Origin of the sequence: uncultured Lactobacillus sp. (assembly GCF_947367085.1) — a bacterium.
GTDB lineage: Bacteria > Bacillota > Bacilli > Lactobacillales > Lactobacillaceae > Lactobacillus.
Genome location: NZ_CANBCP010000008.1, coordinates 1 through 56,596 on the forward strand (window position 1 = coordinate 1; position 56,596 = coordinate 56,596).

General features: G+C 36.2%; 51 protein-coding genes, 1 tRNA gene, 2 rRNA genes and 1 other annotated feature. Of the genes, 12 read left to right on the top strand and 42 right to left on the bottom strand.

Annotated features, from left to right (window positions below):
- Positions 1-295: 295 nt before the first annotated feature.
- From Q0Y70_RS02395 to Q0Y70_RS02415, 5 genes are all read right to left on the bottom strand, one after another.
- Positions 296-970, bottom strand: coding sequence for an ABC transporter ATP-binding protein (locus Q0Y70_RS02395; RefSeq protein ID WP_297816094.1), 675 nt, complete (start codon positions 968-970; stop codon positions 296-298).
- A gap of 12 nt (positions 971-982) precedes the next feature.
- Positions 983-2,038, bottom strand: a complete 1,056-nt coding sequence (locus tag Q0Y70_RS02400; RefSeq protein WP_297816096.1) for an ABC transporter permease — start codon at positions 2,036-2,038, stop codon at positions 983-985.
- Positions 2,039-2,042: 4 nt separating this feature from the next.
- Entirely contained in the window at positions 2,043-2,567 is a 525-nt protein-coding gene (locus Q0Y70_RS02405) for a TetR/AcrR family transcriptional regulator (protein WP_297816098.1), read from the bottom strand.
- Positions 2,568-2,754: 187 nt separating this feature from the next.
- Positions 2,755-3,354: a histidine phosphatase family protein gene (locus Q0Y70_RS02410; protein WP_297816100.1), complete on the bottom strand. Its 600-nt coding sequence runs from the start codon at positions 3,352-3,354 to the stop codon at positions 2,755-2,757.
- 6 nt (positions 3,355-3,360) lie between these two features.
- On the bottom strand, positions 3,361-3,990 hold the full coding sequence (locus Q0Y70_RS02415; RefSeq protein ID WP_297816102.1) for a histidine phosphatase family protein: 630 nt from the start codon (positions 3,988-3,990) through the stop codon (positions 3,361-3,363).
- A gap of 142 nt (positions 3,991-4,132) precedes the next feature.
- On the opposite strand from Q0Y70_RS02415, the gene Q0Y70_RS02420 reads away from it, so the two are divergent.
- Complete coding sequence (locus Q0Y70_RS02420; protein WP_297816104.1) at positions 4,133-4,879, top strand: alpha/beta hydrolase; 747 nt, start codon at positions 4,133-4,135, stop codon at positions 4,877-4,879.
- A 21-nt stretch (positions 4,880-4,900) separates the two neighbouring features.
- Here the strand turns inward: Q0Y70_RS02420 and yaaA are convergent, their stop codons facing one another.
- Entirely contained in the window at positions 4,901-5,659 is a 759-nt protein-coding gene (yaaA, locus tag Q0Y70_RS02425) for a peroxide stress protein YaaA (RefSeq protein WP_297816106.1), read from the bottom strand.
- Positions 5,660-5,733: 74 nt separating this feature from the next.
- On the opposite strand from yaaA, the gene Q0Y70_RS02430 reads away from it, so the two are divergent.
- Positions 5,734-6,432 carry a hypothetical protein gene (locus Q0Y70_RS02430; RefSeq protein WP_297816108.1) on the top strand — a complete coding sequence of 233 codons (699 nt, stop codon included), beginning with the start codon at positions 5,734-5,736 and terminating at the stop codon, positions 6,430-6,432.
- Between the two features lie 38 nt (positions 6,433-6,470).
- Here Q0Y70_RS02430 and Q0Y70_RS02435 read toward each other — a convergent pair whose 3' ends face one another.
- The 6 genes from Q0Y70_RS02435 to Q0Y70_RS02460 all read right to left on the bottom strand — a co-directional run bounded on the left by Q0Y70_RS02435 (position 6,471) and on the right by Q0Y70_RS02460 (position 13,259).
- A complete protein-coding gene (locus Q0Y70_RS02435; RefSeq protein WP_297816110.1) occupies positions 6,471-8,243 on the bottom strand; it encodes a glycerophosphodiester phosphodiesterase in 1,773 nt (590 codons plus the stop codon).
- A 200-nt stretch (positions 8,244-8,443) separates the two neighbouring features.
- Positions 8,444-9,244, bottom strand: a complete 801-nt coding sequence (locus Q0Y70_RS02440; protein ID WP_297816112.1) for a serine hydrolase — start codon at positions 9,242-9,244, stop codon at positions 8,444-8,446.
- Between the two features lie 60 nt (positions 9,245-9,304).
- A complete protein-coding gene (locus tag Q0Y70_RS02445) occupies positions 9,305-10,087 on the bottom strand; it encodes a DUF4931 domain-containing protein (protein ID WP_297816114.1) in 783 nt (260 codons plus the stop codon).
- A gap of 161 nt (positions 10,088-10,248) precedes the next feature.
- On the bottom strand, positions 10,249-10,683 hold the full coding sequence (locus Q0Y70_RS02450) for a type I 3-dehydroquinate dehydratase (RefSeq protein WP_297816116.1): 435 nt from the start codon (positions 10,681-10,683) through the stop codon (positions 10,249-10,251).
- A gap of 56 nt (positions 10,684-10,739) precedes the next feature.
- Positions 10,740-12,125, bottom strand: a complete 1,386-nt coding sequence (locus tag Q0Y70_RS02455; RefSeq protein WP_297816118.1) for an L-cystine transporter — start codon at positions 12,123-12,125, stop codon at positions 10,740-10,742.
- Between the two features lie 276 nt (positions 12,126-12,401).
- Positions 12,402-13,259 carry a cytochrome C5 gene (locus Q0Y70_RS02460; protein WP_297816120.1) on the bottom strand — a complete coding sequence of 286 codons (858 nt, stop codon included), beginning with the start codon at positions 13,257-13,259 and terminating at the stop codon, positions 12,402-12,404.
- A 219-nt stretch (positions 13,260-13,478) separates the two neighbouring features.
- Between Q0Y70_RS02460 and Q0Y70_RS02465 the strand changes: the two genes are divergently transcribed.
- Entirely contained in the window at positions 13,479-14,159 is a 681-nt protein-coding gene (locus Q0Y70_RS02465; protein ID WP_297816122.1) for a gamma-glutamyl-gamma-aminobutyrate hydrolase family protein, read from the top strand.
- 64 nt (positions 14,160-14,223) lie between these two features.
- On the opposite strand, the gene Q0Y70_RS02470 is transcribed toward Q0Y70_RS02465, so the two are convergent.
- The 4 genes from Q0Y70_RS02470 to Q0Y70_RS02485 all read right to left on the bottom strand — a co-directional run bounded on the left by Q0Y70_RS02470 (position 14,224) and on the right by Q0Y70_RS02485 (position 18,360).
- A complete protein-coding gene (locus tag Q0Y70_RS02470; protein ID WP_297816124.1) occupies positions 14,224-14,988 on the bottom strand; it encodes a sulfite exporter TauE/SafE family protein in 765 nt (254 codons plus the stop codon).
- Between the two features lie 80 nt (positions 14,989-15,068).
- Positions 15,069-15,569, bottom strand: a complete 501-nt coding sequence (locus Q0Y70_RS02475; protein WP_297816126.1) for an O-acetyl-ADP-ribose deacetylase — start codon at positions 15,567-15,569, stop codon at positions 15,069-15,071.
- Positions 15,570-15,571: 2 nt separating this feature from the next.
- Entirely contained in the window at positions 15,572-16,222 is a 651-nt protein-coding gene (locus tag Q0Y70_RS02480; RefSeq protein ID WP_297816128.1) for a hypothetical protein, read from the bottom strand.
- Positions 16,223-16,404: 182 nt separating this feature from the next.
- A complete protein-coding gene (locus tag Q0Y70_RS02485; protein WP_297816130.1) occupies positions 16,405-18,360 on the bottom strand; it encodes a sucrose-specific PTS transporter subunit IIBC in 1,956 nt (651 codons plus the stop codon).
- A 272-nt stretch (positions 18,361-18,632) separates the two neighbouring features.
- Here Q0Y70_RS02485 and Q0Y70_RS02490 point away from each other — a divergent pair, with 272 nt between their 5' ends.
- Positions 18,633-20,102: a sucrose-6-phosphate hydrolase gene (locus Q0Y70_RS02490; RefSeq protein WP_297816132.1), complete on the top strand. Its 1,470-nt coding sequence runs from the start codon at positions 18,633-18,635 to the stop codon at positions 20,100-20,102.
- Positions 20,103-20,118: 16 nt separating this feature from the next.
- Positions 20,119-21,102 carry a LacI family DNA-binding transcriptional regulator gene (locus Q0Y70_RS02495; RefSeq protein WP_297816134.1) on the top strand — a complete coding sequence of 328 codons (984 nt, stop codon included), beginning with the start codon at positions 20,119-20,121 and terminating at the stop codon, positions 21,100-21,102.
- 73 nt (positions 21,103-21,175) lie between these two features.
- On the opposite strand, the gene Q0Y70_RS02500 is transcribed toward Q0Y70_RS02495, so the two are convergent.
- The 12 genes from Q0Y70_RS02500 to glpK all read right to left on the bottom strand — a co-directional run bounded on the left by Q0Y70_RS02500 (position 21,176) and on the right by glpK (position 37,576).
- The gene (locus Q0Y70_RS02500) at positions 21,176-22,795 is read right to left on the bottom strand and encodes an alpha-glucosidase (protein ID WP_297816136.1); all 1,620 of its coding nucleotides are present in this window, start codon (positions 22,793-22,795) and stop codon (positions 21,176-21,178) included.
- Between the two features lie 138 nt (positions 22,796-22,933).
- Entirely contained in the window at positions 22,934-23,791 is an 858-nt protein-coding gene (locus Q0Y70_RS02505; protein ID WP_297816138.1) for a sugar ABC transporter permease, read from the bottom strand.
- 2 nt (positions 23,792-23,793) lie between these two features.
- A complete protein-coding gene (locus Q0Y70_RS02510) occupies positions 23,794-25,149 on the bottom strand; it encodes a carbohydrate ABC transporter permease (protein ID WP_297816140.1) in 1,356 nt (451 codons plus the stop codon).
- Between the two features lie 65 nt (positions 25,150-25,214).
- Positions 25,215-26,429, bottom strand: coding sequence for an extracellular solute-binding protein (locus Q0Y70_RS02515; RefSeq protein WP_297816142.1), 1,215 nt, complete (start codon positions 26,427-26,429; stop codon positions 25,215-25,217).
- Positions 26,430-26,519: 90 nt separating this feature from the next.
- Positions 26,520-27,626, bottom strand: a complete 1,107-nt coding sequence (locus tag Q0Y70_RS02520) for an ABC transporter ATP-binding protein (RefSeq protein WP_297816144.1) — start codon at positions 27,624-27,626, stop codon at positions 26,520-26,522.
- Positions 27,626-28,303 (bottom strand): beta-phosphoglucomutase, encoded by a 678-nt coding sequence (gene pgmB / locus Q0Y70_RS02525; RefSeq protein ID WP_297816145.1) that lies wholly within the window; start codon positions 28,301-28,303, stop codon positions 27,626-27,628. Before pgmB ends, Q0Y70_RS02520 begins: the two co-directional genes overlap by 1 nt.
- Positions 28,288-30,561 carry a glycoside hydrolase family 65 protein gene (locus tag Q0Y70_RS02530; RefSeq protein WP_297816147.1) on the bottom strand — a complete coding sequence of 758 codons (2,274 nt, stop codon included), beginning with the start codon at positions 30,559-30,561 and terminating at the stop codon, positions 28,288-28,290. Before Q0Y70_RS02530 ends, pgmB begins: the two co-directional genes overlap by 16 nt.
- A 159-nt stretch (positions 30,562-30,720) precedes the next feature.
- Complete coding sequence (locus Q0Y70_RS02535; RefSeq protein WP_297816150.1) at positions 30,721-32,442, bottom strand: glycoside hydrolase family 13 protein; 1,722 nt, start codon at positions 32,440-32,442, stop codon at positions 30,721-30,723.
- A gap of 24 nt (positions 32,443-32,466) precedes the next feature.
- Positions 32,467-34,122, bottom strand: a complete 1,656-nt coding sequence (locus Q0Y70_RS02540; protein WP_297816151.1) for an alpha-glucosidase — start codon at positions 34,120-34,122, stop codon at positions 32,467-32,469.
- Between the two features lie 106 nt (positions 34,123-34,228).
- On the bottom strand, positions 34,229-35,179 hold the full coding sequence (locus Q0Y70_RS02545) for a LacI family DNA-binding transcriptional regulator (protein ID WP_297816154.1): 951 nt from the start codon (positions 35,177-35,179) through the stop codon (positions 34,229-34,231).
- A gap of 81 nt (positions 35,180-35,260) precedes the next feature.
- The gene (locus Q0Y70_RS02550; protein ID WP_297816156.1) at positions 35,261-36,037 is read right to left on the bottom strand and encodes a tyrosine-protein phosphatase; all 777 of its coding nucleotides are present in this window, start codon (positions 36,035-36,037) and stop codon (positions 35,261-35,263) included.
- Between the two features lie 42 nt (positions 36,038-36,079).
- Positions 36,080-37,576 carry a glycerol kinase GlpK gene (gene glpK / locus Q0Y70_RS02555; RefSeq protein ID WP_297816158.1) on the bottom strand — a complete coding sequence of 499 codons (1,497 nt, stop codon included), beginning with the start codon at positions 37,574-37,576 and terminating at the stop codon, positions 36,080-36,082.
- 154 nt (positions 37,577-37,730) lie between these two features.
- On the opposite strand from glpK, the gene thiD reads away from it, so the two are divergent.
- The 3 genes from thiD (at position 37,731) to Q0Y70_RS02570 (ending at position 40,750) form a co-directional block, all read left to right on the top strand.
- Entirely contained in the window at positions 37,731-38,546 is an 816-nt protein-coding gene (gene thiD, locus Q0Y70_RS02560; protein ID WP_297816159.1) for a bifunctional hydroxymethylpyrimidine kinase/phosphomethylpyrimidine kinase, read from the top strand.
- Positions 38,547-38,700: 154 nt separating this feature from the next.
- Positions 38,701-39,384, top strand: a complete 684-nt coding sequence (locus tag Q0Y70_RS02565; protein WP_297816161.1) for a type 1 glutamine amidotransferase — start codon at positions 38,701-38,703, stop codon at positions 39,382-39,384.
- The gene (locus Q0Y70_RS02570) at positions 39,365-40,750 is read left to right on the top strand and encodes an APC family permease (protein ID WP_297816163.1); all 1,386 of its coding nucleotides are present in this window, start codon (positions 39,365-39,367) and stop codon (positions 40,748-40,750) included. The genes Q0Y70_RS02565 and Q0Y70_RS02570 overlap by 20 nt, the downstream gene beginning before the upstream one ends.
- Before the next feature lie 119 nt (positions 40,751-40,869).
- Here the strand turns inward: Q0Y70_RS02570 and Q0Y70_RS02575 are convergent, their stop codons facing one another.
- The gene (locus Q0Y70_RS02575; protein ID WP_297816165.1) at positions 40,870-41,706 is read right to left on the bottom strand and encodes an Rgg/GadR/MutR family transcriptional regulator; all 837 of its coding nucleotides are present in this window, start codon (positions 41,704-41,706) and stop codon (positions 40,870-40,872) included.
- A gap of 15 nt (positions 41,707-41,721) precedes the next feature.
- Here Q0Y70_RS02575 and Q0Y70_RS02580 point away from each other — a divergent pair, with 15 nt between their 5' ends.
- The 3 genes from Q0Y70_RS02580 (at position 41,722) to Q0Y70_RS02590 (ending at position 44,528) form a co-directional block, all read left to right on the top strand.
- Positions 41,722-41,880 (top strand): hypothetical protein, encoded by a 159-nt coding sequence (locus Q0Y70_RS02580; protein ID WP_297816167.1) that lies wholly within the window; start codon positions 41,722-41,724, stop codon positions 41,878-41,880.
- A 255-nt stretch (positions 41,881-42,135) separates the two neighbouring features.
- Positions 42,136-42,906 carry an SLAP domain-containing protein gene (locus tag Q0Y70_RS02585; RefSeq protein WP_297816169.1) on the top strand — a complete coding sequence of 257 codons (771 nt, stop codon included), beginning with the start codon at positions 42,136-42,138 and terminating at the stop codon, positions 42,904-42,906.
- Between the two features lie 236 nt (positions 42,907-43,142).
- Complete coding sequence (locus tag Q0Y70_RS02590; RefSeq protein WP_297816171.1) at positions 43,143-44,528, top strand: SLAP domain-containing protein; 1,386 nt, start codon at positions 43,143-43,145, stop codon at positions 44,526-44,528.
- Positions 44,529-44,597: 69 nt separating this feature from the next.
- Here the strand turns inward: Q0Y70_RS02590 and Q0Y70_RS02595 are convergent, their stop codons facing one another.
- Complete coding sequence (locus tag Q0Y70_RS02595; protein WP_297816173.1) at positions 44,598-45,023, bottom strand: hypothetical protein; 426 nt, start codon at positions 45,021-45,023, stop codon at positions 44,598-44,600.
- Between the two features lie 11 nt (positions 45,024-45,034).
- Positions 45,035-45,952, bottom strand: coding sequence for a DMT family transporter (locus Q0Y70_RS02600; protein ID WP_297816175.1), 918 nt, complete (start codon positions 45,950-45,952; stop codon positions 45,035-45,037).
- A 109-nt stretch (positions 45,953-46,061) separates the two neighbouring features.
- Positions 46,062-46,314, top strand: a binding site (T-box leader).
- 59 nt (positions 46,315-46,373) lie between these two features.
- Between Q0Y70_RS02600 and asnA the strand changes: the two genes are divergently transcribed.
- A complete protein-coding gene (gene asnA / locus Q0Y70_RS02605; RefSeq protein ID WP_297816177.1) occupies positions 46,374-47,384 on the top strand; it encodes an aspartate--ammonia ligase in 1,011 nt (336 codons plus the stop codon).
- 92 nt (positions 47,385-47,476) lie between these two features.
- Here the strand turns inward: asnA and Q0Y70_RS02610 are convergent, their stop codons facing one another.
- The 11 genes from Q0Y70_RS02610 to Q0Y70_RS02660 form a co-directional block, all read right to left on the bottom strand.
- A complete protein-coding gene (locus tag Q0Y70_RS02610; RefSeq protein WP_297816179.1) occupies positions 47,477-48,877 on the bottom strand; it encodes an APC family permease in 1,401 nt (466 codons plus the stop codon).
- Between the two features lie 23 nt (positions 48,878-48,900).
- Positions 48,901-49,623: a gamma-glutamyl-gamma-aminobutyrate hydrolase family protein gene (locus Q0Y70_RS02615; RefSeq protein WP_297816180.1), complete on the bottom strand. Its 723-nt coding sequence runs from the start codon at positions 49,621-49,623 to the stop codon at positions 48,901-48,903.
- A 90-nt stretch (positions 49,624-49,713) separates the two neighbouring features.
- A complete protein-coding gene (locus tag Q0Y70_RS02620; protein ID WP_297816182.1) occupies positions 49,714-51,090 on the bottom strand; it encodes an amino acid permease in 1,377 nt (458 codons plus the stop codon).
- Entirely contained in the window at positions 51,080-52,483 is a 1,404-nt protein-coding gene (locus Q0Y70_RS02625) for an amino acid permease (RefSeq protein ID WP_297816184.1), read from the bottom strand. The genes Q0Y70_RS02620 and Q0Y70_RS02625 overlap by 11 nt, the downstream gene beginning before the upstream one ends.
- Before the next feature lie 161 nt (positions 52,484-52,644).
- Positions 52,645-53,019 (bottom strand): DUF956 family protein, encoded by a 375-nt coding sequence (locus Q0Y70_RS02630; protein WP_297816186.1) that lies wholly within the window; start codon positions 53,017-53,019, stop codon positions 52,645-52,647.
- Between the two features lie 64 nt (positions 53,020-53,083).
- On the bottom strand, positions 53,084-54,004 hold the full coding sequence (locus tag Q0Y70_RS02635; RefSeq protein WP_297816188.1) for a PTS system mannose/fructose/sorbose family transporter subunit IID: 921 nt from the start codon (positions 54,002-54,004) through the stop codon (positions 53,084-53,086).
- 23 nt (positions 54,005-54,027) lie between these two features.
- Positions 54,028-54,837, bottom strand: a complete 810-nt coding sequence (locus Q0Y70_RS02640) for a PTS mannose/fructose/sorbose transporter subunit IIC (RefSeq protein ID WP_297816190.1) — start codon at positions 54,835-54,837, stop codon at positions 54,028-54,030.
- Between the two features lie 12 nt (positions 54,838-54,849).
- A complete protein-coding gene (locus Q0Y70_RS02645; RefSeq protein WP_297816192.1) occupies positions 54,850-55,854 on the bottom strand; it encodes a PTS sugar transporter subunit IIB in 1,005 nt (334 codons plus the stop codon).
- A gap of 294 nt (positions 55,855-56,148) precedes the next feature.
- Positions 56,149-56,221: transfer RNA gene (locus tag Q0Y70_RS02650), tRNA-Asn, on the bottom strand.
- Between the two features lie 13 nt (positions 56,222-56,234).
- A 5S ribosomal RNA gene (gene rrf / locus Q0Y70_RS02655) occupies positions 56,235-56,351 on the bottom strand.
- A gap of 59 nt (positions 56,352-56,410) precedes the next feature.
- Positions 56,411-56,596: ribosomal RNA gene (locus tag Q0Y70_RS02660) — 23S ribosomal RNA — on the bottom strand; the annotation flags it as partial.

The following is a 56,596-nucleotide window of genomic DNA, read 5'->3' on the forward strand; positions in this document are numbered from 1 at the left end:
GCTTCTCAGCCTCGCTCTTATAGAACTTGTGCATCACCAGCCAGGTGGCCAAAAGCACAAATAACGCAGGAAGGATGTATTTGAAAATTTCCATCATAATCATCAAAACATAATATTCGCCGCAAAGGTACAAAAAAAAAAGCATATATACAATAGCTGCGCCGATTTTTGTATATAATACAAGGTGGTTGAATTTTATATTTTAATTTTTTAATTATAATATCACATTAGTCTTAGATTGCAACAAAAAAAGAACCAAGTCCAAATAGGATTTCGTTCCTCAAATTTATACTTTTTACTTCTTTTCACTCAAACTACCATCGATCATTTCATACACCTTATTAGCATATTTTTCTAATCGCATATCATGCGTCACAATCAAGATTGCCTTGTTTTGCTGCTGAGCCAAATCTTTAAACAACTTTCCAACTTCTTCGACTTTTTGACTATCAAGTGATGCAGTTGGTTCATCCGCTAAAATTATTTGCGGATTGGCGTAAAGAGCCCGCGCAATTGCGACACGCTGCTTTTGTCCGCCCGATAATTCTTTAGGATATTTCTTAACTAACTTTTCAATTCCAAGCTGTTTAAACAATTTTCCTAAGTCTTCATGACTCATGTTGTTATCCTTTTTAACCTTATCCACTAATTCAAATTGCTGAGCAACTGTTAAATATGGAACTAAATTATAGGCTTGTAAGACAAAACCAATCTTATTCAAACGCAATCTATTAGCTTCGCGTGGACTTATATCAGTCACGTCTTGGCCTTCGATTTCAACCTTACCCGTAGTTGGTCTTTGAAGCGCACCTGCAATAGTTAAAAAAGTACTTTTGCCCGCTCCAGATGGTCCGACAATCAAGACCACACTGCCTTTGTCTGCAGTAAAGTTCACATCATGTAAGGCTGTAACTTTTGCAGTTCCTGTTCCGTAAACTTTGCTAACATCTTTTAAAGTAATAACTGCCATGCTTGAACCCTCCTAACCAATTGCCTTTGCTGGATCCACTTTAAGAATTGAACGAATTGGGATTAATCCACCAATTACTCCCATGATAATCATTCCGCCCATTCCAGATACCATGATCCATGGGGCAAAATCAATTGGCACAGTAGGTGGCATTACTTTAACTGTAATAAGCATCACAATCAAAGCAATCAAGCTTCCAAGTACTGTCAAAATAAGTGATTGACTTACTGTTGCTCCAATTAATGTCTTAGTTGGAATACCTTGAGCGCGAAGAACTGCATAATTAGGCATCTTCTGAATAGTTAAGATGTATAAAAATACTGCAATTACAATTAACGAAATAACAAATAAGAAGCCGATCATCAATTCAAAAGTAGAATTTTGAGCGCTATAGCCAGGTAATTTGCTAATAAAAGTTTTAACTGAGTAGGTTTTCATTTCATGATTATTAAAATCAATCTTATCTTTTGAAATGATTCCCGAAGCAACTACATTAGGAGCTAATGGTCTTAACGTTTTCCAAGTTGTCATGCTGCCATAAACAATCGGAGCAATGTTAATCTTGGCATTATTCAAAAAGCCAACGATCGTGTATTTTTTATCGCTTCCGTTAAGGGTAATCTTATCACCTAACTTATAACCACGATCCCAAAAAGCACGATCTACAGTTACTTCATTGCTATTTTTAGCTTTACGCCCAGCAAATAAATCCAGGCTCTTATAGATATATTGACTCTTACGTAAGCCAATGAATTGAGCAGAAATTGTGCTATGTCCCTTATCTTTAACAACAACTGGTACTAAGCCAACATAAGCTTGCTTTTTTGTTAATTTTTTATCTTTTAAATTTTCAGTAGTCAGAAGTGACTGACTTAAGCTGACATTAGAATTCTCATTAAGTACGACTGATTGCGTTTGCCAGCTTTTGACAGCCTGCGTATTTTCTGACGCCAGGCCCACTGACAAAGACGACAACATAAAGATCAAATATGAGATCAAAAAAATCATGAACGTGATTAGTCCGTACCGAAATTTTTCGTACTTAATTTCTTCTAATGCCAAAAACATAATTTTACTCTCCTTTAAGCAGCTCTAAACTCTGCCTATACCTTTTTAGATTTTGCTGACGATGAGCTGGATCAAACAAGGCAAGATTGATAGCTTCGTGAGTAAGCACCATCGCACTCCATGTCTGCGCATCCAAATGCATTAAACGCTTGCTTTGGGCATCAGGAGCATGATGCATTTCCATTTGATTTTCTGAAAGATGGAACTTAATCAAATCACGATACTCACTATCTTCTGTCCTGTTGACAAAATCTACAGTCATCTTATAAAAAAGATCTGGATCAAACTTTTCCCCATTTGGACGCAAGGCCAAGTGAATATCATCCATTGCCTTGTGGTAAATATAGCTATAAGCATCTTCTAAATCATCAAAATACTTATAAAATGCTCCACGAGCAATTTCAGCTGACTTAACGATTCGCGCCACTTGTGCATCATCTAATGAATGATGACTAAATTCTACAAGGAGCGCTTGATCAATTCTTTTCTTTTTTTCATCAGGCAAATTTTTAAAAGTTAATTTAACCATTTTCCTCTCCAAAGTGACACCGTGTCACTTTTCTTTTTCTATACTAAATTGTTTTTGGCATCATGTCAATTCTAACGCAAAAATTTTTTCAGTTTCAAATCTTGGCAAAAGCTTTGAAAATAAAGTTTTAATGTACAAAAAAAATCCAGGTATCCTCAAAATACCTAGATCTTTTAATTTTTACTATTTATGCTAAAACGCGGTTCCAAAATACTAAACGTTGAATCTTATCGTCAATATGCATTTGTGCTAAACCGCAATTATCCATTTGATCGAAGTAAGTAATGTCGCCATCTGTTAAATAATGGGCAACAATCATTCGCGATACCACTCCGTGACAAACTACTAAAACTTTATCATTAGGATGCTTTTTATATAATTCATCAAAAAAGTCTGCGATTCGATCTTCAAAATGCTGACGACTTTCAGCAGTTTTATTATATTTATACATATTATCAGTTAAAAGCCCGCGATAATCAAACGCATCAGGATATTGTTTATGATATTCTTTAACGGATTTACCGTCCCACTGTCCATAATCCATTTCCTTGATGCGATCGTCGGTATTCAACTTAGCTTCATGACCAACAAAAATTCGAGCAGTTTCTTGAGCGCGCTTTAAGGGACTAACATAAATTGCGTCAAATTGACTAGGATCAAAATTTTTAGCCGCCTTTTGGGCATATTCACGTCCTTCAACACTCAAATCAGGGTCAACGCTTGAACCCTGAATCATACCGTCTTTATTAAGATCTGTTGTTCCATGGCGTAAAATTACTACTTCCATTTATATCTACTCCTTAACTCCGTAGTACGCTGGTAGGCGTCTATTAAAGCTCATTAGACGAGGATTAAAGTTATTTTTTTCATCAAAATTAATCTCAGTAAAAGTTACATTACCTTGAGCTGTAATTTCACTAGTATCTAAGTCAAAGATAGCTGCCAGCAGCCCACGAATGGTAAACCCATGGCAAACTACCAAGACAGTCTTATTGCTAGCTTCTTGTTTTAAATCTATCATAAAACTCTTGGAACGCCTAACCAAATCATCGTAACTTTCTGCATTTTGGGCATATTTAGTATAATCTTTACCAATCATCCCCATAAAATCAAAAGCATCCGCACAAGTTGCATATAAAGGATCTACGTCAGCACCTTCCCAAGATCCAAACTGCATTTCAACTAGGCGCGGATCTAAATTAATAACTTTCTTGCCTTTAGTTAAAATTTTAGCTGTACGTTTAGCTCTAATTAAGGGGCTCGCATAGACCAGGTCTACTTGATTTTCATCAAATGACTTACTAATTTCTTTTACACCGTTACTGCCTGACTCACTTAGGTCAGGATCGCTTGCACCGCCTGAAATTAGGTTTCCGGTATTATGTTGACTAATACCATGTCTTACTAAAATTAATTTCATCATCGTTCTCCATTTTTATAAACCGCTTTCATTATATATGATTTTATGTTTATTAACCAATTACGAATTAATTTCTTCATTGTGGTAGTAACCAAGTACAAAAAAGCATTACAATAAAATTGGAAAGAAAAAAGAGGGAATATTTATGGCTAGAATAGAAGTACAAAGAGATGGTTTAACTTTAGTCGGCGAAAGATTAGAACCATTTGGCGAAAAATATAACATGGCGATTCTTTTCCATGGCTTTAAAGCTGACAGAAATGAGCCTTTGATCAAAGAAATTGCAAACAGATTATGGGAAAATAACGTAGCTAGCGTTCGCTTTGACTTTGACGGATGTGGCGAATCAGATGGGGAATTCAAAAACATGACAGTTCCAAGTGAAATTGCCGATGGTCAAGCAATTTTGGAATATGTAAGAACCGATCCACACGTAAATAAAATTTACTTGGTTGGTCATTCTCAAGGTGGCGTAGTAGCTTCAATGCTGGCAGGGCTTTATCCTAACCTAGTTGATAAAGTTGTCCTTTTAGCGCCAGCAGCCACTTTAAAAACCGATGCATTAAAAGGAACACTTCAAGGTGTAAGTTATGATCCTCACCATATTCCAGATCAGATTCGTTTAGGTAAATTTACGGTTGGTAGCTTTTATTTACGAACTGCTCAAGTTCTGCCCATTTATGAAACAAGTGCCCAATTTACTAAACCGGTATGTGTGATTGCTGGCAGCGACGACCAAGTAGTTAATCCCGATGCTTCAAGAAAATACCACGAAGTTTATGAAAACAGTGATTTACATATCATTGCTGGAGGCGACCATAGTTTTAATGACGATGCGCGTAAACCGGCAATTGATTTCACTATCAACTTTTTAAAACCAGATCAATTCTAAGAAAAAGGCAATTAACTCAAATTATGAGTTAACTGTCTTTTTAAATACCAATTCTTTTTCAGAGCTGTCTTTTTCACTAAACTTAAAGCCAAAATCTGTAAATTGCTTTAATTCATCTATGTTTTTTACTCTTTTTTGTGCTGCAAATCTCATCATCGCACCTCGCGCCATCTTAGAATGAGTTGCAATCTGGCGCCATTTATCTTTTCGCTTTTCTAAAAACGTAATTGTAATAAACTGTTGATCATCTCTCACATATGGACTTATTAGCTTGGAGTATTCTTTTGAAGCTAAATTTATTACGCATTTTTCGTCCTTATAAAGTTCTTGATATAATTTGTTTCCCCAAAAATGATATAAACTATAATCTTTAAATCCTACCATCCCCGTCTGCATTTCCAAACGATACGCAACCCCCCCATCAAAAGGCCGTAAAAGGCCATAAAGAGCTGACATGATTCGTAAATTTTTTTGTAAATAATCAAGTGCTCCCTGCTCTAAAACATCAGCAGCTAAGTATTGATATTGAATTCCGTCAAAGGCAACAATCGCTGGAGTCAGGTTTCGATCCAAGCTTTCATTTTTTAGTCTTTTTTGGTTTTGCTCTACTATTTTATCGTTGGCATTCCAAATCTTCTTCAATTGCTCAAAATCTTGCTCTTTCAAAAAATCCCAAAGAATTTGAGTCTTATCTAAGAAGTCAGGCTGGCTTTGAACTGCAAAACTATCCTGATCTAATTTCATTTTCTTAGCCGGGGCAATAATAAATTTCAATTTCATCACCTTATTTTTTATCTTAATTATCTATTTAATTATATAATCTAATTAAAAAGGATAGAAAGTAGCTGAATACGATGAGTGAAACTGAAGATTTAAACATTGGTATTGTCTTACAATACCGCATTGATACTAACTTTAATATTAAAGGCACAATTGATGCTGATCGTCTTGTACGACAAGCCCGTGACTGCGGCTTTAGAGGCATAAGTGTTGCCGTTGCCGATCCTATCCAACAAAATATGGTGATCGAAGCTTGCAACAAGTACCATATTAAATTTTGCCAAGAACGACCAGCTATAATTTTAGGTGGACCTGATATTTTAGCTAAACTAATTGCAGCTAGACTTGATAAGCAAAATATTTATTTTGAAATCAAATTGGATCAAGATGGTGCCATTGAAAAAGATCAATTAGCAGACTTAGATTTATTACGTCAATGGATTGATCGCTTCGGACATGCATATTATGAAATGCGTCCTGACAAAGAGATCAAGACAACTGCGAATGCTCATATTTTTAAAAATGAGCTTGCTCCTTATCAAATCTATGTCTTTATCCACCAACCACTACCTGAAAAAATCGAATTAACTGGCACTCCTCACATTGAAAAAGCCATGTGGATTGATACTCGTCAAGAACTTGAATATAAACAAGACGGTGATAAGATCACTATTGAATTAAAGCGGGATCCTGATGATGAGGAATTCACCATTTATGGTTTACGTCTGCAAGCCCACCGTCCAGAAGACGATATGGGACCAACTAAATATTAAGAGAAAAAGCCGCAGTAATCTGCGACTTTTTTATTCATCTATCTTTCAGAACTATATGGCTGAGGAAGAACTAAAATATAATTCAACACACGACTAGCATAACTATGCTCATCTTCAAATTCATGAATTGTTTTCTTTAAAGTGGAAAGATCATCAGTGATGATCCCATTAACGCCTTCAAACATCATTTTACGCATAATCGAAGATTCATTAACAGTCCATGCATAAACACTATCGCCTTTTATATGAGCCTGCCAAATAAAATCATTATTAAGAGTAGAGTATTCCATTGAATAGCCATCTGCTACGCTTTGTGGATATGTGAAATTATAAGGTTGAATATAAAGAGTATAGATTTTGGGATTAATCTGATGTAAACGCTCGATCACACTATAGTCAAGTGACTGTACTTGATACTTACGCTTTAAGACTAAAGCACCATATTTTTTATTAAAGCGCTCAAGCATCATTTTAGAATCGCGTGGCGTTGTTTTAATTTCAATCAATAATCTTTGATTTAGCTTTTTTGCGGCCTTTAAATATTGATCAAAACTAGCTATTTTAGCTTTATGTCCGTCTTCGCTAATAGTAATTTTAGTTAACTGCTTTAAGGTTAAATCTTTTGGCATTTTATTAATACCAGCTAATTTCAGAAGATTTTCATCATGCATCACTACAAATTGATTATCTTTTGTCTCATGCAAATCTATTTCGACAAAGGTCGGATGTAGTTTGGCAGTTTTTTTCAAGGCAGCAATAGTGTTTTGAACACCATTTTTATTATTTACACCACGGTGCGAAATAGTTGCCGGATGTTTTAAAGTTTGACCATTTAAATAAAATTGATTATTCACAACCGCACTAACAGCTGAAAGAGTAAAAATAATACTGGACCATACAATAACTGCTTTACTTGTCCTACGGCTTTGTAAAGTCACTTCAACGTCTACATTTTTTAAAACAAATAAAAGTCCCACAACGCTCGACCATACCGAGACTACTAATGAAACTAATTGAACTAAAAACAAGTTAAAATTAGCAAATCCCATCGCAAAAATATTAGGCAAAAGGTCCCAAAGTAGCTGCATTCCATACACGATAAGAAAACAGATAAATAAAAACACAGCTGCCATAAGCCCGATTACTAGTAAGGTACTCAAAACCTGCCACCAATTGCCGTGGCGTGTTTTTTGCCAGCTTTGCTTAATTGCTTGGCGTGTTTTCATTTTATTGAAAATCATTAAAGGCAGTGTATAAATCCAGCGTATACCTAAAATAAACACAATTACATAAAACACAATTAGAATTAAACTAAGCCAAATATTACGTGTCATATAATCTAGAATAAATTCAGGTATTTGGATCTTAGCTAAAAGAGGCGTACGAAAGACAATATCAGCAAACGGCACAATTAATATAAAGTAGACTAAGAGTAATAAAAGACTAGCCGCACGAATATGCCTAATTGCTTGCCAGGTGTTTTTTAAAATAAGCTTGAACGAAGAATTTATTTTTTTAATTGCAACGAGCATGAAAGCAAACTGCAAATAAATGATCAAGACTAATAAGACTAGCTCAACAATTAAAGCTATTGCGACAAGTGTATGAGTTGTTAAAATGGTGAGGACGTTTTGATAAGAAATAAAAGGTATTGCTCCTGCCTGCAGGATATAAGTTGTCACCCAGCGAAAAATCGGAATAACTAAGAATTGATTAAATAAATCTAACCCTACAAACAAAAGTAGAAAGCGTAACCAATATCTTTCAAAAATAGCATTACTATTTTTGATATCCATGTAAATTCTTTTCATTTGTAATCTTTCCCGTACTTATTAGTTAATAACATAGTTCTTATTATAACCTATGACAAAAAAATAAGCTGAAACAAGTATTTCAGCTTATAAGATTAGGATCTATTAATTATTTTCTGTATTACACGAAATAATAGTCTTTTTATTTCGAAAAAATAAAAACTGCAAAACAAGCTTGCAGTTTCTAATATAATATCTATCTATCTTTCGTTTCTTTTAGGCTTTGGCGTAGTTGATGGCTTTTTCTTTTCAGGAAGCGAGATTTTTGAAAAAATCGTCTTACCAACTTCTTGTAAAAATAAGAGATCTTCACTCTTTTGTCCTTCATATTGTGTTAATGCAATTAGTGTCAAAGGGCCATTTTGAGTCTTAAATGAACAGACCTCATGACGATAGTTATCAATTTCACCCATTCGATTATAAGTAGGAAAATCATTATTATCGTAAGTTGAAATACTATAATGGGTAGTTTGATTGGACAAGCCATTGCGCACTATATCGCAAAACTCATTATTTGTATTTAAAAAGTATTGTAGTAATTTATTAACGCTTGTAGCTGTTATCTCATTATCCTGACCAGTTGGCGAATAGCGCATGAGCTCACGCCCCAACCGCATGCCAGGATAATTATCTCTTAACCAATCATCGATCTCATAGATGTCAAATCTCTCAATTAGCAAATTAGTCGCAGCATTATCTGACATTGACGCAACCAAAAAGACTAAATCACGTAGTGGCCAACAAGATTGTTGCAAGCGGCTGATAATTCCAGACCCCCGCACGCGAGATAAATCTGTCACTTCCAGCTCTTCGTTAAGCAAGCTGCTATCTTTTTGCCAAAGTTTTTCAACATAAGCTAAAATTCCTAAAGAAACTAAACCAGCTGCAGGAAACACTTTATCACTTTGATAAGAATATATCTCTTTATCACCATAAGTAATCAGTAGGCCTGCATCAATATTTTTATTTTTGATTAATGAATTTAATTCATCTTTTATCACGTCATACACCCTCAAGTATTTTTGGTTTATAAAAATATTATACCAGGTACATGTGTTTTTTTAATTATTTTGCCAATAATTTAAAAGTCTCTTAGTTTCTTTGGATAAAGTATTTTCATCATTGCACTGTGATAATTTATAACCGACAAAGTATGGTGAGGCGTTAAAGCGTGGTACTATCTTTGCACAGTAGCCACTTTTACGGGGATAAAAAAATAAGTTATAAGAATTACAGCGACCATTATACATAATATTGAGCGTGTATTTTATGGCTTGCTGTATCCAATCTGCCCATAAATTAATACCCTTATCTGTTTTTGATTCTAAATTAATATTGATCTCTTGAAAACCTTGAACAGGATGCAAAGCAAAATTAACATTTACTTCGCCTTCTTGAAAAACTGGAATTCCTTCAAAATTATTAGGATGAATATACTTATACCCATCTTCTTTTTCTAAACCCACGATCTGCATATGAGGATGAATTAGTGAGCCATTTGATAATGGGCCAAAATTCTTATACCAAACAACAGACTTAAATTTAGGATCATTATTCATTTTTTCGAAACAGTGCATACTAAATTTCATGAGCTCATGATTATATTCTTTACTATACGTAGATATATCACCATTATGATCGTTTGATTCAATCAAAACACTCTGTACTGTATTTCTTAAAGTTGGAAAACGATTATGGAGCCAAATCATTTCATGACTTTTTTCATAAATGTCGGTTAAATACGCAGTATCGCAGAAAGGACAAAGATTACTCTTGTCTTTTCTAAAACTTGAGGGCTTATCTTGAGCTATCGCAAAATCAAAAATTAAGGGATCGTTTTTCAAAAAAATACTCCTAACTAAAAAAAGAATGCACAAAATGATTGACTATTAAATATATACGAGTACAATAATAAATGAAGGCGACATAAAGCGCTTTCACAAAAATAACATTTTGTAGCTTTCCTTAACTTTACCCTTTCGGCTTTTCCGGAAGGGTTTTTCGTTTATCCAAAATCAGACTGAATGACACGCATCCCTTGTTGATGGGCTGATTTAATCAAATCTGCAACTCGGTCACTAGTATGGTTTAATTCAATATCAACAGCATCGCCTAATTGAAATTGAATCAAAATCTTTATTAGGTTTAAATAAGCATCTTCACTATCTAACTCAGTGTGTCCGCCATTCTTTTTACTTCTAAACGTAATCAGCAAGCCCGATTCAGGAAAAGTTTCAGTAATTTGATTAGCTAAGTCAATGACGCAATTCATTTTGGTAGCATCTTCAAAATAATCTAAACGCCAATCAATTAAATCCGCGCCTTTTACATAAGCGCGGGTCACATAATCAAAGATATCATGCGCACTTTTTTTCTTAGTAATTACGGCTTGGCTAACCTCACCATTATCAAATTCGACTTTTTTAAATTCGTAATTCATTTTTTCACCCTAAAAAAATAAAAGCTGTTATAGACAGCTTTTATTATACCCATTTTTTAAAGTTCAGAACTGATAACTTTTTCTTTATCTTGAAAATCGTCCCAATCTAATTCACCTAATCTTTTGGCAGTAATAACTCCGGCGATCATTGAATCATTAACATTTAAGGCAGTTCGAGCCATATCAACAACTGGATCAATTGCAATCAAAATTCCTAAAACAGTTACTGGCAAGTTTAAAGCTCCTAGAACCATTAAAGTAGTAAAAGTAGCTCCTCCACCTACTCCAGCAACGCCAAAGCTAGAAATCACATCAATTGCAATTAAAGTTAGAACAAATTGCCAGCTAAAAATATTAATTCCCACCAACGGAGCCGTAATTGCTGCCACCATTGAAGGATAAATTCCAGCACATCCATTTTGTCCAATAGTCAAACCAAAGCTTGCTGAAAAATCAGCGATCGTATCACTTACACCCATTGAATTTTTTTGAGTCCTTACATTCAACGGCAAGCTTCCACCACTTGTTCTAGACGTAAAGGCAAATACTAGAACTGGCCATGCTTTTTTGAAATAAGTAATCGGATTAATTCCATTTACCATTAACAATATTGCATGGACGATAAACATCACAGCTACTGCTAGATAAGCAGCTAGGATGAAAGTTACTAGTTTAGCCATGCTTGCAAAGCTATTAGTAGCGCTGGTGCGTGCGATTAAAGCAAAAATTCCATATGGAGTCAATTGCAATATCATTTTGACAATTTTCATAACGACTGCTCTAGCGGCTTCAATACCGTGGGCAAAAGTATCAGCTAGTTTTGGCTGGTCCTTTTTTATTTGCAAGAATGCTAATCCGACAAGTAAAGAAAAAATAACTACGGCAATAGTACTAGTTGCTCTCATCCCAGCAAAGTCAGCAAAAATATTTTGTGGGAAAAAGGCCGTAATTTGATCAGGTAATGATAAGCCCTTTAATTGACTTTGGTGGTCCTTAATTGAAGTGAGCGCAGTTGAAGTTGCATTCATTCCTTTTGCAAAACTTGCACCTTCTAACCCAAACAATGCAACACTTGAGTAACCTATTAATGATGCAACTGCAGTCGTACCAAGTAAGATTGCTAAAACATTAAAAGCAATTTTTCTAATCTTTGTACCCATTTTTAGTTGAGTAAATGCTCCTACTAAAGAAACAAAGATCAATGGAATGACCAACATTTGAAGAAGAGAAATATACCCATTTCCTACAATTCCTAACCACTGCATGCTTTGAGTGACAACCTGACTTTTTGCCCCAAACATTAATTGAAGCGCAACGCCAAATCCAATTCCTAATACTAACGCTAAAAATACTAATCTAGTAAAGCCCCACTTATTCCGGTGAAGATATGCCATCCCCGCTAATAGTAGGACACTAATCAAAACAACTAAAAAAGTTTCCATCCCAACTGTCCTTTCAATACAAAAAAAGAGCTATTGACCCTTGGCCAATAACTCTCGCAAATATAATATTAAATGTTAAATCTTGAAAAGTAGTTTTCTAGAATCAACACAAATTCTTGGAGTAAATTAATGACTGCACGTCAAAGAAATTGTCATATTCGAAAATTTGACAATTACAGCAGCAAAATTGTTCTTGACGTACAAACATTGATTTTTCTCCTTTCTTACTTTTCAAAAGTATCTTATCAATCGACTTACTTTTTGTCAACAGTCAATTTAAAATTTATCCTTTTTTATCGTCCGATAAATTGATATTACAAAGACGACAATACTGCATAAAATCGCAGGATAAGCCATGTAGCCAATGTTAAAAACTTGGCCAATTAAATTTTGGTTAATCTGATGAGCCAAGGCATATTGAGTTGCCCATTTGCGAATAACTATTGGGGTCAATATGAATAAAAATACCGAGACACCTGATCCAACTAACATTGCCCTTCTTGAATATGGTTCTCTAAAAAATTGTGCCAAAACACAGATTGCAGGTGCTACCATAAGTAAAAACGTCCAAATCATAATCCAGCGTCCCGCTGAATCATTCATAAATTGAGCACTATTAGTAGCATAGCGATATGTTCCCCATAACGAGCCACCCATCAAGTTATCCAAGGTATTTAATAAACTTGCACCTTGAGAAGCATAGGCATTATTTACTTGTGAAGCTGCTCCTTGAATAATTTTTAAACTATCAGCAGATCCTGCTCCTTGAAAGTTAATTGTAACTACCTGCCGCATATAAGTAGCTAAAAACATCACCATACTCGCTCCTAATTGGAGAGCTTTAAGCATGTTAAGTTTTCTAGAACCTCCTACTTTAAATTCAATACTTAAAGTTTGCGTCGGATTTTTGCTTCGTGCAATAAAAAATATACCAATAGCACTGATAACAACCAAAATTACTAGTCCCAGCCACCAACCAGTCATAATAAATAGCAGTGCTAACACAACAATAGCTACAGAAATATAAGGTCGATCTAAAGCTAAATCCCAAACATTCAGCTTGCTATTGCGAGCAACTTTTTGTCGGTATTGTTCACGAGTTAATTTTTCATGCTTGTCAGAATTTTTATTCATTGCTCTATTTCACCATCTCTAAATTTTTCTTTATCATGCTAGCATAATATTTAACTTTTGTATTCAATTTTAACTAATCTTTAGACTGAATGTTAGCTTTTTGTTATATACAAGCGGTCAGATTTTAATGTGTTAAAATATAGTATTGAATCTAAGCAGTTAACAACCTTAAGTAACTAGAGCAATACAATTTTCAAAAGAAAAGAAGGCTAATTATTGATGAAAAAAATAGCACTCACCGCAGGAATTAATGATAATGAACTCCATCTTAATCGCAGTATCACAGATATTATCGCTAAAAACGGTTATTTACCTCTAGTTTTAGCACCAGTTAGTTTAAAAGCGATGCCTGAGCCTAGAAATGACTTTGATGCCTTAATCTTAACTGACGGCGATGACATTACGCCGATCTTTTATAACGAAGAACCACTCCCAGAACTAGGACTTACCGATCCTCATCGTGATCAATATGAACTCAATTTAATTAAAGCAAGCCACGAAGCAGGAATTCCCATTCTTGGGATTGGCCGCGGGATGCAGATGCTTAATGTGGCTTTTGGTGGTAGTTTATTTCAAGATATATATGCTCAAAACTCAGGTGCGGGTATCCAGCACATTCAAAAAGCCGATCTTAGTCAAGCTAGCCACCATATTAATGTCACACCAGAAAGCCAACTAAATAAGGCAGTTGGTTCTCATCCCTATGTTAATAGTTGTCACCATCAGGCAATTAAGAAAGTGGCCGATAGTTTTAATATCGTTGCTTCAGCGCCTGACGGTATCATTGAAGCGATTGAATCCAGTGATCAAACAATGACCGGGCTTCAATGGCGGCCAGATAAATTAAAAGACGCTAATCAAGATAAAATTTTTGAGCAGTTTTTTAACTTAATTAACTAAAAGTGAATACAGAAAAAGACAGGGCTTCATATGTGAAGTTCTGTCTTTTCATTTAGCTAATTTTTTATTTAATGTAGGCTGTATAAGCAAAATATCCAGCTTGAATTAAAGCTAAGATCGCGATCAACCTACGAATTATTTTAACTGGAATATGACGTATAATCTTTGGACCAAAATAACTGCCTATTAAAGCGCCTATTGCTAATGGAATTGCTTGCCCCCAGTAAATACGTTCAGTAAACATGTAAATTATCAGAGCTACCAAGTTAGATAAAGCACCGATGATATTTTTGATTGCATTAACCGTTAAAAATTCATCGTCAGTAATAATATTCAAGATTACTAACATCAAAACCCCGCTAGCTGCACCAAAGTAGCCTGCATAAGCTCCTGCTACAAACAAACTGAGTAGTGATAAAATTTTTACTATTTTGTTTGCATCTTCTTTTTCAGTATTTAAGTTACTATTTCCGCTGAATAAAATCATCAATCCTGAAAATGCGATACAAAACGGCACAATTTTCTCAAAAATTTTACCAGGAAAATTAATTAGTAACATACACCCTACTGCTGATCCTACAACAGTAAAGATTGCATAGAACCAGACTTTTTTCCAGTGGCCACGCAGCTCTTTTAACGATGCAGCACTCGAGCCTACGCCTGTCCAAATTAAGGCTGCGTCATTGGTCGTATTGGCATAAACTGGTGCAATGCCAACAGATAGTAAAACTGGATAAGTTGCTAAAGACGCCATACTAGCAATAGTTGATAGTAAACCGCCTAAGATTCCACCGAAAACTAGATAGATAAATAATAAAGTTGAATTCATAGCTTCCTCAAATGTCTAAATACGAACTAGTTTTAATGGAAATATTATAACAGCTTATTTTTTATAAGCAACTACCCATTTTATTTTTCTAACAATTGTTGATAAATATTTTTATTTTCTACATCAAATACACAAAAAATTATCTCAAGTGAGCTCTGATTATCTATTAACCACTTTTTACAAGTATCAATAGCTATTTGAGCTGCCTGATCTTTGGGGTAACCATAAACACCAGTTGAAATACACGAAAAAGCAAGCGATCTTAAATGATGATCTTTAGCTAAGTTTAAACTATTTAAATAGCAATCACTCAGCAATTTCTTATTATCATCTTTATCATGAAAACGATAAATTGGACCAACCGTATGAATAATATACTCGGCTGGCAAATTATAACCTTTAGTTATTTTGGCTTGCCCAGTTTCACAGCCATGTAATTTCTTACACTCTTGTAATAGCGCGCTTCCTGCTGCTTTATGAATCGCACCATCAACTCCTCCACCACCAAGTAAACTTTTATTAGCAGCGTTGACAATTGCATCAACTTTTAATTTAGTAATATCGCCTTGAATTACTTTCATTTTTACTCCACTTTGATAACAATGCCCTTTGGTAGTAATTGTCCTACCAAATAATTTTGAATAACATCAGCTTGTGAGTTAAAGCCTAAGGCATCTAACGAAGTATTGAAATAAGCAGTAATAGTCTTATTTCCTGATAAGATAACTTCAATTAAGCCATTTTCAGTCACGGTAATTTTAAGATTACGATCTGCAAACAAATCCTTGTTTTTAGCCTTTAATTCTAATAATGCCGCCACTTTATCCCAATCCTGACTATGATCATCAGCTAACAATTCATTAGGAATAACTGGATTTTGTGCAACTAAGATAATTAATGCCAGCTCTTGATACAGGCTCTGCAAGTCTTGGCCTAATATCGATGTTAAATTATTTTTCAATCCATCTTTTTCTTGATTTAAAAGCGTCACTAATTCTTGTGCAGACATTTGATGGTCAATCATATGCTTTTTAATAGCTTTAGTGATATTACAATTAAGAGCAGGATCCGTATAGACTAATTCAAAGCCCATCTTTTTTGCTTTAGCTTGTTGATTCTGACTGATCTCCCAATCAACATACAAGCCTTCGACGCCAAGGTCTTTTATTTCAGACAATCTTTGCTCTGTATCAAAATCAGCAGGTTTTACTTGATACCAAATTTTTGTCTCCATGTTATATCTCTTTTCTATAGCAAAATAAAAAGACTTTCCCTATACTTTGTTAATTTTAGCATCATTATCTTATTTTTACAGTTAGATATACAATGCCTTTCTTATATATCATAGCTTTTTTTGTGTGGTCATGGCTAGAAAAAAAGACTCTCATGGAGAGTCTTTTAAATCTTGTTATTTAATTAACGCTTAGTTACAGCAATTAAGTCATCGCCATGTTTCTTTTCTACACCGTCAACTTTTTGAACATTAGCATAACTTGCGGTATTGGTTACCACAACCATTACAGTTGAATCATAACCTGCATCTTTAACTTTTTGTAAATCAACGCTACCTAATTTATCGCCTACTTCAACATGTTGACCTTGCTTAACTACACTAGTAAAGCCGTCACCTTTCATGTTAACAGTATCAATACCGATATGAATCAATACTTCAGCACCCTTATCAGATTTAATACCATAAGCATGTTTAGTTTCATAAGCTACTGTAATTTCCCCAGAAACTGGAGCGTAAATTTCTCCTTCACTTGGTACAACTGCAGCACCTTTACCCATTGCTTCAGTAGAAAAGACAGGATCTTTAACATCGGTTAAGCTTTCAGCTTTACCAGAAACTGGAGAAGCGATAATTTCATCATGTAATTCATTATTTTCCTTAATAATCTTATCTGCTTCTTGTTGCTCAGCAACTTCATCGCCTGCTGATTCAACAGTTGCAGATTCTGCTTGAACATCTTCTTTTAAGTGCTTTTTGCCGTAAACAAAAGTCAATCCAAAGGCGATTACAAAACTGATTGCCACTGAAACAATCCACATTGGAATTGAGCTTGGAACCATTGATAAGAATCCAAGAAATCCTGCAGAACCAAGTGCAGCCGCAGTAACGTGCATAAGTCCTGCAAATGCAGCACCAAAACCAGCACCAATTAAAGCACAGAAGAATGGGAACTTGTACTTCAAGTTAACACCGAATAAAGCTGGTTCAGTAATACCAAGTAAAGCTGAAACACCGGATGAACTTGCCAAGCCCTTAACTTTTTCGTTCTTAGTTAAGAAGTAAATTGCAAACGTTGCAGCACCTTGAGCTACGTTAGCCATACATGCAGTAACAAAGATAAAGTCACCAGATCCACGTCCACGAGCAAATTCGGCCAGCAACTGAGTTTCTACAGCTGGGAAACTTTGGTGAAGTCCAGTAGTAACAATTGCTGAATATGACAAACCAAAGATACCCATACCAAATGCACCAGTAGTGTTGTACAACCACACAATTGCATTAGTAATAGCATCTGAAACACCTTTGAAGACTGGCCCGATAATTACAAAAGTTAAAAAGCCAGTGATCATAATTGATAAAAGTGGTGTAAATGTAAAGTCAACTGCAGATGGCAAGTGCTTGTGGAAGAATTTTTCCAAAATGGATAAAACCCACACAGCAACTAAAACTGGAATAACTTGGTATTGATAGTTAGTTTGTGAAACGTGAAGGCCAAAAATATTCCAGTAATGACTACTTGCACCTAAAGCTGGAGTTGTCATAATCATACCAATAGTTGCACCCAAGAATTGGTTAGCGCCAAATCTTTTAGCAGCCGACATACCAACTAGAATCGGCATAAAAATAAATGGTGCAGCTGACATGATTTGGATCATGCTAGAAAGACCAGCAATGCTTGGTGCCATTTGAACAACAGATTGCTTGCCAAATAGTCCTGGTGAAGTTAAAAAGTTGTTCAATGCCATCAACAAACCACCAGCAACTAAAGCTGGGATAATTGGTACAAAGATATCAGAAAGTAACTTGATAAAGCCCATGATAACTTTAACAACCGGATTACGGTTGTCATTAGCTTGAGAAACCTTCTTTAGATCTTCGGTTGAAGCTTCATGCAAACCTGTAATTTTAATTAACTCATCGTAAACATTGTTAACATCCCCAGGTCCGATAATGATCTGGAATTGTCCGTTAGTTTTAAAGTAACCCTTGATGTCGGCGTCATCGTCAAGCATCTTAGTATTAACTTTATCATCATCTTTTAAAACAAGACGTAAACGGGTTGCACAGTGAGCTGCAGCAATTAAATTATCACGGCCGACAGCCTCAATAACGACTTGCGCCACTTTTTTGTGGTCCATACTTCGTCCTCCTTGCTCATGTAAGCGTTTTTCTTTTGATTACATGTTATATGATAGCGTATTCTGAATTTATGTCAAGCGTTTATCATAAAAATTATAATCAAAAATTTTAAGAGATCTTATTTTTGCATAAGTATACGATTTATATCAGTATTTTATATATGTATAATGCTATGCTTAAATATGTTATTCGTTTGACATACTTAAAATTTTTGATTAAGATTAAGAATATCAAGAATGCGTTTACATTATATAGAAGGATGATTTTTATTATGGAATGGACTAGAGAAAAAAGATATCTAAAATATAAGGATTGGGATGCACAAACTTTACTCAATCTTCAAACCCAAGCAGCTACTTCTGCTTATCAAATGCACTATCATGTTCACCCATTATCTGGTTTAATTAACGATCCAAATGGCTTTTCCTATTATAATGGTGAATACCATTTATTTTGTCAGTCTTATCCTTTCGGTCCAGTTCATGGCGTGAAATCCTGGATTCATTTTGCTTCGCCAGATATGGTCCATTGGCGTTATTTAGGTCAAGCAATCAATCCCGATAGCGATGTTGATAATGCAGGAGCGTATTCAGGTTCTGGCTTTGTACATGATGGTCAACTACTATTAGCTTATACCGGCAATCACCGCGACGAAAACTGGGTTAGAACTCCTTATCAAGTTATCGCCCGGATGGACAAAAATAATAAAATCGTTAAAGATACTGATCCAATTATTTTGCCACCTGAACATGTAACAGAACATTTCCGCGATCCACAATTATTTGAACATAACGGTAAGTACTACATCATTTTAGGGGCCCAAGATAAAGAAACTAAATCTGGTAAAATCGATATCTATAAATCAGATGATTTAAAGAATTGGCATGAAGTTGGCTATCTTGATTTTTCAAATGAAAATATGGGATATATGATCGAATGTCCAAACTTAGTTTTTGTAAATGATCAACCTGTCCTTATTTTTTGTCCGCAAGGCTTAGATAAAAAGATTGCCGATTATGACAATATCTATCCTAATATGTATCTGATCGGTAAAAACATTGATTTAGCTAAGGCTAAATTTACACCAGTACAAAAAGCACCTAAGAATTTAGATGACGGTTTTGACGTTTATGCTACTCAAGCCTTCAATGCACCTGATGGCAATGCTTATGCAATCAGCTGGGTGGGTTTACCAGATTGTACTTATCCTACTGATAACGAGAATTGGGCTAACACTTATAGCCAAGTTAAACGCCTAGAAGTAAAAGATAATAAGCTTTATCAGCACCCTTTAAAAGCAATTGAAAGTCTGCGAATGGATCATGTTGCCTATTCAAATCAGGCCCACTTAACTGATCATGCAAGCAGTCAATATGAATTAAAGCTTTCTATTAAACGTAATCAAGCTGGTAAGTTAGTCTTAAATGCTGATACATCCATGCAGACTGGTTTAGTATTAGACTTTAAAACTGGCGACAGCAGTCGCTTAATTATCGATCGTTCAAATGTCGGTCCAAAGGTCAATCCAGATTATGGCGAACAACGCGAAGTTTTGCTTGATCCAAATAAAGATCTTGATTTGGATATTTTCGTTGATGGTTCCTTGTGCGAAATTTTTATTAATAATGGGGCACACGTTGCAACCTTACGCTTTTTCGCAGATCCTGAAAATCAAACTATTAGCTTTGATCATGATATTGATTATGATGCAGACTTTTGGAAAATGATGCCAATAATGTAATGAAGTAGGTATAAAAATGGTTAAATTAACTGATGTAGCAAAAAAAGCTGGCTGCTCAGTGACAACAGTTTCTCGAGTTATCAACAACTATGGCTATCTTAGTGAAGCTACTAAAAACAAAGTTCATAAAGCCATGGCGGAATTAAATTATCAGCCTAATTCAGTAGCACGTTCCTTACAAGGCAAAAAAACACAACTAGTGGGAGTGATTTTTCCAAGTATTACTAATCCTTTCTTTGGAGAATTAGTTGAAAAAATCGAAAATGAACTTTTCAAAGAAGGCTATAAAACTATTCTCTGCAATGCCGCTAATGACAAAGAAAAAGAACGCACTTACTTGCAAATGCTAATGGCTAACCAAGTCGATGGCATTATTGCCGGCGCTCATAATTTAGGTATTGATGAATATAAAAAGACCGGTCTTCCAATTGTATCTTTTGATAGAAAGCTATCAGATAATATTCCAATCGTCAGCTCAGATAATTTTGCCGGCGGCAGTCTTGCTACTGAAACACTCTATAAAAATGGTGCCCGTCATATTTATTTTATTGGTAATCCCGTTTTAGATGGACATCCTACTCAAAAAAGATTGCAAGGCTATCAACAAAAAATTCAAGAACTAGGACTCACCCCCCACGTTCACCCTACAAAATTCGGCGAAAGTTTAGAGCTTAAGGAAATGGCAATCAAAGAGCTGCTCCAGTTTCATCATGTTGATGGTATTGTTGCCTCGGATGATTTAACTGCACTAACCGTCTGGCAAGTAGCCAATCAATTAAACATTAAATTGCCACAAGATCTCAAGATCATTGGCTTTGACGGCAGTCAATACATTCAAAACTATGCACCATTTTTATCAACAATAGTTCAGCCAACTTCCGCAATTAGTGAATTGCTGGTTAAATTACTTCAAGAACGAATTGCTCATCCTAATGATAAGTTAAAACAAATCACTTATCAGCTGCCAATCAAATTACTGAACAGAAAATCCTGTCAATAATCACTCACCATCATCGATCACAAATCAAATAAAGAGCAGATATTCCACTTAATGAATACCTGCTCTTTATTTGTTATTTTTCTACAAGTGCAAAGGCCTCATATGGCTCAAGTTCAATATTTTCCAGAGACTTTCTCTCATCATAATTACCAAGTAACCATTTTTTAATATCTACTTTATGATCAAATTTTTGTTTTTCACCTGACAAGTTCGCTACAACTAACCACTTTTCATCGCCTAGAATCCGCCAGTAAGCCAAAACACTGTCACCAGTATTTTCAACTAACTTAAAATCTCCATCAACTACGATCGGATTTTCATGACGTAATTTAATCAACTTTTGGTAAGTATAAAATACTGAATTTGGATCTTTTAGTGCTTTTTCAACATTAATCTCTTTATAGTTAGGATTTACTTTAAGCCACGGCTTAGCCTCACTAAATCCAGCATTTTCTTGATCATTCCATTGAATTGGGCGCCGCGCATTATCACGACCCTTGGCATTAATTGACTTTAATATGTCTTGTTTTGAATATCCTTTTGCCAAACGTTCGTTATACATATTAATACTTTCGATATCTTCTACTTGAGAAATATCATCAACTGGATAGTTGGTCATCCCAATTTCTTCACCATTATAGATATAAGGCGTTCCATGCATTAAATGTAGCACTGTCGCAAACATCTTGGCACTTTGAATGCGATATTTTCCATCATCGCCCCAGCGAGAGATAACGCGAGGAATATCGTGGTTTTCCCAGAACAAACTATTCCAAGCATGATCAAAGTCAATGTCGGTTTGCCATTTAACCAGAACCTTTTTTAATTCACCTAAATTTAATGGACGCAAGTCCCATTTTTCTTTACCAGCTTGTTGGTCAAGACCTTGATTTTCAAATTGAAAGACCATCGATAATTCATGACGAGCTGGATCTGAATATTCTTCAGCAATCTTAGGAGTTGAATTCCATGTCTCTCCCACTGTCATCAAGTCATGATTACCAAAAGTATTCTTATTCATTTCTTGTAAATATGGATGAAGCATTGGTCCATTAGCACTTATTGCTTTATCAGGATCTTTACCAATTAATTCAATGACGTCCATTCTAAAGCCGCCAATTCCCTTATCAATCCAGAAATTCATCATATCATAGATCTTTTGGCGTAATTCGGGATTAGACCAGTTCAAATCAGGTTGCTGTTTAGCAAATAAATGCAAATAATATTGTTTGGTATTTTCATCCCATTGCCAAGCCGAACCTGAAAATGATGACTTCATATCATTAGGTACTTCTCCATCAGTCCCATCGCGCCAAATATAGTAATCGCGGTATGGATTATCCTTGCTCTTTTTAGCTTCAATAAACCACTTATGTTGATCAGAAGTGTGATTGACAACTAGATCCATGACAATCCTAATATTTCTTTTCTTAGCTTCTTGGATTAAGTTCTCCATATCTGCCATTGTGCCATATTGCGGATCGATTGCTTCATAATCTGAAATATCATAGCCATTATCAATACCAGGTGACTGATAAACTGGCGACAACCAAATAGCATCAATACCTAACTTTTGTAAATAATCTAATCGAGAAATGATCCCATTCAAATCACCGATTCCATCACCGTTACTATCTTGAAACGATTTTGGATATACTTGATATACTACTGCTTTTTTCCACCATGGAGTCATATTTGTAATTCCTCGCTTTCTAACTCTCTTATGAAATTGTTTTTTCAAAGATATCTGAAATAGTTGACTATTTTTTCTCAAACTCATATAAAAAACGTCTTGCCAAGACAAGACGTTCTTATAAAGGATAAAGCTTTTTTAACCCTTATCTGCACCAGCAGTAATTCCGTTAACATAGAACTTCTGCATGAAGACAAACAAGATAGTAATAGGGATAGCTATAATTACACATCCAGCCACAAATTGTGCAAAGTAGGCGGTTGCGTTACCTTTAGCTGTGTGCACCATGTTGTAAAGACCATATGCAATAGTGTAATCCTTGGCATTTCCTGAAGTAGAAAGAATAATACCTGAGAAAATGAAGTCTGTCCATGGAGCAATAAATGCAGTTAAAGCTGTATAAACAATCATTGGCTTAGATAATGGTAAACCGATATGTAAGAAAACTTGCCAGTTAGTAGCACCATCAATTTCAGCTGCTTCGTCAATTGCGCGAGGGATAGTATCAAAGAATCCTTTAGCTACATAGAAGCCAAGACCTGCACCACCAACATAAACAAGTAACAAACCAAAGAGGTTTAACATGTTAAGACCTTTCAAGATGTAGTACAAAGCGATCATAGCCATGAAGCCTGGGAACATTCCCAAAACTAATGCAATTTGTAAGAATGGCTTTCTGAATGCAAATCGTAATCTTGATAATACATAAGCAACAGAAATGGTTAAGAATGTTGAAATAACCATCGAAGCTAACGAAATAGCTAAAGTATTAATAATCCAGTTACCAAATGGGTATTGCGGATTAGTAAAGATTCCGATATAGTTTTGCAAAGTAAACTTGTCAGGCCAAAACGTTGAAACAAAGCCTGTATCGTTGTATGAAAAACTTGCTAAGATAATCCAAACAATTGGTAAAATCCATAAAATAGCAAGGATAGTTAATAGAATGTAACGGCCAATTAATGAGAGCCGTCTTTGAGCACTGTAAGATTTCATTTTTAGCCCTCCTTAAATGCGTTAGTCCGTCTATAAGCTAATAAGGATACAACGGCACTGATTACAAAGATTAAGATACCTAATACAGCGGATGCATTATAACGTTGTTCTTGTCCGAAAGTTAAGTTATATAGCCACGTTACCAATAAGTCGGTTGAGCCCGCACCATTGTATTTACTATTCATTGGTGCACCACCTGTCAGCAAGAAGATAACGTTAAAGTTGTTAATGTTTCCGATGAATTGTTGGATCAATGATGGAGCCATAACAAATAAGATTTGAGGGAAAGTAATCGATCTAAAAATTTGTGCTGCATTAGCACCATCAATTCTAGCTGCTTCAATTTGATCTTGAGGTAAGTTTTGAATAATAGCAGTTGAAACCAACATTGAAACTGGGATACCAATCCACATGTTAACGATAATTACAGTAATTCGAGCAACTAATGGAGAAGCTTGGTTATCAATAAAGTGAATTGGGGAGCTAATTAAGTGCAAGTTCATTAAAATGTTGTTCAAAGCACCTTGATAATCCAAGAATTGTGCCATCATCAATAATGAAACGAATTGAGGAACGGCCCAAACAATAACAAAGACAGTTCTCCAAAAGCCCTTATGTTTGATACCTTTAGATTCAATCAGCATTGCAAGCAATACACCAAAAAAGAATGTAGTAGCAGTTGCTGCAACGGCCCAAATCAAGGTCCAGCCTAATACTGGGAAGAAAGTACCAGCCAAATCACCGCTTAAAACATTACCAAATGCTTGAAAACCAGTCCAAGAAAAGGCAATTGGGTGCTGTCTATCATAGTTAGTAAATGCCATAGAAATCATGAAGACAGTTGGCAATACAGTGAAGAACAAAATACCTAATAAAGGAATAGTCATTAAAGTTGAGTGCAAACGACTATCAAATAGACTCTTTAGTTCTTCCATATTAGTAGCAATGTGGTCACCATCACGTTTAGCAATATAATTGTTTCTAGTTGATCTAAGGTTTAAATAATAGATCCAAATGAAGGCAATACACATAAAGATTGCCAAGATACCAAACAGCAAAATCAAAACAGAGTTTGATGGCTGCTTAGTAACATAAACACCTTGTGAAGCGTCGTAGACAACTCTTTTAGTTTTATCTGGTCCTAAATTTGAAAGTAACTTCAAAGCGGGAATACCACTCATAAAGAACCAAACAAAGAATATAATTTCACTTAATAAGAAGACAATCCCTTTAACCCATTGCTTATTAGCAAATGCATTGCTTCCCATTAAGAAGAATGATAATTTTGTCGCACCATCACCTTTTTTGAAGGTTTCGCGATAAGTTGCTTTAGGCGCTACATGCTTTTTTCTGAACATAGCTTATCCCCTTCTTAAGAGAAAAGATTGGATTTTAAGCCAATCTAATCTTTATCTTTCCATTCCTATTTCTTTTCGATGCTCTTTTGAAGCTTCTTAAGTTGTGCCATGTAGTCTGCTGGCTTGATCTTACCATCGTAAGTACCACTGATTAATGGAGCAGCACCGTTCCAGAATGCAGCCATTTGTGGAAGCTTAGGTTGTAATACTGAGTTACCGGGTTTAGCCATTTCAATTACGGCTTCAGCAACTGGGTCAGACTTAACAGCTTGTGAGTTAACTGCGCTCTTTAATACAGGAATTTGACCTGCTTCTTTGTGGACAATTAATTGAGCTTTCTTGTTAGTAATAAATGAAGCTAATTGTGAAGCAGCTTTAGCATTTGAAGTGTGTGAGTTTACAGCGAAACCTTCAATACCTAAGAATGCTTCCATTTGAACGTTCTTGCCACCAACGTTGATAGTTGGGTATTTAGCAACAGCAAAGTTGTCACCTAAAATCTTCTTGATGTTAGCAGCGTTCCAAGGTCCGTCTAAGATAGCAGAAGCATTACCCTTCTTTAATTGGTTTAATGCGTTTGAAGTTTGCATAACACCTTTGTTGTGCTTTTGTTCTGCGAACCACTTCAATGCGTTTACACCTTTTTCAGATGCAAAGTTTGAACCGTGAAGGTCTTCACCACTCTTACCGTATAATTGAGTACCTGCTGAGAAGAATACTGGCCACATTACATATGCGTTAGTAAAGTCAGTACCAACAACACCCTTAGAAGTTAAAGTAGTCCAATCCTTAACATCATTTTCACTCAACTTAGACTTGTTGTAGTAAAGAGTTTGAGCTTGTTGTGCATATGGATAAGCATAAATCTTACCTTTCCATGCAACACCCTTAGATGCAACATCAATGTAATCGCTCTTGATCTTCTTAGTATCTTGTGGTGAAAGTGGGTTAATGTAACCAGCCTCAGCCATTTGACCTAATTGGTCATTTGGAACTTCAAATACATCAGCAGCTTTAGATGGGTCTTTACCAACATCAGTCTTAGCATTAGCAGAACCATTTGGACTTTGAACAACACGTACTGAAATATTCTTGTGAGTCTTAGTAAAGTCCTTAACAATATTTTTGTAGTATGGTACTTGTTCAGTATCTACCCAAAGAGTTAACTTACTGCTTCCGCTGTTTCCACCGTTACTTGAACTGTTATTTGAACATGCGGCAGCTGATAGGCCAACTAATACTAATGTGCTTGCTAAAGCGAGCTTTTTCCAAATCTTCATGACATTTCCTCCTAAAATATCCAGCTTTCCTTAAAAACAATGCAGTTTTTATCTGCTAATTGCTTACATTAATAAATTTTACTAAGGTCGTTAATTTACAATTGCCTCAGTAGTATCTTTGTCGAAAAAGTGTGCCTTGTTAACATCAAAGCCCATTTCCACTTGATCACCAGGTGTGTGGTAATCACGAGCGTTAACAATTGCGACAAATTCCGTACCATCAACTTTTTGGTAAAGTTGAATAGTAGAGCCCAGAAGTTCTGAAACTACAACTTCAGATTTAACGACTGCGTTAGGCCAAGTTTCAATAAAGGCTTCTTCAGCATGGATATCTTCTGGACGAATACCAAAGACTAAATCTTTATCTCCATAGCCTTTTTCTTCGAGCATCTTGGCCTTACCTTCTGGAATTTCGATATCCAAGCCCTTGCCATCACTAATTCTCTGGTTCTTGTAGTGAACATTGAAGAAGTTCATTTGAGGAGAACCAATGAAGCCAGCAACAAACATATTCTTAGGCTTGTTGTAAACTTCAAGCGGAGTTCCGATTTGTTCTACCTTACCTACAGACATAACAACCACTCTATCAGCCAAAGTCATGGCTTCAGTTTGGTCGTGAGTTACGTAGATAGTAGTAGTGCCTAAATCTTGGTGCAATTTTGCAATTTCGGCACGCATTGATACACGAAGTTTTGCATCAAGGTTTGAGAGCGGTTCGTCCATCAAGAAGATCGGAGCATCACGCACAATTGCACGTCCTAAAGCAACACGCTGACGTTGACCACCTGATAATTCTCCTGGTTTTTTATCAAGGTAATCTTCCAAACCTAAAATCTTGGCAGCATGCTTAACACGCTTGTCGATTTCAGCCTTGTCATAATGGCGAAGTTTTAAACCAAATGCCATGTTATCGTAGATACTCATGTGTGGATACAAAGCGTAGTTCTGGAATACCATGGCAATATTACGATCTTTTGGTGCGGTATCATTCATCACTTTGTGATCAATTTCAAAAGTACCTTCGCTGATATCTTCCAAGCCAGCTACCATTCTTAAAGTGGTTGACTTACCACAACCTGATGGACCAACGAAAACAATAAATTCCTTGTCTTTGATGTGCAAATCAAAGTCGTTTACTGAATAACGATCATTGTTAGGATACTTCTTATAAATGTGATTTAAATCTACTTCAACCATTAACTTTCCCTACTTTCTTGATATTTATTGAAGGCTGTTTCAATTTCTTTAAGGTTAAGCTTGCTTGTATCAGAAACCGTGTAGTCTGCTTTGAGCACATCTGCATCCCCAATTCCAACTGCGAATTGGTTAGCAGCTTTAATTGCTTGAACTCCAGCAGCCGCATCTTCAAAGCTGATAACCTCATCTGGTTTTAATCCCAAGAGCTCTTGAGCTCTCACATAAATTTCTGGATCAGGTTTACCATGATGAAGAGTTGCTGGATCAACAATTTCATCAAATTCATCAATAATATCTAATTTGTTTAAAATTGTTGGAGCATTCTTAGAAGCTGATGCAATTGCCATTTTCAAATTTTGTGCTTTAGCATCTTTGAGCAGCTGCATGATCCCTGGCAAGATATCATCTGGAGTCATTTTTTGAATGCAAGCTACGAAGTTGGCATTCTTTTTTGCCGCAAATTTTTCTTTCTCAGCTTCAGAATACTTATCTGTTTGGTTTCCAAATTCTAAAATTAAATTTAGTGAATCCATTCTAGATAAGCCGCGTAAAGCATCTAATTGCTTTGAATCAAGTGTAATTCCTAATTCTTTTGCTAGATCATTCCAAGCTGAAAGGTGAAATCTTGCAGAATTAGTTAAAACTCCATCAAGATCAAAAATTAATCCTTTAAGCATGATTCTTGTCCCTCTTTCAAAGTAAGTTTTTGACCTTTTACTTCAACTTCAAGATCTGGACCTGATAAAAGCGTAATCTTAGTTTGTGTCTTATCTACATAAACCTGAATCAAGCGTCCACGATAGTTGATCTTGAAACTATATTTATCCCAGTTATCCGGAATAAATGGATTAAACTTCAATTGATCGTGGTCATATCTCATTCCAGCAAAACCTTGAACAATTGCTAGCCATGAGCCACTCATTGATGTGATGTGAAGACCATCAACTGTATCGTTGTTGTAGTTGTCTAAGTCTAAACGAGCCGTTCTTTCATATAATTCAACTGCTTTTTCTTTCTTACCAAGCTCGGCAGCGAGAATTGAGTGAATACATGGTGAAAGTGAACTTTCATGAACGGTCAGAGGTTCATAGAAATCAAAGTTCTTTTCTTTTTGCTGTTTAGTATATTGATCATTTAAGAAGTAAATACCCTGTAAAACATCTGCTTGTTTGATAAATGGTGATCTTAAAATCTTATCCCATGACCAATTTTGGTTAATTGGACGTTGATCAGCAGGAATTGTACTTACTGGACGAATATCTTTATCTAAGAAGTCATCTTGTTGTAAGAAAATACCAAGATCCTTGTCTTCACCAAGATACATGTTGTCAACAATGTCTTGCCAATGTGCTTTTTCTTCATCAGTCACATTTAACTTATCTAATACATTTTGGTTAGCTTTTGGCAAACGTTCTAATGTATAGCTAATTAGCCATTTTGCCATTGTATTAGTAAACCAATTATTATTAACATTGTTTTCGTATTCGTTAGGACCAGTTACACCGTGAATTACGTATTTATTTCTCATCTTAGAAAAGTGAACCCGGTCAGCCCAGAATCTAGCAGTATCTACTAAGACTTCCATGCCTTCGTTTTCAACGTAACTTTCATCACCGGTGTAGTTAGTGTATTGATAGATTGCAAATGGGATATCTGCATTTCTATGAAGTTCTTCAAAAGTAATTTCCCATTCGTTGTGACATTCAATTCCGTTGAAAGTTACCATTGGGAACAAGGCACCTTTTAAGCCTTGTTGAGCTGCATTGTGAAATGCACCTGGTAATTGATCATAACGATATTGAAGCAATGCCCGCGTTACAGATGGATCAGTAACACATAAGTACATCGGAACAATATAAGCTTCAGTGTCCCAATAAGTTGCTCCACCGTATTTTTCACCGGTAAATCCTTTTGGACCAACGTTCAAACGCTTATCTTCGCCGTAATAAGTCATAAATAATTGCAAGATATTAAAGCGAATTCCTTGTTGAGCTGCTGCGTCACCATCAATTTCGACATCACTTTTATCCCAGCGTTTTTGCCAAGCTGCTGTATGATCAGCTAAGTTTTCTTCAAAGCTCTTTTCTTGAAGCTCATCCATTAACTTATCTGCCACTTGAGCTTGATCTTTTTCTTCCACATCCCGGCTAGTTACTACAATGACATCTTTTTCTAATTCGTAGCTTTGTCCTTCGTTTAACTCAATTGAAAACTTTTCATTAAGTTTGGCATCTTCACTGCTTGTTTGAGTAGCAATTGCCTCATTATCATGTCTTAAGCTTTGCTTGAGTAAAACCGTAAATTGTGGAACCTTATAAGGATTTGGCTTAGTTTTAACTTGGATGCTCTTAGCACTTTCATCTTGTGCAATTGGCATCCAGAAGTGTTCTTCATAGTTACTATCTTCGTTAACGATAGTTGCGTCTAAGCTAGCATCAAAATCAATTTTTGCTTTTCCTGATAAAACAGTAGCTTTAACTTTAATCAATGCTGCTTGTTTAAACGTGATATGAAGAAAACGTTCAAATTCAAACTTAACTTGACAATCTTTACCTTCATAGATAAAACTTCTTGAAAGTAAGCCTTGATGCATATCCAATGAAAGATCGAAATCACTGAACTTCACTTTAGCTAAGTCAATTTTTTCGCCGTTAACTTTAATGCCAATACCAATAAAGCTAGGCGCATTTAAACTTTTGCCAAAATATTCAGGATACCCGTTTTTCCACCAACCAACACGAGTTTTGTCTGGGAACCAAACACCAGCAAGGTAAGTTCCTTGAAGGCTATCATCAGAATAACCTTCTTCAAAATTACCTCTCATACCCATGTAGTCATTTCCGATTGCCGTCATACTTTCTTGCAACCGTTTATCTTCTTTCGAAAAATTATGAGTTTCAACCTTCCAGGGGTCTATTTCAAAAATTCTTTTCATTTTTATCTCCACCGCTTTGTGAGGTTCTTTTGTTTACAATCTAATTATCACTTTAATGAAACCGCTTAACAAGATTGAAACAAATGTTACCGGTATCATATTTTTGACAAAAAGAAAAAGCCATGCTAAAGCTTGGCTTTTCCCAATATATCAACGTTTTTATGCTTTAGTCACCACAAAACCATCTGGTTTAAGATAACTATTTTCATAATTTTGGCTCAAAATATCGTCAACACTCAGCTTAATTTTCTCTTTGCTAGTATTGAAGTAAGCCGTCAAATCCTCGCTACCACGGCGTTTTACTTCAATTAATCCATCATTTGTTACAGATAACAAGATACTGCCTCGTCCTAAAGTTTCACTATGTTTACGACGAAATTCGATTAACTCATGGACTCTTTGCCAAACTGGAGTGTCTTCTTTTGACCAATCCATTGGCTTGCGGCAGTCTGGATCATTCTTACCGCTCATTCCCATTTCAGTTCCATAATAAATACATGGACTGCCTGTTTGCATAAACATAAAAGCTAACGCCTGGAGTGCTAAATCTTGATTACCATGAGCTACTGACAAAATCCGTGCTGTATCATGACTATCAAGCATATCCATCATTGCTTGATTAGTCATATCACGATAAAGCATTAATTGATCAGTCAAATGTTCCACTAATTCTTGAGACGTTTGTTTGTGCTCAAAGAAGTGATCTTCGATTTGAAGAGTGTAAGGATAATTCATAACACCAGTAAATTCGTCTCCGTTAAGCCAAGGACGAGCTGAATGCCAAATTTCTCCTACGATATAAAAATCTGGCTTGATTTTTACTAATTCATCATGAAATCTCTTCCAGAAATGATGATCGACTTCATTAGCTACATCTAAGCGCCAAGCATCAATATCAAAATACTTTACCCAATAAGTTGCAATCTCTAATAAGAAATCTTGCACTTGCTTATTAGCTGTATTAAGTTTTGGCATATGCTTTTCAAAAGCAAAAGTTTCATAAGGTGGTTGACCTTGTCCTTTACTTGGATCACGATAGGGTTCTACTGGGAAAGAATTAATGTGGAACCAGTCTTTAAAGCGGGACTTTTCACCATTTTTAACAACATCTTGCCACTGCATTGATTGATCACCTAAATGGTTAAACACAGCATCTAGCATGACTTTAATACCGCGTTTATGCGCTTCACTGACCACTTTTGCAAACAGATCCTTATCACCAAAAGCAGGATCAATTTGTAAATAGTCAATCGTATCATACTTGTGGTTAGAAGCTGCCTTAAATATCGGACAAAAGTAAATCCCATTAATCCCTAACTTTTGTAAATAGTCTAAATGATCTAATACCCCTTGTAAGTCTCCACCATAAAAGTCCTCTCTTGTCGGATGATCTTCAGGATTCCATGGTTTAGTATTAATAGGGTCATTACTTTTATCGCCATTGGCAAAACGTTCTGGAAAGATTTGATACCAGACAGTATCTTTAACCCATTCTGGCGTTTTAACCATATCAATTTCATGTAAATATGGCATCTTAAAGTAAGAGCTATCCGAATTTAAAGCTTTTTTGCTAAAGTCGCTAATTGCGCGATCACCCACAATTTTATGATCACCGTCATTTCCTATTACTTCAAAAGTATATTTAACTCGGTGATATGGAGCTTTTAAAGTCACAGCCCAGTGCTCACTAACTTGACCTACTCCAATTTTTTTCATTTCAATTGTTTCATCTGTTTTTGTTGGCAAATAATTATCCGTATAATGAACAATTACTTTGGCTACATCATTTTTTGCACTGTGAAAACGAAGGCGCAGATGACTGCGATCAATTGCAAAACAATCTTCGCTCTCAGTTTGATGGCGTAATGCGGCTAACTGCATATTTTTCTCCTTGAAATCACTTAATTATTTTTCTAAAACTACTCCAGCGTAAGGACTGAGCTTCAATTTATTTTCTTTAATCTCATATTCGCCGGCTGCTAAGTCAGCTTGATGATAAGCATCAGGTAAGCTGAGTTCGATCTCTTTTTCACTTAAGTTCACGGCAACTAATGCACTTTGATCTTGATAGTCACGCTGGTAAACATAGCTGTTTTTGTCTGTAGCTAAAAGATAGTACTTTCCTTCTTCAAAGAGGTCGGTTTTCTTAAGCTCCAGCATTTTTTTATAAAAATTAAACATACTTTGACTATCAAGCATCTCATCAGCTACGTCTGCATGATCTAATTTTTTCCCTGTTAACCAAGGTGTATGAGTACTAAAGCCGTAGTTTTTTTCAGTTGTCCACGGCATTGGATTACGTGCTGGTAATTTATGAGTCTGACTCACCATCTTGAAAGCTTGGGCTTGACTCTTACCTGCAGCTTTAGCGCTTTTGACAAAATCTTGTACAGTCAAATCTTTAAAGTCATCGATATTATCAAATTCAAGATTCTTTAATCCTAACTCTTCGCCATAATAGATAACTGGGATTCCCCGCTGCAAATACATCAACATGGCTAGACTACGTGCCTGGGTTTGGTTATGAGCAACTCTAGTTGCTAGACGTGCCATATCGTGATTATTCCAATATAAGGTTGGTTGAGAAATACCTGCTAAAGTTTGCTGCCAAATGGCTTGGTTTTGCTTAAAAGCAGTAAAATCAAGTTCTTTAGGTTGGTATTGAGCACTAAAACTCTTATCAACTTTACTATCATCTTCAGTGAAGTATCTAAAAGTAATCACACTATCCATTAAGTGATTTCTCTTACTTGTATAATCAACTGCCAAATTCACACTAGCGCTAGCTGCCTCACCTAACAATAAGGTATCAGGATAGTCTTTTTTTATTTCTTCACAAAATGGCCTCATCCATTCTTGAACTTGTGGCAAATTGGCAAAAAATCCTTCCGCAATTACTGGCTTTTGACTATTATCAGCTGTCGGATAATTTTGTCTCAGATCCGCTTTAGCAATATGAATAAAGGCATCTAAACGCAGTCCATCGATTCCTTTTTCTAACCAATATTCTGCAATTTCTAGCATTGCATGACGAACTTCCGGATTCTTCCAATTTAAATCAGGCATTCTCTTATCAAACAAGTGGAAATAAGATTGGCCCGTACCTGCAGGATCCGGCTCCCAGACACTACCGCCAAAAAAGCTGCCCCAATTATTTGGTCTTTTATTATCTTTGCCAGCAAAAATATAGTAATCACGATAAATACTGTTCGGATTTTTTATAGCATCTTGAAACCAAGGGTGTTGATCAGAAGTGTGATTCAAAACAAAGTCCATGATTACTTTAATGCCTGCTTGATGTAAATCTTGTATTAAGTTATCCATATCTGCCATAGTTCCCATATGAGGATCTACTGCAAAATAATTTGAAACATCATAGCCGTTATCTACTTGAGGTGAAACAAAAACTGGGTTAAGCCAAACTGCATTAATTCCGAGTTCTTTCAAATAAGGAATGCGTTGTCTAATACCGTTAAGATCACCTATTCCATCCCCATTAGAGTCTTGAAAAGACTTGGGATAAATTTGATAAATAACCGCTTTATCATACCAATGTGTCATAATTTTTCCTCCATAAGTTAATTTTAGCGGCACATCTAAAGCGGTTTCAACAAACTATCAACTGTTACCGGTATCAAAAAAGCCCAAGAAATTCTTGGACTTATCTTTATCTAGTACTTTCTCTTTTAATTAAATCTGGCGGCATGAGAACTTCGCCTTGCTGTGCACCATCTTGAGCCACTTTTTGCAAAATCATCATTGCTAGAGATTCACCTAATTTAAAGATTGGTTGTTTGATTGTTGTTAACTTAGGATTTGAAACTTGATCTAAAAATACGCCATCAAAACCAATTACACCAAAATCTTTAGGTATTTTTCCACCTTTTTCTTGAATTGCGCGGACAACGCCCACAGCAATTCGATCGCTTGCGCAAATAAAACAAGTATCAGGTGCAAACTTACTCCAATTTTCGCAAATAAAACTTTGAGCTTTGCGGCTATGGTTGGCTACTCTAAAGATACGTGGTATCTTTTTATATTTTTGAAGAGTATTGATATAGCCAGCTTCACGAGAATATTCAAATGGTTCTTTTTCATCAATACCAATAAAAATAATTGACTGATAGTTACGATCTATCGCATATTGGGTTGCAAGTTGATCGCCAAGCTTGTTATCGGTATCAATAAAATCATAACCATAACGGTTTTCGCCAAACAAGACAAACGGCTTTTCAAGCTTATCTAGCCAAGCAGAATCCGTCGCCCGAGCGCCAGTAATAATATAGCCATCACAGTTACCCTTTTCCACATCGCTAGCTGTGCGCACCAATTGTAAAGAAAAGTGTTGTGATTGTAGTCCCTGAGCGATCCCAAAAAGTAGATTCATATAATATGGCTCAGTTGTATCGATATTTTCTAAAATCACAAACTTGATGACGTTAGTTCTTTTGCTAGCTAAAGCACTAGCTGCCGAATTAGGATGATAATCTAATCGATGCATTGCCTCCAAAACTAGCTTTCTTAGTTCAGGAGTGACTTGCTGGGGATGGTTAATTACTCGAGAAACAGTCATTTTAGATACATTAGCTTCTTTAGCTACATCAGAAAGTGTTGGCACAATCTTTACCTCACATAGATTTAAAAATAATATTCTATACGATTAATCATACTACCACATGACTACTTGTTGCTAGAGCATTTATATTAAATATAATTTTTTTAAATCTACTAAGTCTTGTTTGGTAAAGCCCAATATTTTAGTAAAGTAATTTTCAAAACTACCAAAACCCTCGTTGATTGTCGCAGTGACGCCTTTAATTGCGGTCCCTTCGCCTTGAGTAACATTCATCTGATTAACCATTTGCAGCATCTCGGAATCACTTGGCATCTGCTTTTTTAAGCCAAAGCTATACAATTCATTAGTTAATAAATAATCTTTAGCAATGGTTCGATCATCGACGCCTAATCCCGTTAAAATAAGTGCACTCATCATCCCAGTGCGATCTTTTCCAGCACTGCAATGATAAACTAGCGCTTGATCTTGCGGCAAAGTTAACAACTCAGCAAAAACTCGACTAAAAGCTCTCTGACTTGCGGGACTTAAGATTACATCTTGATAAATCTGACCTAAATATGAGTCCATCTCAGGAATATGGTGGAAGAATTTATATAAGGGCCGCTTTTCGTCTACAAAATTGCCACTGCGATCTTCACTATAGACATGACAATCTACGAATTGAGCATTTTTCCATAAGCGGTCAGGTGCCATATCTTGTTCATTGCTCGAACGCAAATCGCAATCAACCGTTATCTTCATCTGCTCTAGCTTTTCCTGATCTTCAGGGGTAAGAGAGCTCAAAGAATCTGAGCGATAAATTTTATTCCATCTAACTTTTTGACCATGATTGTTTTCATAGCCACCAATATCACGAAAGTTAACAGTACCATCTAAAGTAATTAAACGCTGATGTGTCATAAACTCACCTACTTCAAATTAATATTCCAACTTCATTGTAGCTTATTTATGTTTAAAAAGCTGGGTTGCACGTACCGCCATCTGCCAACCTTCATATAGGTCAGATCTTTGCTGGTGACTCATTTTTGGTTCAAAGTATTTTCCTATTTTAAAGACATGTTTGATCTCTTCTAAATCTTGCCAATACCCAGTTGCAAGTCCTGCTAAAAAAGCTGCTCCTAAACTAGTAGTTTCTAAGATTTTGGCTCTTTCAATTGGAGTATTCAAAATATCAGCTTGAAATTGCATCAAATAGTCATTATTAGAAGCACCACCGTCTACTCGCAAGGCTTTAATTTGAATTCCGGAATCTTTTTCCATTGTATCTACAACATCACGGGTTTGATAAGCTAGCGATTGCAGTGTTGCCTTAATTAAATCATCGCGATTACTGCCGCGAGTTAAGCCAAATATTGCGCCGCGAGCTTGTGCATCCCAATAAGGAGCACCTAACCCAGTAAAAGCAGGCACAACATAGACTTCGTTGTTAGATTTTGAACGCTGGGCGTATTTTTCTGAATCTTTTGCATCTTTAAAAAAGCGCATCGAATCGCGTAACCACTGAATAGCACTGCCAGCCACAAAGACAGATCCCTCCAAAGCGTAATTCACTGTACCATTTAGAGCGTATGCAATTGTAGTTAATAAGTTATGATTAGAATCTGTAGGATTTTGCCCCGTATTCATCACAATAAAAGACCCTGTACCATAGGTATTTTTCACCATGCCAGGCTCTAAAGCCAACTGTCCAATCAGTGCTGCTTGTTGGTCGCCAGCAACTCCACTAATTGGAACAGTTCCACCAAAAAAGTGATAAGGAATTGTATAGCCATATATTTCTGAATTAGACTTTACTTCAGGCAAAATAACTTTGGGAATATTTAAAATGCGTAAAATATCTTCATCCCACGATAATGTATGAATATTAAAAAGCATTGTCCGGCAAGCATTAGTAAAGTCGGTCGCATGAACGCGGCCGTTTGTTAATTTCCAAATAAGCCAAGAATCAATTGTTCCAAATAAAAGTTCACCTTTTTCAGCGCGCTTTTGAGCATGAGGTACATGATCTAAGATCCAGCGAATCTTGGTTGCTGAAAAATAAGGATCAATAATTAGGCCGGTTTTTTGACGAATCATTTCGCCTAAACCTTCATTAATCATCTGGTCGGCTAACTCATTGGTTTGACGCGACTGCCAGACAATTGCATTATAGATTGGTTCGCCAGTTTTTTTATCCCAAATAACTGTGGTTTCACGCTGATTAGTTATCCCAATCGAAATCACCTGTTCAGGACGAATATGCGAATTAATAAAAGCTTGGGCTATTGTTGACTGGACCGCATTCCAAATTTCATCTGCATTATGTTCTACCCAACCAGGATGAGGAAAATACTGGGGAAATTCACTCTGGGCTTCAGTGATTTTTTGACCCTGATGATCAAAAATAATCGCCCGTGTCGAAGTGGTCCCTTCATCCAGTGCCATAATAAATTGCTGCATCTTTTTTCTCTTTTCTTCTATTATATATACATAATTATCTTATTTTGGACTAAATCTTTAAATAAGCTATACAAGAAAGCATTTTATTTAAACATCATTCATGTTAATCTTATAATGTTTACATAGCAAAAAGCTAGTTGGAAGGAGTCGAATTATGACTGAAGAACATATTGAAGCAGTGACAATTGCTGGTAATGACAGCGATGGTAGTGCTGGCATGCCAGCAGATTTGCATGCCTTTTATGCACGCAATGTCTATGGAATGGGAATTTTAACTGCTGCGGTAGCTGGTAACTCCCAAGGGATTTTTGCTCAAGAAATAATGCCTGTTGATTTCATTAAAAAACAATTCGAAGTTTTAGACGAAGACTTTAAGATTAAAGCCGTTAAAACAGGGATGCTAGCTAATAAAGAGATCATCCATGTGGTAGCTGAAGAATTAAAAAAGACACAGTGGCCAAATGTAGTGCTTGATCCAGTTATCATTACTAAGCATGGGGCAACTTTATTATCCGATGATGCTTATCAAGCCTTTTTGGATGAATTATTACCACTAGCCACTATCATTACCCCTAACTTTTTTGAAGCACAAAAATTAACTGGTTTAGAATTAAAAGACGACGAAGAAATTAAACGCGGTGCACAAATGCTTCAAAATATGGGAGCAAGCAACGTTTTAATTAAAGGTAAGCATGATGGCTCAAGTCAAGAAGTAAAAGACTACTTGTTATTAGCAGATAGTAGTGAAAAATGGTTCACCAAACCTTACTTTAAGACTGACCGTGTAAATGGAACTGGCGATACCTTGTCAGCAGTTATTGCAGCTGAACTTGCTAAGGGAGCTAAAATCGAAGATGCAGTAAAGACTGCAAAAGATTTTACCTACGAAGCAATTTCTCATCCAATCAATGTCGGTTCAAAATGGGGTCCAATCAACCACTTAAAAGCTCAAGAAGAAATGAAAAATTAAATTTTTAGCCATTACGCAAGTAATGGCTTTTTTGTACTTGTTAAAACTCTTCATATATGCGAAAATTACATTAATTTTAGTATTTTTCAATTTTTGAGTGCCATCCCTATTTTGGGTTATACTTTTATCATGAACAATAGTAAGGAAGATACGTATGGCAGATAAATTAATTAAAATTGCTTACCTTTATGAAGACTTGATGAATACCTATGGAGATTCTGGGGATGTTAAAGTCTTAAAATATTTATTAGCAAAAAAAGGCTATCAAACCGAAGTTGATAATATCTCTTTAGATGATGAATTTGATGCAAACGACTATGACTTTGTCTTTTTCGGCGGCGGTCAAGACTTCGAACAGACTGTAGTTGCTAAAGACTTGCCACGTCATAAAGATACAATCGAAAGATATATTAATGCTGGTAATCCTATGCTTTGTATCTGCGGTGGCTATCAGTTAATGGGCTCATATTATAAAACCAATTCTGGCGTTACAATTAAAGGATTGGATATTTTGCCACTGCATACAGTCTTTAAAGCTGATAAGCGAATGATCGGAGACACTCGCTATATGACTGAATGGGGTGAAGTGAAAGCTTTTGAAAATCACTCAGGCCAGACTTATTTTGATGACACTAATAAACTTCACCCATTTGGAGAAATGATCGAAGGATACGGCAACAACCCTCAAGATAAGCAAGAAGGTTTACGCTACAAGAATATGATTGGTTCTTATTCTCACGGGCCATTATTAAAAAACGTCAACGTTGCCAATGCCATTGTAGAAATGATTTTGACACGACATGAGGAACGAACAAATAATGAAGTTAAATCTGTTTAGAAAAGAAAGCCTCCAGCGTTATTTGGGTACTGATAAGCACTTTGTTAAAACGCTAGGGGCTTTTGACTTATTAACATTAGGAATCGGCGCAGTTATTGGAACGGGGATTTTCATTTTACCTGGAACGGTAGCTGCTACTGAAGCAGGCCCCGGCGTTACCTTATCATTCATCGTAGCCGCCGCAGTGTGTGCGCTATGTAGTATGTGTTATGCGGAATTATCTTCAAGCATCCCAGTTGCAGGAAGCGCTTATTCATACGGAAATATCTTATATGGCGAAGTAATTGGCTGGATCTTGGGATGGGCATTAGTGCTTGAATATATGCTTTCAGTTGCGGCAGTGTCATCGGGATGGGCAGCTTACTTTAATTCGCTGATTAATAGTTTTGGACTACATATCCCCCACTTTTTAGAAGGGCCTTATGATCCGGCCCACGGCACTTACATCAATATCTGGGCAGTTATCAGTGTTGTGTTAATCGCAGTGCTGCTTTCTCGCGGAATGAAATCATCGATGAAGTTCAACAACGCAGCCGTAATTATTAAGATTGCAATTATCTTTATCTTTATTGGTGTAGGCTTGTTCTTTATCAAACCTAAGAACTATCAGCCATTTACCCCCTTTGGTGCAAACGGAGTATTGCACGGAGCAACAACCGTCTTTTTCGCCTTTTTAGGATTTGACGTAGTATCGTCATCAGCTGCTGAAGTTAAGAATCCTAAAAAGAATATGCCGATTGGTATCATTGGAACTTTGGTCATCGCTGCAGTTTTATATATGGGTGTATCTGTAGTTTTAACTGGTATGGTCAATTACAAGCAATTGAACGTAGCCAATCCAGTAGCTTATGCCCTTAAGTTAGTAAATCAGGGATGGATTGCAGACTTACTTTCAATCGGTGCAATTGTCGGAATGAGTACGATGATGTTATCCATGATCTATTCATCTTCAAGACTGATTTACTCTATCGGACGTGACGGCTTACTACCAAGCTTTTTAGGAAAAATCGATAAAAGTGGCTTACCTGAAAATGCCTTATGGATTGTAACGCTCATCATTGCCTTAATGGGAGGTTTATTCTCCTTAGATGAATTAACCAGCTTAGTATCCATTGGGACATTACTTGCCTTCACCTTTGTATCATTCGGCGTAATTTTATTACGCAAGCGCAAAGACATCCCCGAAGGAAACTTCCGCGTTCCACTATATCCATTTATTCCGATTCTTTCGGGTCTAGCTTGTATAGGGATGATGTGCTTCTTGCATGTTAAGACCTATATCTTTGCTGGAATTTGGTTTGCTCTAGGATTATTGATCTACTTTGTTTATGGATACCGCCATAGTAAGCTGAATAAGGTGCGCTAAAAGACTAGCTACGTCATTTTGAAGTGGCTAGTCTTTTTATATAATTTATTTTCATATATGTAAATTTTAAATTTACAGAAAAGTATTAGAGAGTATTCTAACATTATGAAAAGCAAATATTAGTTCAGCTTTTCATATTCTTGAAATAGGTCTTCATAAAGTTGATTCAAACCCAATTTTTTTAGTCCATCAAGAAGTTTGAAAACAGATTTGTTATTACCTGTAACCCTAAATTCTAATAAAGCTTCAAAATAATTTTTTCTAATCAATGAATCACTGGAAAAACGATCATTCCAAATGGAATCTATGTTTTTATCTAGTTTTTGGGCTAATTTAGTATCAGTTCTAATCAGTATTAAGAAAATATTGAGTATTGTATTTACAAAATAGGAAGCAAGCTCAACACTATTCTGAGTAATTTTTGAAAAGCTCAAAATAAATATGCTAGATATGGCATAGACCTTTTCCGGAGGAAAGAGTAAACAGGTGTTTCCAAAATTCATCAAGTCTCTATAGTTCCACTTATTTATCTGCGAGAAGAAATTAAAAAGATCTGCAATATCTACTTCATCCATCGGATTTTTTCCACTCAGATCGTAATAAAAGTTAGCAGCAATAGCTGCTTTAACAAGCTCATTTATTTTACTATCTCTGTGATAAAGGGATATATGTCTCAAAAACAGTCGATATAGCGAAGAGATATCATTTGTTAAATAATAATTCGATACCTCTTCAACATATTTTGGTTGTTCTACATTAATATTACCAACTAGTTCAAAAAAATCACTTGGTGAAATATTTATTCTTTTTAATAGTTGAATGAATTTACTCAACGGAATATCTCCCTTACCATTTTCCCATCTTGATAAAGAAGCTGTAGAAATTATTCCTTTTGAAGCATCAGTTATAGTTATCTTTTCTTGTTTTCTTATTTTTTTAAAATCACTATTATACATGAGGTGTCTTAATATATGAAAAAAATTCTAATCTTACTAGGTTTTATTTGGGGCGGTGGTCTAATTGTAGTAGGTGGCGGTCTACCTGCCATCGGACATAATTATTCCTTTATGTACTCACCTTCTACTTTAACATATGTAAATCAATCCAACAGTTTAAATCAATTGAATTAAGAAAGGTATAACATATGAAAATAACTAACAAGTTCATTGGTATCTCAGGTGCCACTTTAATGGCGTTATCCGCATTTAATGCTTCAGCTTCTTCCGTATTCACTGAAACCACAAACACCAACGCTAAATAAGTCCGATTCCCTAAGAAATACACTCAATGGGGTAAAGGTGAATAATTAGTTAATTCAGCTTGTATTTATTACTATACGCTATACAATAAAGGGTGAGATCTGGAATAGTTCAGGAGGTCAATTTATGAAATATACAAAGTTATTAGCCGCAGGATTAGCTGTACTTTCTCTTGATGCGACTGCTCCAAACATAGTCAATGCTGCTAGCGATACAACAAGTTCTTTTACCAAAAGTAATGGAATTGCTAATATACTCACCAGTGAGGGCGCTCGTATTTATTCAGCACCTGGCCAAAATCCAACTCAAAGAGTCTTACCAGTTTATTCAAACTGGAAGGTTCTCGGCTATACTACTGTAAATGGTGTGAAATGGTTCAACGTTGGTAAAAATCAATGGATTAACAGTCAGCAGACCAAGTATACCGAGTCTTCTAATCCTACAGGCACTTATTACTATGGAAGCAAAAATGCTACTGGTGTAGTAAAAGTTCACTATAAACCTGGCTATGGAATTGCAGTTTGGTCCCAACCTGGTAAAGGCGTAATTCCAGGTAAATATTTGAAGCATGGCACTTCCTGGAAGTATTTTCAAACTGCTAATGTTGGCGGATTATTGTGGTACAACTTAGGTGGTAATCAATGGGTATCTGCGCAATATACTACCAGCGATAATCCTTATGGTGTAGCTAAATATGCCTTTGATTACAAATCAATAGTTAAAATCACTAATCCAAAAGGTGCAAAAATTTATTCTGATCCAAACTCAGGCGTTACTACCGGACACGTATTACCTGCCGCAAGTCGCTGGAAGACTTTTGAAGTTTTAAATAACGGTGATCGTTGGTACAACCTTGGCGGCAATCAATGGATCATGCAAGAAGATACTTGGGGCTAATAATATAGTTAAATATTAGTCTTACTATCAAAATAAGAGCAGGTTGTTCTGCTCTTTATTTATTCCACTCCCCGTTTCATAACCTCTAACTTTTTAAATCATTAAAGATATTTAAAATAAGTAAATTTTGGAAAGATTTTTTAAAATAACTTTAATTGTATATTGCAATTTTCTCTAATAAGAGTACACTAACAATGAATTTATATATGTATTAACGATAAGGAAGAATGTAAATTATGAACTCAAAAAAATCTCTCGCTCTTGGCGTTGGTCTTTGTGCATTAGCATTGACAGCCGTAGCAACCCCAGTTAAAGCTGCTGATACTACTTCTGCTCAAAGCGCAATTACTCAAACCTACCAACCAAAAGCTCAAGATGTCACTATTAATTACAACGCTAACGCTGGTATCGCTGTATGGACTGCTCCAAATGGCAAGACTACTGGTAAATTCGTTGGCGGCCAAACCACTACTAAGGTAGCTGGAAGCCAAGTAGTCAACGGCCATACTTGGTACTTATTAGCTGACAACTCCGGCTGGATTGATGGCTCATACGTAAAGACTGAAGCTACTGCTCCAGCTAAGACCACAACTACTTCATCCACCAACAAGACTACTACTAAGACTCCAGCTAAGACTGAAAGCAAGACTACTTATGCTGAAGAAATCGTAACTGCTGGCAATAACGGAGCTCCTGTTTACTCAGCACCTAATGCTTCAGCTAAAACTAAGCGTGTCTTAGCCAAAGGTTCTAACTGGAAGTCCTTCTACCGCGTTGAAAATGGTTCAACTTGGTACAACTTAGGTGGTAATCAATTCGTATTAGCTAGTGATTTAGCTTCTAAGAATACTACTACTAAAGAAACTAAACCTGCTGATACTAAGAAAGATACTGAAAAATCCAACACTTCAAAAGACACCTCTAAGCTCGAGGCTGTTTCTATTGACAAGATCGTTAAAGTTCAAAATGCTAAAGGTGCTGTAGTTTACAGCAAACCAGCAACTGATGCTAAGACTAGTCGTGTATTATCTAACGACTCACGTTGGAAGGCATTCAAGCAAGCTAACGTAAATGGTACTACTTGGTACAACCTTGGTGGTAACCAATGGGTATTAGCTAGTGATGTAGATGGCTCAAATGCTTCTAAGAACACTACTTCCTCTACTAATAATACTGATTCTTCAGATATTAAAGCTGCAACTGGTACTGTAACTGTTCACTACAAACCAGGTTACGGAATTGCAGTTTGGTCACAACCAGGTAAGAATGCAATTGCAGGGAAATATTTGAAACATGGCACTTCTTGGAAGTACTTCAAAGTTGCTAATGTTAACGGTACTGTTTGGTACAACTTAGGTGGTAATCAATGGGTTTCTGGTCAATACTTAACAAGTAATAATCCCGAAGGAATTGCTCGTTATACTATTGATTCAAGATTTACTACTAAAATTACCAATCCTAAAGGTGCTAAAGTTTACTCCGACCCTAACTCCGGCATCTCAACTGGTCGCGTTCTTCCTAAAAACAGCAACTGGAAAGTATTTAAAGTTTTAGGCAATGGTGACCGTTGGTATAACCTTGGCGGCAATCAATGGATCATGCAAGAAGATACTTGGAACTAATAAATCATAAATAAAAAATGCTGAAACTCACTTCAATTCGAGCTTCAGCATTTTTATTTACTCAAAATTTTATCTCTTCATACGATTTTTCACTAGTAATACAATACCAACTATCACCGCAATTTCTGGAATTATAGCTTGTGTCCAAATAAGCGGCCGATGCCATAAAATGACCATCACAATAATCCCTGAAAACGTTAATATAACGCCAAGATTTCCAAAATTATTCCTATCAAACTTCTTCGGTACATGTAAAATCAAAGCCGCAATGAATAACACTGCGCCGATGATTAACATGATTGTAGCTAAAAACGTCAAAATTGAGTTTTCATCAAAATCATTTCTTACTCCCAATGCACTCAATGCTAAAACGGCGCCACAGATCATAAAATTGATCCCGACAGTCCAGATACTGAAATCAAAACTGAACGCTCTCAAACAAAGATATGCAACTAGTAAACAGATAATAATATTAACAAATACAAGCACTAACATTTTTTAATCCTCTATTCCTGCATTGAGGTTGATTTATCTTTCTTTTTTTTAGGCTGCCAGTTAAGAGCTAAAACAGCCAAAATAATCATTACTGAACCCACCCAATCAATTGGTACCATAACTAAATTAAAAACAATTACTGACCCAATCGTAGCTGACACTGGTTCAAATGCATCAAGTAAGCTGGCTGTAGATGGCTGGATATAGCGCAGTGATCCCATCATCCATTGGAATGGAATCAAGGTTCCAATCACAATTACCCCAGCCATTAGCCAGAAGATATTCATATTATTAGGTAAATGTGGCCAAACTGGATGAACTATTAACAAAGCTATCCCGGCAGATAATAATCCCCACCCCGTTACTACTAAACTTGATGTATGATCAAGCAAGCGGCGCGGAATTAAAGTATTAGTAGCAACACCTACTGCTGACAAAAATCCCCAAAATAAGACACTTGGCGAAAGTGACAGCTGATTAAAGTGGCCATGGGTGGCCAAGAAAAAGACTCCAATGAAAGCGACAATCGCTGCAATAACATCAATTGCGCGTAACACTTGATGTTCAAATAAAACCATGTAAAGCATTACGAAAAAAGGCCCCACAAATTGTAAAATTGTCGCAATTGAAGCATTTGCTTGCTGAACAACCACAAAGTAACAATATTGCACGGGTAATAAGCCTAACAATCCATACGAAAAGACCGTAATTGCATCCTTTTTATTAGTTACGGTTTTTAAAGGCTTTTTACCAGTGAATTGGGCAAAAACTAATAAAATTACCCCACTTACAATCATTCGCACCTGAGAGATCCAAATTGGCGTAATTTGGCTACTAATATTAAACAATCCACGTGCAAATAATCCTGATATTCCCCAAAACACACAGGCTAATGCGGCTAAACAGGTCCACAATCTTTTTTTCGACATTATGTTTCTCCTTAATTTCTTCCTTGTACATATTAACAAAAAATTCAAATTAATTCTTGCAATATTTCTCTAAATAAGTTTTAATATAATCAATAATTAATTTGAACTTTTAAAGGCTATGTAAAAGACGAGTAAATAAACTATTCTTTCAGTGAGTTAACGCTAGTGAGAAGTTAACAGACCCTAGTTTATTGAAAAACACTTTTTCTCGCCGCACACTGAAATAAATCTTCTTTAAACTAAGTGCTGCCGTCTCCGATACGTTATCTCATCGGTAGAATATGATTGTATTCTATAAGTTGGTCTAGAAGATAACTAGACAATTTAGGTGGTACCGCGGAAAAAAGCCTTTCGTCCTGAACATTTCAGAAGCGAAGGGCTTTTTCTTTACTTCTAAATCTACATTAAAGAAGGAAAAATTATGGAACTTATATTACCTAAAGACTACCGTCCATCATTAAACATTCGTGATACCGAAGCAGCAATTGTTTTTATCCGCGAAACTTTTCAAGATAAACTTGCTAGCATTCTAAACGTCCAAAGAATGTCTGCTCCTATGTTTGTCGAAAAAAATACTGGATTAAACGACAATCTTAATGGTATTGAGCGACCAGTTGCTTTTGATATGAAGGCAATGCCAGATAACCCAATTGAAGTCGTTCACTCTTTAGCTAAATGGAAGCGCCTTGCTCTCAAAAAATATGGCTTTGGGATGCATGAAGGCTTGTATACCAACATGAACGCCATTAGACGTGATGAAGATTTAGATAACTTTCACTCAATCTACGTTGATCAATGGGACTGGGAAAAGGTTATTTCTGAGCAAGATCGCAATTTAGACTATCTTCAAGTTACTGTAACCCAAATTTTTAAAGCTATCAAAGAAACCGAAAAATTAGTTGCTGCTCGCTATCCAGGTTCAACTTACCGCATTGCTGATCACGTTTCATTTATAACTACCCAAGAGCTTGAGGATCGCTGGCCTGATCTTAGTCCTGATGAACGTGAAGATCGGATCGCAAAAGAAGAAAAAGCTGTCTTCATTATGAAAATTGGAGATAAATTAAAGCGCAGTGGCAAGCCACACGACGGTCGTGCTCCTGATTATGATGACTGGCAACTAAACGGTGATTTAGTATTTTGGTATGAGCCCTTAAACAGCAAGATTGAAATTTCTTCAATGGGGATTCGTGTCAGTGCTGAAAGTTTGCGTAGTCAGGTCGAAAAGGCTGGAGTAAGTGAAAGACTAGAACTGCCATTTCACAAGATGGTTCTTAGCCATGAGCTACCATTCTCCATCGGCGGAGGAATCGGTCAATCACGCCTATGCATGCTCTTGTTAGGCAAAGCACATATTGGTGAAGTTCAAGCAAGTATTTGGCCTGATGATATGCTTGAAAAATGTGCTCAAGATCATATTGAAATTTTATAATTCTAAGGTGTAGCTTGATTGCTACGCCTTTTTATTTATAGTAAAAAAGCATCTTACCGTCGGTCTAATCCGAGCAGCAAGGTGCTTTTTAATTAATTATTTTTTTGACGATCTTTTTTAGAAATGAGGAACATGATTGCTGGTAAAATTATAAAACCAAAAATCATCATGGCAATTGCATACCAATTTATTCCGATAAATTCGCCCTTAGCATTCATAATTCCAAACTGAGCACGCCAGTTATATTCAACTAATAAGAAAATTACTAAGATAATTGAAATAACCGGTGCCACAACGTCTGTCCAAACATTTTTGGGAGCATCTAAGACTTGTTCTTTACTCTTGCCGCGGAAGAATTGAATTACGGCAAGTGGTACAACAATGAATCCCAAGAAACGAACCATGGCACTTAAAGTAATCAAGTTAACCATATTATATTCAAATGCCATTGGAATTAAGATTGCCAACCCAACTGAAATAAAGAAGGTTCTAATTGGAAAATTATTCTTTGTTCTCTTGGTGAGTGCCTTAGATAACTGGTTCTCACGAGCCATGGCTTCCAAAATACGAGGAGCGTTAAAACTTGAAGCGACATTGATACCAAACATTGAAACAAGTGCTCCGACCAAAATCACATCACGTAAGATTTCATTTTGGAAAATTGCTGCAATAGCAACAACTTGCTTAGTAGTCATTAAAGCTCGTGGATTAAGAATCATGGCTACAGCAACTACACCGATATAAACAATCGCAATAACTAAAATGGCTAGTGGAATTGCACGTGGCAAGTTCTTTTCAGGATCTTTCATATCTTCAGAACCTGATGCTACAGATTCAAAACCTGTAAATGCATAAAAAGCTGAAACAATAGCCATTACAAAACCAGTTATCGTCAAAGCTGGGACGATCTTTTGACCATTTTGAGTAATTTGGTCAACTTCATTAAGATTGCTAGAAGCGCCAGTAGTAATTAATAAAATTACCCCAGCTACAATAATTAAGACTAAGGCTGCTAGTTTACCAATAGTAGCCAAATTCATTACGTATTTCAAGACTTTTTGACCAAATAAATTGATGATCGTAATCACAGCCATTAAAATCAAAAAGCCCCAAGTAACATTCCAATTATTATTCGGATTTCCTCCGAAGATAGAAATAGTCGACTTAATAACTCCGACAGCCATTACTCCCCAAGCTACACTTGCTGAGAAGTAACGCAAAATTCCCATGTAAAATCCGACATTATTTCCAAAGGCAGCTTTAGAGTATGCATAAGCTGCTCCGGATTTAGTCACATATTTAGCAGCTGCAGCAAAACTTATAGCCAATACTGATGCAATTAAAGCAGCAATAAAATACACAACCAAAGCTTTGGAGCCGGCTTGTTGAACTACACTTCCTGGTGTTAAAAAGATTCCGGATCCGATAATAGCATTGATAGCTAGTAAAACAATAGACCAAAATCCTAGCTTATCATTTTCACTTTTACTCATTTATTAGCTTTCCCCTCTTATTCTTAGTTGGCCTTATCAATAATATATTTGAAGAGATTATTTTGATAAGAAACCACCCGATGCAGCATCTCCGGATGCCATTGTACTGCAATAACAGATGCATCTTCATTCTCAATTGCTTCGACCACTCCATCTACACAACGTGCCGCAACTTTAAAGTCACTAGCAACCTCATCTATTAATTGGTGGTGGAAAGAATTAGTCTGCAGCTTTTCTTTACCTAACAATTCTTGAATTTTACTCCCACTTACAGTTTCAACTGTATGAGTAAGTAAAGTTGGAGTTTGATTTTGAGAATGTTTCAATGTCTTTTCTTTACGATAGCTCAAATCTTGATATAAGCTTCCGCCATGAGCTACATTAATAATCTGCATCCCTCGACAGATTCCCAGCACCGGAATATGCTTTTGTTCAGCTAACTTTAGCAATTCCATATCAAATTCATCACGTTCGGTCCAGATATCACCCAATTTTTGTTCAGGTTCTTGTCCGTAATTATGCGGATCTACATCGTGACCTCCTGAAAGAATCAATCCTTGAACATGATCTAATTGCTGTTTAATGACTTCCTTGTCTTGGTTAAAAGGAATAATATAAGGAATTCCACCATTTTGAACTACAGAGTCTACATAGTCTTCGTTTACATAACTACGACGATAACCTGGAAAAATTCCACCATCATCAATAATTACTGAACCTGAAATTCCAATAAGTGGTTTTACCATAATAATTCCTCCTTGTTTTCATATATAACTACTATACAAGAAAACGTCACTTACTACAAGTAAGAAAAAGAGAGTATTTTATCTGAAAAACTATTTTTTACGATGACGAACCAAATAAACGATCGTTGCCACAATTAAAACACCTGCTCCAACAGATACTGAGACCCGTGTTTCTGGATTGATAAACATAAAAATCACAATAACTACCAGCATGATAAATGCAAAATAGTTTGAGTATGGATATAGTGGCAATTTAAATGGATGTTTTTCCATTAATTCTGGATTATGTTTTCTAAATTTCAGTTCCGCAATCAAAATTACAAACCAAGCAACCATTCCTGGTAAAACAGAAGAACTATAAACAATAACAAATAATTCTCCCATACTCTTGTTAAGCATCGAAACGATAAAGTTTAAAATGAAGCCGATTAAAATTCCGCTCGTAATCCCAATGATTGCATGATTAGGAACAATTCTTTTAGAAATATTTCCGAAGGTTTTTGGTGCTTCTCCATCATGAGCCAATTTAAAGAGCATGCGACTAGACGAATAAATTCCTGAATTAGCCCCAGATAAAGCAGCAGTTAAAACAACGAAGTTAATAATTCCAGCAGCTGCAGTAATTCCCACTTTTGTAAAAGTTTCTACAAATGGCGAGCCAATATTACTTAATTGATCCCATGGATAAATTGTCACAATTACAAAAATTGCTCCAACGTAGAAAATCAAGATACGCCAAAGGACTGACTTAACACTTTTGACAATGGCTTCTTGCGGATTAGCTACTTCTCCAGCTGAAATTCCAATTAATTCTATTCCTTCATATGAACCAACGATAATGGCCATTGAAAAGAAAAAGCCCTTCGCTCCATTAGTGAAAAATCCGCCATGACTCCATAAATTACTAAAGCCAAGCGGCACTCCATGATTACCTACCCCTAAGACAATTACCAAAAGCCCTAAAATAATCATCAAAATAATCGTCACTACTTTAATCATGGCAAACCAAAATTCCAAGGCACCATAAGCTTTAGCACTTACAAGGTTTGCTAAAAGTAAAAAGATAATAATGATTATCCCAGACCAAAATGCATTTACATTCGGCCACCAAAACCGAAGATACTCTGTCGCAGCTACTACTTCAGAGATACCAACTACGATATATTGAAATACAGCTGCCCATTCAGCCAAATATCCCGCTAACGGCGAAATATACTCTGTCGCATAATCTGCAAATGAGCCGGTGCTAGGGTTCACATAGAGCATTTCCCCTAAGGCCCGCATAACAATATACAAGATTAGACCAACAAATATATAAGCTAATAATACTGACGGCCCAGTCCATTTAATTGTTGAAGTAGACCCCATAAAAAGTCCTACCCCAATTGCACCACCAAGTGAGATCATTTCCATTTGGCGCGCAGTCATAGAACGCTTGAGTTTGGGAGCGCTAGATTTATTCTCCATCTTCTATCTCTCCTTTGCTTGTTTTTCTGTGACGAACAATATAAACCAAGGTCGCTACAATCAACACTGCAGCACCAACTAATACAGAAATTCTCGTTTCTGAATTAATTAACATAAATATTACAATTACTACTAACATAATGAAAGCAAAATAATTGGAATATGGATAAAGCGGTAATTTAAACGGATGCTTTTCTAACAAATCTGGATTATTGCGACGAAAACGTAATTCTGCAAGTAAGATTACAAACCATGGAATCATCCCCGGTAAAACTGAGGATGAAAATACCACAACAAATAGATCTTGAGTCGACTTATTAATTGTCGCAGCAATCATGTTTAAAATAAAACCGATTAAAATACCACCTGATATTCCCATAATTGCCCGACTAGGTACGATTCTTTTTGAAATATGACCAAATATCTTTGGAGCTTCTCCATCATGCGCTAGCTTAAAGAGCATGCGACTAGACGAATAGATTCCCGAATTAGCCCCTGACAAGGCAGCAGTTAAGACAACAAAGTTGATCACACTCGCAGCGGCAGTAATCCCTACCTTAGCAAATGTCGTAACAAATGGTGAACCGAGATTACTTAATTGGTCCCATGGATAAATTGTCACAATTACAAAAATTGCCCCGACGTAGAAAATCAAAATACGCCAAAGAACTGACTTAACACTTTTGACAATAGCTTGTTGCGGGTTAGCTACTTCTCCAGCTGAAATTCCTAACAGCTCAATTCCTTCATATGAACCTACAATAATGGACATTGAGAAAAAGAATCCTTTTACACCGCCGGTAAAAAATCCACCATGACTCCACAAGTTGCTAAAGCCAATTGGATGACCATGATTACCAAATCCAAACAAGATTATTGCAAAACCTAAGATAATCATGATAATAATCGTAATTACCTTAATCATCGCAAACCAAAATTCCAAAGAAGCATACGCTTTAGCACTAGCCAGATTTGCTAAAAGTAAAAAGATAATAATGATTATTCCAGACCAAAATGCATTCACATTTGGCCACCAAAATTTCAAATATTCAGTTGCAGCAACTACTTCAGACATTCCAACAACGATATATTCAAATACATTTGCCCATTCAGCTAAATATCCTGCTAATGGGTGAACATATTCAGTTGCATAATCCGCAAAGGATCCTGTGCCTGGGTTTACATAGAGCATTTCTCCTAATGCTCGCATAACAATATACAGAATCAACCCAACAAACATATAAGCTAATAAGACGGATGGGCCAGTCCACTTAATGGTTGAGGTCGATCCCATAAAAAGTCCTACACCGATTGCACCTCCAAGTGAAATCATCTCCATTTGACCAGCAGTCATGGATCGTTTCAATTGTGGTACAGACTTTTTATTTCTCATAAATTTCTAGTACTCCTGTATAGATAATATCTTAAAAAAATTGACAATATTACAGATATTTTAATACAGCCATTCCGTGTTGAAAAGCCCTATCTTTAGGTAAAACAAAAAAAGTTACATAATACTTAAAATGATTTTTAAGCGTTATGTAACTTTCGTGATTATTTATTTCTAGTAAAAATATTCTTAAGTCCCCGACGAATGCCCTGGAAAAATGTTAAAGACCGGACTATATCATCTGCTGGAATATGATTTCTCACAGCTCGTAAAACTTCTTTATTATTTTTGGCAGAAAATCTAAACTGTCCATTTTTCTTTGTTCTAATAATAAAACGAGGTATCCACTTATTAAAGTAAACTGCTGCGATAGCTTTATCTATTTCGCTCCAAGGAATTTGAACATAATTATTTGGATTACGATCATCATAATATTCGAATGCCTTATCACCAATCATTATTTTTCCATTTGAACTTAATCCAACGAAATATGTTGCACTTGTTACCAGTTCAACCTTGGTATTCATAGATTTAACCATCTCAAAACCTCCTTCCTTTATACAAAAAAAGTCTCATCTAGCAGTGAGGCTTTTTTCTTAATAATTAAAGTAATCCAGCTACGTGAGCAAGAACACCTACCACGAATATACCAATGATAATAACGATTGGTGAAACTTTCTTCTTCAATAACCACATACATAAGAAAGTTAAAAGTAATGCAGCTAAACCTGGAATCAATTGATCTAAGTTGCTTTGAAGAGTAGTTTCCTTGTAAGGAGTTAATGCTTTACCATTACCTAAATTGTATTGTAACAAAGCTTCTTTTACGCCGTTAATACCACTAGGTAATTTGTCCCAATGAATGTATTGAGCACTTTGTAATTTAACTTTAGAAATAACTGGAGTAAAGTTAATCGTTACCCAACGTTGAATCAAGGCACCGATAACGAACATACCCATCATTGAAGCTCCACGGGTAACTTTTTGTAATAAACCACCTGAAGCGTCGTCAGTAATCTTAGTACCAGCACGGTAACCAAATTCTTGGCCATACCACTTAACTGCCCATGCCATAATGTTCCAGATAACGTAGAACAAAATTGGTCCTAATACGTTACCAGAAACGGCTAATGCAGCACCCATGGCAGCCAAAATAGGTCTCATAGTGAACCAAAAGACAGGGTCACCAACACCGGCTAAAGGTCCCATCATACCAACCTTAACACCAGAAATTGCAGCGTCGTCAATTTGAGCACCGTTGGCACGGTCTTCTTCAAGTGCCAAAGTAACACCGAAGATTGGGTTTGCCATGAATGGGTGAGTGTTAAAGAACTCTAAGTGACGCTTTAATGCAGCAGCACGATCTTCTTTGTTCTTATATAACTTCTTGATTGCTGGGATCATTGAGAAAACAACCCCACCGTTCTGCATTCTTTCATAGTTGAATGATGCTAAAAGAAAGTAAGAACGTAATAAAACTTTTCTTCTATCGCTTTTTGATAAAGTAACTTTTTTATCAGCCATTTTACACCTCTCCTTGCTCTCTATTAATAATCATCCAAGATATCACCAAGTGGATCACCAGTATCACTGCTTGAACCACCGTTACTTGAGCCATTACCGCCTTTACCTTCAAGAGATAAGTAAAGAATAGCTAAAACAACACCGATAATACCTAAACTGATAAGAGTTAATTCGTGAAGTGCAGCAAGTGCAAATCCAAGGAAGAAGAATGGCCATACTTCGCGACTAGCCATCATGTTGATAACCATTGCGTAACCTACAGCAACAACCATACCACCACCAATGGTCATACCTTGAGTTAACCATGCTGGCATAGATTCCAAACCTTGACGAACCAAGTTAGCTGGAATAGCTAATAATAAAGCAGCTGGAATAGCAACACGTAAACCTTGTAATGACAAACCGATGAATTGCCATCTTTCAATAGATCTATAGTTAGCTTCTTCAGCTTTTCTATCCATGATGTGAGCAATACCAACAGTAAGAGTACGTACTAACATAGTTAAGAATAAACCAGCTACGGCTAATGGAACGGCAATACCCATGGCAGTACCGATACCAGCTTCCCCTTGACCACCTTCAATCAAGATGATAGCAGCTGCAATACCAGCCAATGAAGCATCTGGTGCCATTGCAGCACCAACGTTAGCCCAGCCCATTGCGATAAACTGCAATTGACCACCTAGCATAACACCTAATTCCAAGTGTCCAGTTACCAATCCAATAAGTGAACAAGCTACTAATGGTTGGTAAGTTTCCATTTGATCCATAACACTAGAACACCCAACAATAAAGGCAACTAATATTACAAGGATCATTTGAATACCATTCATTTATTAATCCCCCTAGTTTTTCTTTTCAGCTAAAAGTTTTTCAGCTTTGTCTAAAAGTTCGTTGATATTTGCAGGTTTATCTCCAGGAACACCACGAACATCAAACTTAACGCCCATTTTTTCAAGTTCTTTAATTGCATCAATATCTTCTTGATTAAATGAAAGAGCCTTGGTTACATTAACTTTTCCATCCTTATAAGCTGATGATCCTAAGTTAATTTCTTTTAATGGAACGCCTGCTTTAACTGCAGCTAATGCGTCTTCAACAGTTTCAAACAACAAAAGTGCGCGTGTATCTCCAAAACGAGGATCGTTTTCAACTTCAACCATCTTCTTAATTGGAACAACATGAGCATGTACACCAGCTGGCGCAGCTTGTTTAATCATGTTTTTACGCAAATTATCTTTTGAAACCTTATCAGAAACAACAATAATCCGGTTTGGATTAGTTGTTTTTGTCCAACCAGTGGCAACTTGTCCATGCAATAAACGAGTATCAACACGAGCTAAAACATGCTTGATATGCCCATCACCTAAAACGGTACCTGGTGCGATTGCACCCTTAGGTTGTTTCTTTTCTTCTGTTTTAGTTTCTTGTTTTGGAGCTTCTTTTGGCATTAAATCTTCTGGAATAGTTTTAATACCATCTTTACCAGGTTTTACAATCCCTTTAGCAATTTCTTGGGCGTTATCGTTACCCAATCTTTGCCCCAAAGCTTCAATAACCATAGGCAAGTTCATACCTGAAACAATTGCCCAAGTATCTTTATGCTTACCTACTAAATCATTTGCTTGGTTAAATGGAGTACCACCCCATAGGTCTACGATGAAAAGAACTTGTTCTTGATCATCAAAAGATGCTACAGCATCTTCCATTTTTTTATGAATGTCATCAGGACCTTCATCTGGCTTTAAAATAACGTGAGCCAAATTTTGTTGAGGTCCAAAAATCATTTCAGCCGATTGAAAGATTCCATCTGCGAATCCACCGTGACTGGCTAGAACGATTCCAACCATAAATACTTCCCCCTTATTTTAGTCGGTGTAAAAATGTGTTAGCGTTTTCTTAATTAGTTTTAAAATAAAAGTCTGTGATTTCCCCAAATCGTTCAGACCATATTTAAATATTATAATTAAAAATATGCACATACACCTTTAACCCTTGATGTACAGGCATTAAAGCCAAACATAACAATGAAAGTATAACAAATTACAAGCCTTAAAAAAAGACTAAATTAATAAAAAATTTAATTTTTACAAAAGAAAAAAGGAAGAGACAATGTCTCTCCCCTTTCTTTCCTTAACTTCCTACTCCGGCTGTCAGACTCGAACTGACGACAACCTGATTAACAGTCAGGTGCTCTACCAACTGAGCTAAGCCGGAATATTAAAAAAGAGCACGGCGACTGCCTACCCTCGCAGGCAGTTTCCCACCAACTACTCTCGGCGTTAAGAAGCTTAACTTCTGTGTTCGGCATGGGAACAGGTGTATCCTTCTTGCTATCGCCACCGTACTCTTTTTGAGCTTTTACACTCAAAACTGAATATATTCCTAACAAAAACCTCTTTGCTTTTGGTCAAGTGCTCGACTGATTAGTACTAGTCCGCTCCATACATCGCTGTACTTCCACTCCTAGCCTATCTACCTCATCGTCTTTAAGGTGTCTTACTGCTTTCGCATCGGAAATCTCATCTTGAGGGGGGCTTCGCACTTAGATGCTTTCAGCGCTTATCCCTTCCGCACATAGCTACCCAGCGA

Bases quoted from the DNA above. Each gene is read 5' to 3' on its own strand.
- Q0Y70_RS02395 (WP_297816094.1), bottom strand. From the start codon at position 970: ATGGCAGTTATTACTTTAAAAGATGTTAGCAAAGTTTACGGAACAGGA.
- Q0Y70_RS02400 (WP_297816096.1), bottom strand. From the start codon at position 2,038: ATGTTTTTGGCATTAGAAGAAATTAAGTACGAAAAATTTCGGTACGGA.
- Q0Y70_RS02405 (WP_297816098.1), bottom strand. From the start codon at position 2,567: ATGGTTAAATTAACTTTTAAAAATTTGCCTGATGAAAAAAAGAAAAGA.
- Q0Y70_RS02410 (WP_297816100.1), bottom strand. From the start codon at position 3,354: ATGGAAGTAGTAATTTTACGCCATGGAACAACAGATCTTAATAAAGAC.
- Q0Y70_RS02415 (WP_297816102.1), bottom strand. From the start codon at position 3,990: ATGATGAAATTAATTTTAGTAAGACATGGTATTAGTCAACATAATACC.
- Q0Y70_RS02420 (WP_297816104.1), top strand. From the start codon at position 4,133: ATGGCTAGAATAGAAGTACAAAGAGATGGTTTAACTTTAGTCGGCGAA.
- yaaA (WP_297816106.1), bottom strand. From the start codon at position 5,659: ATGAAATTGAAATTTATTATTGCCCCGGCTAAGAAAATGAAATTAGAT.
- Q0Y70_RS02430 (WP_297816108.1), top strand. From the start codon at position 5,734: ATGAGTGAAACTGAAGATTTAAACATTGGTATTGTCTTACAATACCGC.
- Q0Y70_RS02435 (WP_297816110.1), bottom strand. From the start codon at position 8,243: ATGAAAAGAATTTACATGGATATCAAAAATAGTAATGCTATTTTTGAA.
- Q0Y70_RS02450 (WP_297816116.1), bottom strand. From the start codon at position 10,683: ATGAATTACGAATTTAAAAAAGTCGAATTTGATAATGGTGAGGTTAGC.
- Q0Y70_RS02455 (WP_297816118.1), bottom strand. From the start codon at position 12,125: ATGGAAACTTTTTTAGTTGTTTTGATTAGTGTCCTACTATTAGCGGGG.
- Q0Y70_RS02460 (WP_297816120.1), bottom strand. From the start codon at position 13,259: ATGAATAAAAATTCTGACAAGCATGAAAAATTAACTCGTGAACAATAC.
- Q0Y70_RS02465 (WP_297816122.1), top strand. From the start codon at position 13,479: ATGAAAAAAATAGCACTCACCGCAGGAATTAATGATAATGAACTCCAT.
- Q0Y70_RS02470 (WP_297816124.1), bottom strand. From the start codon at position 14,988: ATGAATTCAACTTTATTATTTATCTATCTAGTTTTCGGTGGAATCTTA.
- Q0Y70_RS02475 (WP_297816126.1), bottom strand. From the start codon at position 15,569: ATGAAAGTAATTCAAGGCGATATTACTAAATTAAAAGTTGATGCAATT.
- Q0Y70_RS02480 (WP_297816128.1), bottom strand. From the start codon at position 16,222: ATGGAGACAAAAATTTGGTATCAAGTAAAACCTGCTGATTTTGATACA.
- Q0Y70_RS02485 (WP_297816130.1), bottom strand. From the start codon at position 18,360: ATGGACCACAAAAAAGTGGCGCAAGTCGTTATTGAGGCTGTCGGCCGT.
- Q0Y70_RS02490 (WP_297816132.1), top strand. From the start codon at position 18,633: ATGGAATGGACTAGAGAAAAAAGATATCTAAAATATAAGGATTGGGAT.
- Q0Y70_RS02495 (WP_297816134.1), top strand. From the start codon at position 20,119: ATGGTTAAATTAACTGATGTAGCAAAAAAAGCTGGCTGCTCAGTGACA.
- Q0Y70_RS02500 (WP_297816136.1), bottom strand. From the start codon at position 22,795: ATGACTCCATGGTGGAAAAAAGCAGTAGTATATCAAGTATATCCAAAA.
- Q0Y70_RS02505 (WP_297816138.1), bottom strand. From the start codon at position 23,791: ATGAAATCTTACAGTGCTCAAAGACGGCTCTCATTAATTGGCCGTTAC.
- Q0Y70_RS02510 (WP_297816140.1), bottom strand. From the start codon at position 25,149: ATGTTCAGAAAAAAGCATGTAGCGCCTAAAGCAACTTATCGCGAAACC.
- Q0Y70_RS02515 (WP_297816142.1), bottom strand. From the start codon at position 26,429: ATGAAGATTTGGAAAAAGCTCGCTTTAGCAAGCACATTAGTATTAGTT.
- Q0Y70_RS02520 (WP_297816144.1), bottom strand. From the start codon at position 27,626: ATGGTTGAAGTAGATTTAAATCACATTTATAAGAAGTATCCTAACAAT.
- pgmB (WP_297816145.1), bottom strand. From the start codon at position 28,303: ATGCTTAAAGGATTAATTTTTGATCTTGATGGAGTTTTAACTAATTCT.
- Q0Y70_RS02530 (WP_297816147.1), bottom strand. From the start codon at position 30,561: ATGAAAAGAATTTTTGAAATAGACCCCTGGAAGGTTGAAACTCATAAT.
- Q0Y70_RS02535 (WP_297816150.1), bottom strand. From the start codon at position 32,442: ATGCAGTTAGCCGCATTACGCCATCAAACTGAGAGCGAAGATTGTTTT.
- Q0Y70_RS02540 (WP_297816151.1), bottom strand. From the start codon at position 34,122: ATGACACATTGGTATGATAAAGCGGTTATTTATCAAATTTATCCCAAG.
- Q0Y70_RS02550 (WP_297816156.1), bottom strand. From the start codon at position 36,037: ATGACACATCAGCGTTTAATTACTTTAGATGGTACTGTTAACTTTCGT.
- glpK (WP_297816158.1), bottom strand. From the start codon at position 37,576: ATGCAGCAATTTATTATGGCACTGGATGAAGGGACCACTTCGACACGG.
- thiD (WP_297816159.1), top strand. From the start codon at position 37,731: ATGACTGAAGAACATATTGAAGCAGTGACAATTGCTGGTAATGACAGC.
- Q0Y70_RS02565 (WP_297816161.1), top strand. From the start codon at position 38,701: ATGGCAGATAAATTAATTAAAATTGCTTACCTTTATGAAGACTTGATG.
- Q0Y70_RS02570 (WP_297816163.1), top strand. From the start codon at position 39,365: ATGAAGTTAAATCTGTTTAGAAAAGAAAGCCTCCAGCGTTATTTGGGT.
- Q0Y70_RS02575 (WP_297816165.1), bottom strand. From the start codon at position 41,706: ATGTATAATAGTGATTTTAAAAAAATAAGAAAACAAGAAAAGATAACT.
- Q0Y70_RS02580 (WP_297816167.1), top strand. From the start codon at position 41,722: ATGAAAAAAATTCTAATCTTACTAGGTTTTATTTGGGGCGGTGGTCTA.
- Q0Y70_RS02585 (WP_297816169.1), top strand. From the start codon at position 42,136: ATGAAATATACAAAGTTATTAGCCGCAGGATTAGCTGTACTTTCTCTT.
- Q0Y70_RS02590 (WP_297816171.1), top strand. From the start codon at position 43,143: ATGAACTCAAAAAAATCTCTCGCTCTTGGCGTTGGTCTTTGTGCATTA.
- Q0Y70_RS02595 (WP_297816173.1), bottom strand. From the start codon at position 45,023: ATGTTAGTGCTTGTATTTGTTAATATTATTATCTGTTTACTAGTTGCA.
- Q0Y70_RS02600 (WP_297816175.1), bottom strand. From the start codon at position 45,952: ATGTCGAAAAAAAGATTGTGGACCTGTTTAGCCGCATTAGCCTGTGTG.
- asnA (WP_297816177.1), top strand. From the start codon at position 46,374: ATGGAACTTATATTACCTAAAGACTACCGTCCATCATTAAACATTCGT.
- Q0Y70_RS02610 (WP_297816179.1), bottom strand. From the start codon at position 48,877: ATGAGTAAAAGTGAAAATGATAAGCTAGGATTTTGGTCTATTGTTTTA.
- Q0Y70_RS02615 (WP_297816180.1), bottom strand. From the start codon at position 49,623: ATGGTAAAACCACTTATTGGAATTTCAGGTTCAGTAATTATTGATGAT.
- Q0Y70_RS02620 (WP_297816182.1), bottom strand. From the start codon at position 51,090: ATGGAGAATAAATCTAGCGCTCCCAAACTCAAGCGTTCTATGACTGCG.
- Q0Y70_RS02625 (WP_297816184.1), bottom strand. From the start codon at position 52,483: ATGAGAAATAAAAAGTCTGTACCACAATTGAAACGATCCATGACTGCT.
- Q0Y70_RS02630 (WP_297816186.1), bottom strand. From the start codon at position 53,019: ATGGTTAAATCTATGAATACCAAGGTTGAACTGGTAACAAGTGCAACA.
- Q0Y70_RS02635 (WP_297816188.1), bottom strand. From the start codon at position 54,004: ATGGCTGATAAAAAAGTTACTTTATCAAAAAGCGATAGAAGAAAAGTT.
- Q0Y70_RS02640 (WP_297816190.1), bottom strand. From the start codon at position 54,837: ATGAATGGTATTCAAATGATCCTTGTAATATTAGTTGCCTTTATTGTT.
- Q0Y70_RS02645 (WP_297816192.1), bottom strand. From the start codon at position 55,854: ATGGTTGGAATCGTTCTAGCCAGTCACGGTGGATTCGCAGATGGAATC.